Raw genomic sequence first — 57,172 nt, forward strand, 5'->3', positions numbered from 1 at the left:
GCGAAAGACCAGGTTCGAACTGGCGACATTCAGCTTGGAAGGCTGACGCTCTACCAACTGAGCTACTTTCGCATTGGTAAATAAAGATTATTAAAGTCTATCTTCTAAAGACTAAGAGCGAAAGACCAGGTTCGAACTGGCGACATTCAGCTTGGAAGGCTGACGCTCTACCAACTGAGCTACTTTCGCATTGGTAAAGAATTTTGCAATTTCTTGCAGTTGCTTTCTAATAAAATTAATTATGTTGTAAAGCGGTTGCAAATATAAGATGTTTTCTAGTATTTACAATAGTATTTTGAATAAAATTAATAAAATTTTTGATCTTCTCGCATAACTTTCACAAAATGAAATCCATAGATATCAAATCCTTCATTACAATAAAATTTGTGCGACTTCCGATTACCTGTATAAGTATTTAATTCAGCAACTTCACAACCTTTTGCTTTTGTATATTCATAAATCCATGAAAAAAACTGTTTCCCTAAGTTTTTACCACGATATGTATCATCTATGATAACATGATCAGGTTCTACACTTTTTCCAATATAATGACGAGTCGAATACCAAAGTCCACAAATACCTATTAATTTATCGTTGTCAAAAATACCAACACACTCGTAAGTATTATAAGTAGCCATTTCTATAATACGTTCTTTTAAAATATCGTCAGGCGTAGTAGTGTTTAACTTTCTTAAAAGAGGAAGAATTATTAGTATGTTCTTCTTATTAATAGGTTTAAAATTAATATTCATTTTTGATTAAAGATATAGTTTAAAAGAAATAAAAAGCTAAATTACTACACATAAATTAAATTATTGAGAATGAATTTCGTTTTTTAGTAAAATTATGTATTCTTTAGAAGAAAACTAATTTTGAAGATTTATAGGATAAAATATGATAATTAAAGAAATTTCAGCTGAAAAAACATATTTGATAAGAAAAAATATTTTACGTAACGGAATAGATTTACCATTTAAATTTATTGGAGACTTTGATGCAGACACTTTTCATTTAGGTGCTTATCATTCGGGAGAGTTAGTGGGGATTGCTACTTTTATTAAAAATAAAATGAGCGGTTTAGAGCAAGCACAATATCAATTAAGAGGAATGGCAACTTCAGAAAAAGGAAGAGGAAAAGGATTTGGTAAACAAATAATAAAAGAAGCTAAAGTAATTTTAAAACAAAAAAAAGTATTTATTTTATGGTGTAATGCCCGAGAAGAAGCAGTAATGTTTTATGAAAAACTAAATTTTACTATTGTTGGAGAGGAGTTTGAAGTTGCTAAAGTGGGGCCACATTATAAAATGTATACTGAAATTTAGAAATAAAAAAAACTCAAACCGTTAAGTTTGAGTTTTGTAGCGAAGAGCAGATTTTATAATACCTGTTTTTTAAAATAATTACTATCGATTATCATGTAGTTACAGTAGTTTTTTTGTTAAACGGTTATTGTAATGGCGAGTTTTTGACACGTGAAATACTTTAAAAAAACCTTTATTTATAAAAGGTTAAGCATCTTATTATAAATAAAGGTATTGTGTTTATAAACTGTTTTTGCCTGTTATAATCCAATTAATATTGGCGTTAGGATAGTGTTTTAAAATAATTGCTAAAGATTTTGCAGAAACATCTGTATTTTTATTTATACCAGTGTAGTTGCTGTATTTTAAACCTGTTTTATTAAAGAAATCTCTTTTAAAACGTTCTTGTGTTTTTGCAAATTCTAAAATTCGTTCTTTGATGTTTTTATCATCAATCATTTTCTTTTTTTCTTTTTACCAAATATTTTCATAGCTCTCCTTTTTGTGATGAATTCAGACCGCCCAGATATTCCATTGTCATCACTAGTTATAATAGTTAAGTTGGTTACCCCAAACGTTTTCATATACTTTAAAGTAACTATTTTATTAGGTAATTTTAATTCTATATCTTCTTCTGGTAGGTTTTTAAAACCTTCCATTAAAATATCATAAAAATTATCAAACGCATTGTCTATATCATCAAACTGAAAACTTTTATATTCATCTATATGGGTATAATTTATATCCTGAAATGTAAATATATATGTGTTGTTTAATTTTTCGCAAACAACTGTACCTGCAGCACCTATTTTTATAGGTTTTGCTGTTTTAACTCTTTTTATCTGAGAAAAAGATATAGTTGCTGTTAATAATAGGAGTGATAGTAATATTTTTTTCATAATTTCTTTTTAATTTTTACTTATAAACAATTCCAGTATCTTTTTTTAAATTGTTATTAGATTCTAGTAAACTAATAACTTTTTTACTCAAGACTCTATTTTCTTCAAGCACTTCAAAGTACTTATCTCTATAGCTATTTCCATAATTACTTGGTTTTTCCATTGCAATGTTTTGGGGAATTTCTTTAGTTTCTTTTTTCTCGCCAGTGATTAACCAATGTAAATTTACATCAGGATATAGTGTGACTATTTTCTCAATTAAGTCTGCATTAACTCCTGTATTTAGTTTTTTACCTCTAAAATTTGATGAAGTAGCACCTATTTTCTCAAAAAATAACTCTTTATTTTCTCCAGTGTTTTCGGCGAATTCCTTTATTCTTTCTTTAATGTTTGTGATTTTATTCACTATAAGTTTGGTTAACTGTGATTTTATTCTCTATATTTGCGTAACAACTACGTAACTAAAGTAACACAAAATAATTAATAAAAAAATAGGGTATTTGTATGATTACTGACGATGAAAAAACAGAAATAAAAAACATTTTAGGCCACAGATATACTTCTTTGGTGCAAAAAGAGCTTGTTAAAAAAGGTCTTTTAAACAAAATGAACAAACCTTATTCTAATGGTCAAATAAGAAATGTAATGAATGGTGTTCATCATCAAGTTATAGAAAAAGTTATTTGGCAAATGGTTAAAAAAGCAAAAAGAACTGCTTTAGCTCGTAAAAATATTTTAACCGAATAATTATGACTGATTTAATAAAAAGCCACAACGAACTATTAACTATCGTACAAGCATACGCAGCAGTTAACGAAGGTGTATTAGATAGATCACCTTATTTAAAGCATAAAATTAAAAACGCAATTACTACAGGTATACAAACAAAAAAATCCGCAGCTACAACTACGGATTCTTAATTAATTAATCACTAAATCTTAAACCAATGATTAACAATAGCAAAATTACAACTTTTAGTAGAAATCCACAAATAGCAGGTGTAATGCCAAACGATAATAATATCGAATTTGTGGGAGTAAGGGAAACAAAACAAGTATTATGGATTCGTAACGGATCTACAAGGTATTTTTCGGATTTACCTATTCAATTTTTTAATCTTTTAAAAACAGCTTATTTAGCTGACTTAAAAGCCGTTGATTTTTTAAGCAATGTAACCGATAAATTAAATCATCAGGTAGAATTATATACTTACTATATGTATGGTGAGTTAGATAGCACGCCTGATATATGTAATGGTAAATTATCTACTTCAGAAAATTTTAGAGACCATCAAAACTGCCCTTCTTTATTATGGAACTCTAAAAACATAAATATTAATAATCATGTTTTAACGCCCCGCCAATTAATAATTATCGATTTAATAGGTAGCAATGAGCCGGATAAAGCTATTGCTTCATTTTTAGGCATTTCACATAAAACATTCGATTTTCATAAGTCAAACCTTTTTAAAGCAGTTGGGGTGACTAACAAAATGCAGTTGCTAAAACTTTCTTTAAATCATAAAATAGTATCCTAATGAATTTACAGCAAACACTTAGTTATTTAGCAAGGTTTTACAAACAAAAAACCGCTTTAATAGCGAAAAAAAATACAGATGAATACAATGAAGAGCAGTATAACAGTTTAATGAAATTTTACAATGGAAAAATTGAAGAACTTAGAGCTAGGGTTGAATCTGAAAACGCAAACGCATTGCTTCAGTTTGATACAGATAGAGCAAATGAAATTAAGCTTACAGATGGAGTTGTGCTTGTCTCAAAAAGGACAGTTGTATAATATTATTCCTTTAGATATAAAAAGAAAAGCAGATAGGTATTTACATGAAATTTTAAATACTAAGCAATCAAAAACTACAATTAACAAAATTAAAACGGTACAAGATTATTATGAACAACACCTTAAAAAAACCGAAAACAATTAAACATTTAAAGGTTACTCAGCAGTGTTCTGTTTGTAGAAAAACAGTTTTTAAAACTTTTAAAATTGTAGAAGTACCCTTAAATTTCTCTATTAATAATTTAACCGATAGAATTATAAAAAGGTTAAAAAAAGTAGGATGTAAAAAACATCCCTTAGCAAAGTTATCAGCTTCATATTCATTTTATCACGAAGAAAAATTATGTTAAAAATTGATAAAACAGTAAAAATAGTTAGTGTTCATTTTAATGTATCGGTAGAAGATAAATTAGTAAAGATACCTGATAATTTTAATACTGAAAACTACCCGAAAAGAACCCAAGAGGCTTTAAAAAAGCTAAAAAATATAGGCTATCATTTACAAACAACAATAACACTATGAAAGAGTTTCCGTTCGCAGATGCAATACTACATCAAACAGAAGGTGGTTTAGCTATTATAAAAGATTACTACCCGGATGCTGCTTCAATATCAGAAACTTCATCAAAAAAATTTAAAATAAGAGGTAATGAAAAAACAGCATCTGCTTCATTAAAACAAACAGATAAAGGTATTTGGCTTGTAATGGATTTTGGGCAATGGGATAAGCCTAAAAATGCTATTGGCGTTTGTATGGTTGAGGATAATTTAACCTTTGGAGAAGCTTGTAAGAAGTTGGCTAATTTATACAATATTGAGTACAAGAATACTACTCATTCGGCTAAACCAATAATTTCTAAAAGACCAAAAACCACTAATGAAACACCCGGAACTTATAGTTTTGAGTATAATACAGAAATTTCGGATAGTGATTTAAAAATTATAGGACCAGAAGTTACTAATGGCCACGCTAAAAGATTTAAGCTTAAATCTGTTAAAAAAATGAGCTATGTAACCAAGTCTAACGAGGTGGTTGTAACTGAAAGCACAGACGATTATCCGATTTTTGTATATGATTTTGGTGATTGGCAGAAAATATATCAACCAAAAAGCACAGATAAAGGGTTTAGGTTTAGATATAACGGAGGAAGACCCACTGATTATGTTTTTGGATTAGAAGATGTTATTGATGGGCATCAGAAACACTTCGATAGCGTAATGAAACACGCGGAAGAAGGAAAACCACCAAAAAAAGAAGAGTTAAAATTAGATAAAATAATTATAGCTTCGGGTGATAGAGATGGGTTAAATGTAGCTTCCTTTGGCTATTATGTAGTTTGGTTAAATAGTGAAACGGCAAATCTTTCAATAGAGTTGTTTAAACAGCTACAATCAATGGCAAATGAAGTTTTAAATTTACCCGACATTGATAAGACTGGGGTTAAACAAGGCGTGCAACTAGGGTTACAATATTTAGAATTAAAGACTATATGGCTGCCAAATTATTTAACCCATTCTAAAGATTGGCGAGGAAACCCTAAGAAAGATTTTTTAGATTTTGTAAATCTCAAATACAACTCACAAAGACCTGGTATTATAAAAACTGCCTTTAAAAAACTAATAGCAAACGCATTACCAATGAAGTTTTGGGATGAAGTTGCTACCGATAAAGGAATGAAATATGTATACAATATTGTGCATGCCGAACATTTTTTAAAACATCAAGGTTTTTACAGAATGGAAACTCCTTTTGAAAAAGATGAGTACTGTTACATTTTTGTAGATGGAAATATTGTTAAAAGAACTTCGCCAAATAAAATAGAAAATTTTGTAAATAATTTTTTAGAAGAAAGACAAATGCCTATTCCTTTAAGAAATATGGTTAAGAAAACACCTTATTTAAAAGAAGCGATGCTTTCTAAACTGCCAGTTTTAGAGATAGACTTTCAAGATGCTGACGCAAATACTCAATACTGGTTTTTTAAAAAAAATGTTGTCGAAATTAAAGCTGCATCAATAAAAGTTCATAAAAAAGGAGTAGTTGATAAAATGGTTATTGATGAAAAAGTAATAGATTTTCCTAATAAAACCACTGAAAGACAATTTGAAGAAGCCTTTAAAACACCTCAATTTAAAATCGGTAAAGATATAGATGGTGATTTAGATATAGAAATAATAAAAAAAGACAATAAATATTTTAATTACCTAATAAACGCAAGCAGAATTCACTGGCAAAAAGAATTAGAAGCATCATTTAAACCAAATGAAGAACTAGAAGCAGCTAAATATTTTTCCGAAAACCAATTTAACATAGCTGGTCCACGACTATCTGCAGATGAAATTCTAGAACAAAAACAGCATTTAATAAATAAAATTTATGCAATAGGTTACTTGTTGCATAAATACAAAGTAAAAAGTAAGGCGTGGTTTGTGTTTGGTATCGATAATAAATTGTCAGATATAGGAGAAAGCCATGGTGGTTCTGGAAAATCATTAATGTATGATTATTTAGAGAAAATAATGAAAGAGCAGTTTTTTATACCAGGAAGAAGTAAAAAAGCTGTTGATTCAGATTTTTTAATGGATGGTGTAACTAAAGAAACAGATTATGTTTTTATTGATGATATGAATCAATATTTCCCTTTTCAACAATTCTTTTCAGAAATCACAGGTAAAATGAAAGTAAATCCTAAAGGTTCAAAGGGATTCACTATCAATTTTGAAGATTCACCTAAATTATGTGGGACCTCTAATTTTCCACCAATGAATTTAGATCCATCTTCATCCAGAAGAATATTGTTTACGGTAAACTCTGATTATTACCACCATAATAAAGACAATGAATACAAACAAACCAGAAGAGTTTCTGATGATTTTAACGGTAAAGACTTGTTTAACGATTTTACAGAAGATGAATATTTGGATTTTTATGTTTTTTGCGCTCAGGCAGTTTCATTTTATTTAAGCTCTGATGAAAAGATAGACCCCCCAATGGATAACGTTAATAAAAGGAACTTAATGGCAGAAATGGGTGATGCTTTTAGAGGCTGGGCTAATGTTTACTTCTCTAAAGATAACCAAAATTTAGATAAATTAATAAGCCGAGGAGACGCTTTTGAAGACTATAAAAAAACATCTGGAGGTAAAAAGTCTGCTAACAATTTTAAAAAATCGGTTAAAGCTTTTTGTAAACTTAATAATTATGTTTTTAACCCAGTAGAAGCAGGTGTAAAAGATGGTAGAATTATAAAAAACATGAATGAAAAAACGCAAGAGTGTTTTTTCATTAAAACAGAAAAATCACAACCATTAACACCTTTACCTGATTTAGATATAATTAATAATATCGAGAAAAATAAAGAAGACTTACCTTTTTAATACATATATCATGGGAAATACAACAGTAACAATATCACTAAGAGAAGCAACGCCAGAAGAATTTACAATAAAAAAAAACCAAATCGTTTTAGGAAAATTATTTTTTTTAAAAAGTATTAAAACAGGTTTCTTTGATTCAGGTATATATTATACATATGACGGTATGAGTTTAGATGATCTTAGAACATGGTTTGTTAATAAAATGGTATATGTACCAGTTAGCCCTTTAGAGGCAATGACGATAAATAACAATTAATATGAAAGCCCTAAAAATAGACTTAGCATCTTGTAGCTTAATTTTTTTATTATTAGAAATACTGTTTTTATTAATATGGTTGTGTAAGTAGTAGGATGTATTAATTAAAATGATTATAAGCCGATGAAAAATACCCACACAAGAATAATATTCTGCATTAAAGAAGAACCAATTTTAGAAATGATTCAAAAAGAATTTTCTGAATTTAATTTTGATATAAAATTTCGTAGTGATAAAAGCAGGTATAAAATTGTTCAGTTAAATGTAAATACTCTGGTTGAATTTGATGATGAAGATCAAGTAATAATAGATGGTTATAAGGTTCAGTTTGAGGATTTAAATTATTATAAAGATCCGGAAGAGTAATTCAGCTCTTTAATTATACAAGGAGTTGATGTTAGTAAGTATTAATAATAAAAGATTTTTTTAAATATGGGAAAAGTAACAGGTTATAATTTAGATGCAGTTAGTGAAGAGGAATCAAATAATATTGTAGCAAGGCTGTTAAAAATGATAAAAGAAAAAGACGCTTTATTTACTTGCATAAGTGACCATATAATAAGTGAAATGATTTTACAAGATTTTATAGAAATTGATTTAAATAATGAAACTATTGAAGGAACTACTTTAACTAAAAAGGGTTGGAAAACATTATATGATAGTGGTGTTTTATAGCAACGGTTCAGCACAAGGAATGAAGCGGTTTTGTGTGCGAGGAAATTCGTAAGAATTTCAGAAGTAACAAAATAAGCGAAATGTATAAGTAAGCAATTAATTAGCTTTTTTCTTTGTACGTTGTTACCAAATGGAAAAAAGGCGTGGTTTTGATAAAAACCAAATACATACAGATAATAATTAAAATTAAAAAAGATGAATAAGTATTTAACTAAAAAAATTGAAAGTAGTAAAGGATTATTATTTAACAACTTTTGCTTAATAGCTTTTGAAGTATTAAATGATGGAAAAAATGAAGTTTTAGAGGACTTTGAATGTTTGGAATATTCTAAAATATGTAAAACTTTAGGATGGATAGATAATGAAGAAGTACATAAATCTATTGCTCAAGAAATTTCAGACGGAGGTATTTCTGGAATGATGTATAGAAATGGTTGTGATGGTTTTTTAGCACAAATTAATATACCTGTTTGCTCAGATATAAAAACTTCTGGTAATAGTTTGGAGCCAAGTTCTTGGAGTAGTTCACAAGGTCATTGTTATGTTGCTTATGTTTATGCAGATACTTTAGGAGAATTAACGGATAAGGCAATTGAACAAAGTGATTTATTCTTCCAAAAAGATTGGGCAAAGCAAATGAAGTTACAGCCGATTGAGTGATCGCCTTTTTACTTTTTGGTAACGTTTCATTTATAAGATTTGAAGCGGATTTAAAAGTGAAAATTAATCAGTAAGTACAAATTAAAGTAAATATTAACAACTAAAAAAAAAAGACCTAAAACACCGCTTTTAATTTTATAAGGTGTTAGGGCAAGTACGGTAGTTGAACTAAAAATATGCAAACAAAAAAACAATCATTTATAGAGAGTGTGAGCAACGTAGCAATTGGCTACTTAATTTCTTTACTCTCTTTATTTATCATATTTCCAATTTTAGGGATTGAAAGTAGTACAGGAAAAAATTTAATAATCACTTTATATTTTACTTTAATTAGCATTGCAAGAAGCTACATTTTAAGAAGATATTTTAATAAAAAGACAAATGGAAAAGAGAGAGCATAAATTTAGATTTTGGGATAGTTATTTAAAAAAGATGTGTTTTAGAAAACCTGCACATTATGACTTTTCACACGCAAGAATTACACCTTTAGAGTGGACTGGTTTTAAAGACAAAAACGGAATTGAAATATTTGAAGGCGATATTTTAAGTGATTGGACTGAAACAGATGAAGGTCTTTTACAATCTAAAATGCAAGTTTTTTGGAATCAACCAACGGGAAGTTGGCATTTAGATAATAGTAGTAAACAAGATATGACTTGTTCAGTTGATTTATGGCTCGAATTAAACGACTTTGAATATGAGGTTAAGGGAAATGTTTATGAAAATGCACTATCGTAGTATTTGCCCTAACGGAATTGTGTATGAAATGTAAAAATTAAAAGAAGATTTAGAAATTAACTTAATAAATAAAGACAAATGAATTTAAAAGAATTAGCAAGTAATGACAAGCCTTATTATGGATCTGGAACGTATGAAGAAGAATACGAAACCTTTAAAGATTTTTATGAAGATATGAAAGGTTATGATGTAGACTTAAATTTAGTTTATAGGTTTGATGTAATACAAAATGATGATAAAACTTATAGACTTGATTTATTTACGATACTTCAAAGAAAAGGAAGGTGTAATGCTCACTATGTGAAAATCTTTAAAGAAGCGGATATACCACTTTTAAAGAAATACCTTGAACCACATCAAAAAGTTTGCAAACAATTAATAAACTTTTGATTTTTATTTTTTATACACGGTGTTCTTAACAGTTGCACTCTAACACGTTTGAGTGCGTAAAGATAGTGCAATTGTTTAGAACGGATTGTTTATGAAATGTTGCGAGTTTGACAACGAGGAAAATCAGAATTATTTTCAGATGTTGGCAAAGAAGCAACCACCAACGAATTAAGCAAGAACCAAAAGCAATTTTTTATAAACGTTGTTACCTGCTGATAAAAAAGCTGTTGCTGACGTAGGAAGCAAAACCCGAACAGATTATGGAAGATAAATTAAAAGATAAATTATTAAAGCTTTACGAATTAGCAAAAAGAGGTGTTGCTGGTGAAAAAGTTAACGCTGAACTTATGTTAAACCGAATGCTTAATAAACACGGATTGACAATCGAAGATATTAACCAGGAAATACCAAAAGATAGATTTTACAAGTACACTACAAAATTAAGTGATAAGTTAATTACTCAAATTTTATTTAAAGTTGTTGGGAGTAAAGAAATCTATGGAGTTAAAGGATATAGAGAAGTTTGTGCAAAAGTTACTGATTACCAACATATACAAATATTAGAAATGATTGATTTTCATTTAAGCAACTTTGATAAAGAGCGAAAACAATTTTTAAACGACTTTACAAGTGCATATATTCAAAAACATAGATTATTTAGAGATACAACTTACGACAATGATATAAAAGAACAAAAACCACTCACAACCGAAGAAAAACAAGCTTTATGGAGAATGAGTAATATAAAAGAATGTTTAAGTAATAAAAGTTACGTTAAAAAATTAGAGTAAGCCGTAATATTGGTCGGCTTTTTTATTTGCTGGTAACGTGCCACAAATAAGGATTGAAGCGACATGAAAAAACAAATGATACAAATAGTAACAGAACTTAAACTAGGAGATATAACCACTAAGGAAGCAAAAGAAGAGCTTTTATCTTTATTTAGTGTTAGCGGTAGTCTTTCTTGTTCTAGGTGTGATGCTGACAAGCCTTTACAAACTAGGTTTTGCGTAAAATGTAAAAGCGATGATATATTGCCTGACCATTATGGAGGCGATAAATGTCTTGATTGTGGTGGTCGTGAATTTGATTACCGCTAACTAAATTGTATAAGAATAGAAGGGTTTGGGTGCGAGGAAATTCCGAAGGAATTTACAAGCTAACCAAACACGAAATAACCACCGAATAAGGACTTTGCCCTTTTATTTTTATACGGTGTTACCAAATGTAAAAAAGGGCGTGGTTTTGATAAAAACCAAATACATAAGAATATTAATTTTTAAATAAAAATAGAATGGAAGTAAAAACAGATTTTAGTAAAAAAGTAAAAGAGCTTGTAGAAAAATGCTTTACAAGTGAATTTTTAAAAAACGAGATAAATTTACAAGACAAATTTAATGAGTTAAAAGTAAATGTTGATAGAGTTGATATTTATGATTCTGGCGAAATTATGTCTATTGCTGTTGATTTAACTGCTGAAAATAAAGATATTTTAAAAAGTATTGTTAAAGATTTTGATTTATATAATGAATTAGTTGATTTAGAATTTCATTCTGGAAAAAAGGAAGATCAAACAGATTTATGTTCTATAATTGATTATTCTTCTAATAAATTAAATACTACCATACTTTACAATTGGGATGATAAGATATTTCATTTTGAAGGCGAGTAATAGATTTGGGCGCACAGCCGCAACAGTGAGCGCCCTTTTTTATTGTTGCTAACTATGATATAGAAGCCACATAAGTTAAACCATTGCAAACAAAGAGAAAAGTTATGAAAGTTGTAGAAATTTATATTAAAAAGTTAACTAATAAGAACTACTCTAATAAAACAATAGAAACATATGTGTGTTATTTAGAGAAGTTTTTACATCAATTAGATAAAAATCCTTATCATATAACAACTAGAGATATAGAAAATTACTTATTATCAAATAAATACACCTCCATATCTCAACAAAACCAAATAATAGGTAGTCTTAAATTATATGCAAAATACATTATTAACAAAAAAACCTCCATTTAAATAAAATTGAAAGACCCAGGAAAGAAAAGAAGCTCCCGAAAGTTATTGATGCTGAATTATTAGCTGTAAAAATTAATAATATCAAAAATTTAAAACACAAAGCTATTTTAACATTAGGGTTAAGTTGTGGTTTAAGAATATCTGAAGTAATAAACTTAAAATGGCGCCACCTAGATAAAGACAGAAATATTTTAAATGTAATTTGCGGCAAGGGTAAAAAGGATAGATCTACGGTTTTAAACGATAACCTGATAATATTACTAACAGAATACTGGCATCAGTATAAATCTAAAGAATATGTGTTTAATGGTCAGTTTTCAATAAAATATTCAGCATCGAGTATTCAGCGAATTGTAAAAAAGTATATTTCGCCATCAGCTTCATTTCATTTACTAAGACACTCATACGCTACCTACGCATTAGATAATGGCACCGAAATAAAACCACTTTCTTTATCTTTAGGTCACAACTCAGTTAAAACCACCGAAATATATCACCATGTTTCTGCAAATTCGCTAAAAACAATAAAACAAGCTATTTAGACACTGTTATTATCATTATTAAAAAGACTGTACGGATTTATCTCCTTACAGTCTTTTTTGTTTTAAGAGTATTTTTTTTGATGATTCCATTGCTTAAATAAAAAATCGGCAAAAACGACAATTGCCCCGAACCCCGAAAAACTAAAAGCTGAAAAAAAGTGTAATTTTGTAATTTTTAACAAACTACTACTTCAAGCTGTTGATTTTAAAGGCTTTTATTAATTACAGTTTATATTTTAATTTTGTAATTGATTATTAAGATTACAAAAAAACTGTAACTAAAAATTAAGATTACAAAAATTACAAAATCAATTTTCAACCATTACAAAACTATAAATCTTGTTTTGTAATAGTTAACGTGTTGTTTTTTAATTGTTTACAGTGTTTTTTTAATTAAGATTACAGAATTACAGTTTTTTGTCGCCTTTGGTAGCTTTTATTTTTTAAATATTATTTCTTGAAATTTAATTATAGCTGATATTTTAGCTATAATTATTAAAATTCTTTATTTTTACAGAAAACACTTATGAATTCTTCTGATTACTCAATTACTGAAACTATTCCGGTTGCCGATCATGTTTTTAGATATTTAGTACATAAATACGGATCTGATACAATTATTGCCGAACGCTCTGATATTGTAGGAAGCATTATTCTTTCATCATTAAACAGAAACAACGATTTAGGAATTTCTAAGAAAAAATATAGTAAATCTATAAAAGTGGTTATTAAGGATTATCAATATTTAAAAAATGGCGTTTTTGTTAGTGTAAAAAAAGGTCAGGTATTTAATAAAATTATTGATAAAATGTTTAGAGGAGAGTTGTATTCTCACTGCTTTATAAACAAGAAGTTACATGATGATGCTTACATTAAAATTATAAGACAATTTTTAGATATTTACAATATATCTGAGGATGAATTAAAAGTAGCTTCTATTTACCGAGATTTTAAACGTAAAAAACAAGAAAAAGAAGCAATTTCAAATACTAAAGTAGCTTAAAATACCATAGGGACAAACTCAGAACATTCCGAATTTGTCCCCTGTAAAACCTATAAAAATGATACAAGAAATTAAGAATCATATTGACGATCATCACATAGATACTTTTTATAAAATTGCAGTTTTTGAAAAAAGTTATTTACCTAATTTTACACACTTAACTCCAGATGCTGTTATTGAAGATTATATAACAAATATTACTGATTCTTCGCAGGTAATGCTTTTAAATTTATTGCAAAACAATATTAAAGTAAATCATTCATCAAGTGCAAAATCACCTGGTAAGCTATATAAAACCAAAATTTCGTTTACAGTTACGCCACAAGATAAAAATGTACAACAATTATTAGAAACCTATAATAATAAAGAAGTAGTTGTTTTGGTATCAAAAAGAGAAACAAATCATTTGTACGGTACAACAGCACAACCTTTACTTTTTAGTTTTAGCGAGTTAAATAATGCAAAACCTAATGTAATAAAAGGCTATAGTATTCAGTTAACAGGAACTGGCTATGGCGGTACTAAATTATTTGAAGAAGTTACTTTTAATGTTTTTACTAGAGGTTTAGCACTTCAATTAGCAGCCTCACTGTAATGTCCTTTTTTTAGATTACTGCTAATCATATACTTGTACTTCAAAGTTATAATACTTAAAAAAGTACAATTTGAAAAACAAGCAATACAAAGGATTTTACAATATTGTAAAGAATGAAGCTGAAAAAAAAGCCACCATATTTATTTATGGGGTTATTGGTGGTTTTGATTGGGATTCTTATGAATATATAAATACAGATAAAAAATTCGTTCAAGACTTTAATGAATTAGAAAAAACGTACCCAACAATAAATGTTCGTTTAAATACACCAGGAGGAGATATCCATCAAGGTACTCCAATTGTAAATGCAATTAGATCATCAAAAAGTCATATTAATATTTATGTTGATGGTATTGCTTATTCAATGGGTGCAGAAATTGCTATTTCTGGCGATACTTTACACATGTATGATAATAGTAGATTAATGTTTCATAACTCATCTACTGGCGCATGGGGTAACGCACAACAATTAAGAGAGCAGGCTGATGTGCTAGATAGTTACGATAAATCTTTAGCGCCATTAATAGCTAATAAGCTTAATATTACCGAAGAAGAAGCTATTGAAAAATACTTAAATTTTAAGGACAACTATTTTACTGCAAAAGAAGCAAAAGAAGAAGGTTTTGCTGATATTCTTATTTCTAATGAATCAGAATCACTTCCTGAAAATATAGACAATCTTAGTCCGGATGCTTTAATGAAGCACTACGCAAAAATGAATTTTGTTTTGGATACTACCACACCAACACCAAAAAAAACCGTACCAATGAATAAATCATACAAAGCTATTGAAGCTGTTTTAGGAACTGCTTTTGAAGTAGATGAAAACCGAACAGGTTTATTGCTTACCGAAGAAGAAGCTGGTAAAGTAGAAGGGAAACTAGCCTCTTTACAAACCGAAAACAATACAGTTACCCAAGCAAATGCAACAATTGTAGATAACGTAAATACATCTTTACAGTTAAAAGGCGATGCTAAAGTAACAGATGTAGCAGGCGCATTTGCAGCCTTAAACACCAAATTAGCAAACACGGCAATTGTAGACGAGGTAAACACATCGTTAGAATTAGAAGGAGATGCAAAAGTAACCGATGTTGCTACTGCATTTACTGCTATGAAAAACAAAATTGCAGAATTAGGTGGAGAAGCTGGAGACATGCATACCAATTTAGGAGAAGGAAAACAAGAAGGTAAAAAAATGCCTAGTTATGTAGACCTTGAATGTTCAATTTATAAAATTAAATAATCATGCAAATAGAAGACGTAGCTAAAGAGCTAAATCAACACTTAGCAGCAAATCCACACTTGGTACCTGCGATGATTCATAGTAGTGAAAATGTTTTAGATAAACATTGTAGAACTATTACCAAAGTAAAAGGGCATTTTCCTGCTCCTCATACAATCTTAGGGCATTTGGTTCAAGGGTTTAAAGCGGAATGGCAAGAAATGGGTGAATTAGAAATTAAGAGTAAAATCTTAAAAAACTTTCACCAGAAAGTAAACTTCCCTATTATTCCATCTCAGATTTTAGGAACGTATTACGCTGATCATTATGATGAAGAAAAAGACATGTTTACAATGCCAATTTCTGAATACATTATGAAAGAGGAATTTAACCCCCAAATTCAAGATGATTTAGCTGATTTATCGATTAACGGAGTTTATTCTGCTGCAAATGCAGATGGTAATTACGGACAATCGTTAGATGGAATTAAGCAAGTTTGTGATAATATTTTAGCAGATGCAGCACACCCAGCTTTTAAGATTCCAGTTACTGCTTTAACAGATACTAATATTGTTGATCAGGTTACTGTTTTTGAAAGAAAATTACCTTCTAAACAAAAGAAAAAAATTAAAAAAATCTTTATGAGTGAAAATAACGCAGAGCGTTATGTTTTACAGTATGAAGAACAATTTGGACAAAATAAGTTTCAAAATGACACATTAAAAACTCGTCTAGGTAAACGTGAAATTATTGCTTTACCAGAATTGAACGATGATTTAATTTTTGCTACCCCAGAAAGAAATCTTATCAAGATGATTGATAAAATTGATAATCCACCAAAAGTAACTTCTGTACAAATACAAGACTATAAGGTTAAAGTATTTATGGAGTTCTGGTTAGGATATGATTTTTGGATTAATGAAATGGTTTATATAGCTAATTACATTGATGCTGAATATGGTTTAGGTTCAACAGTATTAAACCAAAAATATTATGATTTTGACGGTGTAACTGTTGCATAATATTTAAAATTCTAGAAATTATGGCAAAAAAAAATAATAATGTAGATACTTCGGCAGCTGATAAGGCTGCTGAAGTAAAAGCATCAGAAGAGGCTAAAGTATTGGCAGACAAAGAAGCTGCTGAGTTAAATGCATCAGAAGAGGATAAAGCATTGGCAGGTGCTCCTGTTTTAAATGCAACTCAATTAAGGCAACAAGAAGCCAATAAATTAAGAGCTGCTAATAAATCAGCTTCAGATAAAAAGGCGAAAGCTATTGAAGATAAAAAAGCCGATGAAGCTGCTATTGCAGAAACATCTGCTAAAAATCCTGAGAAGGATACAAGAAAAGTATTTAAAGACGATAGAGGGCAAAGATTTAGATTTAAAAAATCGGCACCAAGCACTTTAAATATCGATGGTGTTAGTACTTCTATCAATGAAATTATTGAAGATGAAGAAATAATGCTTGAGCTAGTAAACGGAAATAGTAACTATTTAGAACAAATTCATTAATATGAGCACAGATACAATTGTAACCGATAATTTAGATTTTTGCGCCAATGCCGAAAATGTACCAGGAGTTTCTCCTATTGATGTTTTTGCTTGCCCTGTTAGTGATTTTGAAACTATAGTGGCCTTACCGGGTAAAGATACCGTTACTACTTTAGAAGCAGCAGCGACTATTGAAGGACCACATACTTTTCCTGTTGGTAAAGGATTTTTTAAAATAGGTATTTTGCCTGAAACAGGAATGGTAGAAACTGCTGCCGAAGGAGAAAAAGGTAGTAAATCTATTACCAATACATTCTCGGCAACGTTACCAAATATTTCGGCAAAGAGTAAAGGGTTTATTCGTAAATACCAAAATGTACCAATGATCTTTATTATTCCTCAATTAAACGGAGATAATGTGCAGTTAGGTAGCGCCAAGTCACCCGCTTTTATGACCGAAGCAACACCAAGTACAGGTGCAAAAGCAGGCGATTTAGTAGGTATACCACTTAAATTTGCAGATGTGCAAGGTTGCCCAGCGCCAGTTTACACAGGTGTAATTACTGAGTTTACTCCTGCCTAATGTTTACCATAAGACCAGGAATATATCATATACCAAATTTTGGACGATTAGATACTAGAGAGGAGGTGTCTAACTCTAAATACTTGGCTTTGTACGAAAATAAAGCGTTTCCTTTTATAACCATTACCGAAGAGGCAATTGGTTTTTTAAAGAAGGAAAAACTATCAGAAAAAAGAATAGCAAAGTTAATTTTGCAAGCCGTTTCTGAGCAAGAGGTTAATTGGTTGTTAGAAGTAAAAGCTAACAAAAACCTAAAGCAACTTGCCGAAACCAAAATAAATACTTTTTAATACGTTGTTAGTTGATTTTTATTAATTAAGAAAACCCACTCATTATTGAGTGGGTTTTTTTATGCGTTAACTTTACTTACTTTTGATATTCAATTAAAAAATAATTATTATGAAAAAAGGTATCTTATTATTGTTTCTTTTAGTTTCTAATTTAATTTTTTCTCAATCGATATATAAAGGCTTAGAATTTGAAATGACCCCAAAAGAAGCCAAAAAAGAGTTTAAAAAAAACAAAAACAATTATATATCGGTAGATTTAGGGAATAATTTTTATTATAGAATTTATAGGCAGAATTTTATTTTTTTAGATAAAAAATTAAGTTGCGTTGTTTTAACTCCAAAAGGTTTTTCTTTAGGTATGGACTATGATTCTGCTAGGAATTATTTAATTCATACAAGATCTTTCTTTACAGATTTAGGGTATGAAATATTTTTAGACAATGAATATTGGAACGCTCCTTTAAATTATGCGAGCTCAGGTAGTAAGTGGGGTTTAATTTTATTTAATAAAGATAAAACAAAAATTATACAAATTTTTCCGCAGAAATATAATACATTGAGTACTACTTCATTTTTAGTGAATTTAAGAATATGGAATTATAATGCTTGGATGGATTTATATAATAAAGAAAATGATCTTCAAAATAATAAAAAGGCGAACAGTGGTTTTTAAAATTAAGTATTAAAAAACATTGTATCAGTTACAAAGATTAAAAACCACTCAAACCGAGTGGTTTTTTTATGTCCTTTTTTAACTCTTGCCATTTTGGGTTCTTTACCTTATGGAAGCTATTGTTAACTGGTTTAAAAACTCTAAAGATTACCACCAAGGTGTTGCTATTTACGCAACATTGCCTGTAAAAAAAACACGCATATTAAAGTTACTTAACAAAGGTAAAACCAACCGAAATATGGCTACACTGGTAGCCGAACTGCGTAAATACAAAAATGGTACTACAAAGGTAAAACCAACTGTAAAGGAATCTTTGACAGTTGCTACTACTCCCAAAAAACCAACCACACAAGCAACTATTAATGTAGAAGTGAACAGAAATGCTTTAAAGAAAGAAAGTTTACAACAGGAGTTTGCCATGGTTCGTATTGGCGATTTGCCTGCCGAGTTGCGTATTAGATACGCTAGAGCAAGAAACATTTTCTTTAAAATGATAGAACTAAAGTTTTTGCTTAATGATTTACCTGCCAATGCCGAAGAAAAAGCGTTAAAAATAATGCTAACTATTGATGATTTAGAAGAGGAACGTGATTTAATTTGGAAAGAGCTACACCATTGGAATACGTTTAAAACAATACTGCCTTCAAAAAATAAAGACTACTCAAAAATGAGCGAATTGCAGTTAGATAAAATCCGCAGAAATTTAGAAAGTAGCAAATCTAAACAACAAAAGCGTGTTGATGTTTGGTACTCTGATTTAGAAACCGAACCTGATAAGCATAAGCAACACTTAATAGAAAATAAGATTAATAAAGGAGAAAAAGAAATTCATCAAAAAAATATAAATATTAAAACAATAAAAAATCTTTTATGAGCGATTTGACACTTACTCTACAATGGACCACAGAAAAAAGGAAGGTTAAGGATTTAGTTCCTTACAATTACAATCCGAGAATTCTAACTCCAGAAAAAAAACAACTATTAATTAATAGTATTGAAAAATTTAACCTTGCCGAAATCCCTGCAGTAAACACAGACAATGTAATTATTGCAGGTCACCAAAGAATTAAGGTTTTAATGGAACTTGGCAAAGGTGAAGATTTAATTGACGTTAGAATTCCGTCCAGAACATTAACAGAAAAAGAGTTTAAAGAATATAATATTACATCTAATGTACCCACAGGTTATTGGGATTTAGACGTTTTAAGCGATGTTTTTGACGATATTGATTTAGATGCTTTAGGTTTAAATGTAGACGAAATTGTTTTGCCGGAAGATATTATTCCAGAAGAATTTAGAACGGAAGAAGAAGAACCGTTTGAACCAGAACTGCCTACCGAACCAATTACAAAATTTGGAGATGTTTATGAATTAACTTCACTTGATAAAAATATTACTCATAAAATAATCTGCGGAGATTCTACTAAAGAAGAAACTTATATTAAACTTTTAGGTAAAGATAAGATTGATTGTGTTGTAACAGATCCGCCTTATAATGTAGATTATGTTGGTGGTGTAAATACGCCAAGAGAAGGTATTAAAAATGATAAAATGAAAGATGATAATTTTTACAATTTTCTATTTGATTTTTATAAACAAGTGTTTTCATTCTTAAAAGAAGGTGGTAGTATTTATGTTTTTCATGCAGATACTGAAGGCATCAACTTTAGAAGTGCTTTTGTAAACTCAGGTTTAAAATTAAGCCAATGTTTAATATGGTCCAAAAACACCTTTGCAATGAGTAGAAGTGATTATCATTGGCAACACGAACCATGTTTGTATGGTTGGAAACCAGGAGCCGCACATAAATGGTTTTCCGACAGAAAACAATCTACAATTTTAGAGTATGATAAACCTTTAAGAAGTGATGAGCACCCAACAATGAAACCACTGCCTTTAATTGGCTATTTACTTTGTAATTCTACTCAAAAAAATAGTATTGTCTTTGATGGTTTTTTAGGTTCTGGTACCACATTAATTTCTTGTGAAAAGAATTGGCGTATATGTAGAGGAGTAGAACTTGATGAGAAATATGTTGATGTTGATGTAAAAAGATGGGTTAAATATATGCGAGATAATAATCGAAATTTTGAAGTAAAAAGAAATGGACAAATTTTGGCCAAAGAAACTATTAATCAATTTTTTATAAATGAGTAGCGTAGTAACATTAGATACCAAAGACACGCATTTCGAAAATGTGTTAGCTTCTTATTTAGATGAAAGTAAGATAAAACTATCTGCAACAGAAGAAGAAATGAAAAAAAGGTGGGAAACTGCATTTTCATTGCTTTTAAATTGGCACGGTAGAGAGCAAGCTGTAAAAATATTAAAACAGCAGTTTGGTGTTTCATCAGCAACTGCTTATAGAGATATAAACCGAGCACTTTCTTTATTTGGAGATATTACCCAAAGCAGAAAGGAAGGTTGGCGTTATATAATTTTTGAATATAACCAGAAGCTTTTTCAAATGGCCACTAAAGACAAAAACCTAGAAACCATGGGTAAGTGTTTAGATAGAATGATAAAATTAGCAGATTTAGATAAAGAAGAATCTAATTTTAACCCAGAGAAACTACAGGCGCAAATTTATGATATTTCAATTCCTAAATCTGTAGAAAAAGCATTAATGACAGTATTAAATAAAGGTGTTGTAGATTTTAATAATTATGCTGTTGATGTACCGCATGAAGAAGTAAAGGATGAAAAGTAAAAAAGTATTATTAAATCCTGCACAGTTAGCAATGGCTCTTTCTCCACAAAAGCAAAAATATTTAGAAGGTGGACGTGGAATGGGTAAAACCACCTACTTAGGTTACGATACTGGTCAATTGCTTAAACAAATGCCAAGAGCTTCCTTTGCGATGGTTGGTTCTACTTATAGTCAAATATTGAGTAGATTTTTACCGGCAATAAAGGAAGGTTTAGAGTTATTTGGTATTTATGAAAACATAGATTATGTAGTAGGCTCGATGGCTGGTAAAAAGATGGGTTTTAAAATGCCTTTTCAAGCTCCAGATGCTTTTAATAATATTATCCATTTTAGTAATGGTTGTATTTTTCAAATGGTAAGTTTAGATCATAAAGATAGCGGACGTGGTTTAAATTCTTTTGCTATTCGTGGCGATGAAGCTGCTTTGTTTGATGACGAAAAATTAGCTATTAATGTAAAAAACACCAACAGAGCCAAGAAAGAAATATTTAAAAACGCACCATTATTGCACAGTGAAGTGTTTACTTCTTCTACGCCATTAACTAAGAAAGGTAAATGGTTTACTGATATGGAGGAGTATGCAAGAAGTAACCCAAAAGAGGCTGTGTTTATAAAAGCAACGGCACATTGTAACCTACATAATTTAAGACCTGATTATTTTGAGTACATGAAGCAGGCATACACAAATCCTACTATTTACGATGCTGAAATGCTAAACATTCGCCCTAAAGAAATAACCGATGGTTATTATGCTCAATTAAACCCTGATATTCACTATTACACTAAACATAACAATGCTTACTTAGAAACTTTAGATTTAAAAAAGTTAGATGGTACCAGTTTTAATTGTAAACAAGATGCTGATTTAGATACCTCACAGCCTTTGTTAATTTCGGTAGATTGGGGTGCTAATATTAATACCTTAACAGTATCGCAGCTGCAAGGCAATGAGTATAAAGTTTTAAAGGAGTTTTATGTAAAGTCTCCAAAGATATTAGATCACCTATTCTTAGAAGAGTTTATACCGTATTACGCAAGTTATCCAGTTAAAACTATCCGTTTTTATGGTGATAGGCAAGGTAATAGCAGAGTAGCCAATAGTAAGCTAACCTTTGCCGAGCAGGCAGCACAACTATTACGTAACGCAGGCTGGAAAGTGCACCTGATGACGGTGGGTAATAATCCACATTATATGGATAAATTTAGGCTTATTAATGTAATGCTAAGAGAAGATGGGCGTGGTCGATTGCCTAAGATTAGAATCAACTCATCTAATTGTCCTAACTTAATTATATCGTTAGAGCGTGCCGAGATTATAGATACATCATCAGGTTTAAAGAAGGACAAACGTCCAGAGCAACGCAAGAGCGAGGAGCAACAACACACTACCCACTTCTCTGATACTTTTGACTATCCAATCTACTCAATGTTTAGTGAACTGTTTGGTAATCAATTAAAAACAACAGAAGATTTGCCAAACTCAACACTGTAAATTTAAAATAGGCTTTCATATTACCTTAACTTTTTAAATGGCAAGAGTCATTTATTCGTAGGCTACGGCGTTGTATTTGAGCGCAAAATGAGAAAATAAATAACAAAAAATAAACTTAACAACTTAATAGTCAGTAAGTTGGTTTTTTATTTGTGAGAATAATAAAAATTGTATATTTGAATCGTCAAATCACTTATGTAGTAAGCTTTTAATAATTTTCTATGATATATAGATAATTGGCAGGTGTTCGGTACTCGTAAGAGCCGATGGTTAACCTGCCAAAAAGCATAAGTGAACCAGACAACACCTGCTATATTTATCTAATAATGAAAACCGAATACTCACAAGAAATAAAAGAATTACTATCTTCTTGTTTTACACCTGTAACTGCAGAAGATGAAAACGCACAGCCTAAAACATTAGAAGAAATTCATGCAATGGTAATAACTGTACTGCCTGCTAAATGGGTATATGATACAGATGTTTACACCGCATTACAAAGCTTAAATTTCAAAACATCACTTGGTAAAAAAGAAGAAGCTGAAGGTTTATACTATTTTGTAATACCTAAAGTTTAATTACTGTCCTTTTTTAAAACACTTTCATTTACCAACTTGCTGTTAAATTTAAAAACTAAACAAAATGAATACAGTAATAATCGTTTTCTTATTTCTTTATGTAAATTTTACAGATGCCCGTTTCTCTTCAAAAAGATATATAGATTTATTCAATGTTAAGAAACATAGATGGGCTTCATTATTTCATATTTTTTATAACATCTTTTTTATTATTTGGCTATTTATGACACTTTTAAAATGAAAGAAATACAACTAACATTACCAACATCATGGAACGAGTTATCAAAAAAGCAATTAGAAAATATTGCTTTTCAGATAGAGTGTTACCATTTTGAAATTAGAGATAACAAGGAAGCCGAATTAGAAACCCGAACACGCTTATACATTTCCGTTGCAAAAGAATTTCTAAGAGGTAATAAATACCAACATATAAGAATAGCTTTAAAAGAAATACAACCAAAAGAATACGCAGAACTTACAAAGTTCATCTTCGAAAAAAATAGTAGAACAGTATTTGAAGAAAACCTAAAAATAAAAAACACTATCTATTATGGTCCTGCAGCACGTTTACGAAATATTACTATTGGCGAGTTTTCTTTATCGGATTCTTTATTTTACAAATGGAAACAATCTTTTAACGTAGGCTATTTAAATGCGTTATGTGCCACTTTATACCGAGTAACAGATAACACCGCCACAGAAGTAGACACTCGCCAAAATTTCAATAAATTATTAGTAGATAACAACGCTAAGAACTTTGTGAATGTAAATTACAAAACAAAACTAGCAATAGCTTATACCTACGAAGGTTGCCGAAATAATTTTATAGACACCTATAAAAACATATTTCCTAAAAGAGAAATAACCCAACCAACCCTAAGCAGTAAATACACACCGTTTGGCGAAATTATACTCGACAAAATAAAAGGTGATCCATCAAAATTAAAAACCACTCAAAATTTATTGGCAACCGATTTTTTAGCCATCTACGATAAAGATATAAGAGACTTGAAATAAAACCTATGGCAACAATATCACACAGTATAATTATAGCATACTTTAAAAACTTACAGGAAAAATTAATAGGTGTAGAAGATTTTTTCCGCATGGACTTAGCCGAAATACAAGGTTCTTTCAGAAGTTCGGCAAAGCTACCATGTTTAACAGCCGAAAGTCACGAGAGCGATTTTAGTAACAGTCGCACGAATCAATCAGTACACAACCGAAACTTTGCATTTACCGTTTGGTACAAGCCAGAACTAGGAAATTTTAACGAGCAAAACCAAATGTTAGACGAAAGCGAAGCCATGGGTTTAAAAATAATAGCACGTATGCGCCAAGATGCTACCGACAAAAACCACTTTCTTTTTAATAAGTTTAAAGTAGAAAATGTAAAAAATCAAAAAGTAGGGCCTACTTTTAACGAGCAACTATATGGGTACCGATTTACAGGCGAAATATCAGGTACACAACCACTAATAGTTTCTGCCGATGATTGGACAGATATAGATAGTGTTTGTAGTTAAATTAGATGTCCTTTTTATATGAATGTCAGTGTAATACTTTAGAAGTATGAAAAAAATATTTTTTATTCTTTTTAGCTTAATGTTAGTCGCTAACATTAACGCCATGGTTGTTTACGGAACAAACCATGAAGACCAAACGAAAACCGAACATAGTGCTACTTCAATTTCAGAAACTGCTATTACAAATGCAAATTTTGTATATTTGAGTATGGAGAAAGAAATTCATATTAAAATGTCAAATGGAACTAATCTTAAACTGATTGCTTCCAATTCGCTTGATGCAGGTAGAGGTAATTCATCTTTTAGCAAGATAAATGAAGACTTTAAGAAAGAGCTTTTAAATCATATTAATTCATCTATTTTAAAGCAAAAAGATGAATTAATTATACAAAGAATTAAACATTTCTTGCCCGATTTTAATTTAGAAGAAGAGCTAAAAAGAAAACAACCTCGGTTTTATCAAGCTACAAAAGGAAATGAAACCCATTTTATGCTAAAACATCAAAGTTCTGAAATTAGAATTATAACCTTTATCAGAACTCCTTTAGATTTTAAAATTGATTCAGATAATTGTTCCGCATCTTATTCCGAGAGCTATTATTAAAACCCAAAAACCACTCAAACCGAGTGGTTTTTTTATGTCCTTTTTTTAGATGCAATGTTTCTCCATCTTGCCTATATGTTAGCCGAAACTATATATTTAAAAGATGTGTTACAGCAAATGAAAACGCCCGATAAAGATGGGCAGGCTGTACCGTTTGCAATAAAAGTTCGAACGCTAAATAGGTATTCTAAAAAAGGTGGTAAGTTAAATTCATATACCGAAGCTCGTTTGGTAATGAAAGAAAAACAAGAGCGTATAACCTCGGTTGAAGCATTAAGAACAATGCAGCCAAAAGTTTTAAAAGAACGCAAAAATCCGCATCATTTTCAGAACAAAACAAGAAACATACGCTTGTCAAATGGCGAGCGAAAAAAAATACACATTCGGTTTATAATCGAGTTTAACAATAAAAAAGTAATCTATTAATGGGTAAATTTATAAGTCACGGCGATGTAGCTTTCGGAATTGGCTCTAAGGCTATGTTTTCTTTTGGTAGTGATACCAAAGCAAAGCACACCGTTGTAAATCCAAATACCAAAAACACCAAGGCATTTGTTCCTTGGGGTGCCGACAATAAATACCCAGATAATTTTTTACAAGCACTACGATTAAACGGATCAGGTAGTGCAGGTTTACGCTTCTTAAAATCTACCCATTATGGGCAAGGCTTTCATTTATATAAAAATGAAGGAGATGCTAACGGTAAATTAAAAAAGAAAATAATCACCTTAAAAGAAGCTGGTAAAGACATACAAACCTTTTTTAAGCGCAACCGATTAGAGCGATTTTGGAACGAGCATATTGCCGATTTAGAAACCTTTTATGTATCGCAGCCCGAATTTATTTTATCTAAAGATTACAGTAAAATATACAGCACTCGTAGGTTACAAGCTTCTAAATGCAGGTACCAACCAATCAATCCAAAAACAGGATTAATAGAAAACATTTTCTATTGCCATAATTGGGAAGCGAATACTGATGTTACAAGTGATTTTGTAGAAAAAATACCAGTAATAGACTCTTATTGGTCTGCCGATCAAGTAAAAGAATACTGTAAAAAGAAGAAGATTCACAAATTTGTGATGCCTACTTTTTATCCGTTAATGAACGAAACCTATTATCCCGAAGCCGATTGGCATGCGGTGTATCATAATGGTTGGATGGACGTTGCAAACTCAATACCGGAGTTTAAAAAAGCATTATTTACCAACCAAATTAACGTAAAATATATCGTTCACATATCCGAAGAATATTTTAAAAGAACCTATGGTGCAGATTGGTTAGAATACACACCAGAAAAACGCAAGGAAATTAGAGATCAGTTAACAAATGCTATCGATAGCCATTTGTCTGGTAATAAAAACGCTGGTAAATCTATCCAATCTGTAACCTATTTAGATCAAAACCAAAATTGGGTAAAAGGTATCGAAGTAGAAGCTGTAGACAATAAATTAAAAGACGGCGCTTACTTACCAGAAGCGTCTGCCGCCAATTCCGAAATTATGTTTGCTTTAGGTGTAGATCCATCTTTATTAGGCGCAGGAATACCTGGTGGAAAAATGAACACAGGTTCAGGCTCCGATAAAAGAGAAGCATTTTCAATACTTACCTCATTATTTAAAAGTAAAAGAGAAATCAGTTTATATCCTTGGCAATTTATAAGAGATTATAATGGTTGGGATGAAGAATTAGAAGGTGGTTTTGGTAATATCGAATTAACAACGTTGGATGTAAATCCAACAGGAACTCAAAATATTTTATAAATGGCAACACTATTAAAAACAATCGATGATGTTAAAAAATACGTTTCCGTTAATAAAAATATTAGTTGGGAATCTTTAGAGCCTTACGTAAAACAAGCTGACAGGAAGTACATTAAAAACTTGGTAGGCGATATAATTTACAACGATTACGTAACTACAGTGCCAACAGATATAATTGAAGTTAAAGTATTTGAATTATTAAGAGAAGCATCTGCAAACTTAGCGTGGTTTATATACCTGCCACTCGCAAACGTACAAGTTTCAGATAGTGGTATTGCAGTAGTTAATAGTAACAACTCTAAACCTGCCGAATGGTGGCAAATAAGAGATTTAAGAAGGTCGCTTTTAGATGCAGGCTTGCAAGCAATTGATGAAGCCTTAAAAATAATGGAAGCCAACACCAATACTTTTATCACTTGGACGGCAACAGAAAGCTACACCATATTTAACGAGTTGTTTGTAAACCAAACAGAAACATTTCACAGGTGGTTTGGTATTGCCAATAGCCGCCAAACATTTTTAGCCCTACGCCATTATATGTTAGAAACCCACCACCAATACTTTACCAATGTTTTAAATGCAGCTACAATAGCTACAATTAAAACAGAAGCAAACACTACAACAAAACAAGTGTTAGAATTTTTACAAGCCAGTCAAGTGCATTATACCGTTGCAAAAGCGGTAGAAAGCGGAGCGTTTTTATTAACCGCATCTGGTATGTACAAACAGTTTGATGAATTACCGGGTTACAAAACAAATCCTTTAACAGAAGTGCAGTTATCTAATTTAAAACAAGAGCGCATTGTTGCTGCTGAAGAATATTTTAAAAAAGCAATTAATTTAATAAATGCCAACCCTGTTTTATTTACTAATTATCAACCAAAGTCAGCAGGCGCGGTAGTAAGTTTTAAAAACACAAAAAGCACATTTAGTTTATAAAATAATAGGTATGGTAGCAGATAGATTAAATGATTTAACAAAAAATAAAACCAATATTCGACCTGTAGTTGATAGAAACACAGAGGTAACAGCCGAAGATTTTGAAGATATTGGTAGAGTTACCGAAAATCATGCAAATATTTTAGATAGTTTAACAGGCGCTGCATCACCAAATAAAAACTATGGCGTATACACCTCTTTATCTTTATTAGAAGCAGCACACCCTGTTGGCGAGCCTAACTCGTATGCAATTATAGATGTAGGCTCTGGCACAACACCACAAATAGCCATTTGGAACGACACTACCAATCAGTGGGTAATAGTTACACCAAACGAATATGTTATTTATGTAGCAAGTTTTTCAAACTTACCAGCTCCTGGAGTATCAAATAAGATATACATCACCTTAAATGATTTTAAATCATATATATGGCAAAACAGCAGATATAATATTTTAAACAATCCACCAGCACCATCCATACCAATAAAAACACGCCAATACCAATTACACAAGCACCTAAACAACACAGATCCAACAAAATTATCAACACGCCAAAACAACGATATTGTATATAACGTGCAATGGAGCGCAACAGAAGTTTGGCAAATGGCAATGTGTATAGATGCTACCAAAAGTGCAGATGATAGGGCGGCATGGAACGTGATAAACCCAATAGAAGGTATACCATTAATTTAAAACAAATATATGTCAACATTAACAGAGAGAGTTGCGGCGTTAGAGAAGCAAATTCAACCGCACAAAATTACGCTTACACATGCAGATAATCCAAATTTAACTGCTTGTGTCGAGCTTAAAGAAACAGGAGATGTTGTTGTAAAGTACAACACAACAACATCAACCGAAACACCATTTTTAACATTTGAAAAAGAATAAATTATGAAACAAAAAATAACATTTTTAGCATTACTATTTACAGTTTTAACATTTGCTCAAACCACGGTGCATAACACCAAGGTTAAACTTAAAAACGTTATCACAGGTGTAGTATCAGACAGTTTACTGGTTATAGCACCAAATGATGAAGTTCGTAAAATTCCAAGGTCTGTTTTTTTACAAGGGGTAGAAGTAGATTTAAGTGATTATTTCACCCGAAACGAAATGAGTAGTTTACTAGCAAACTACGCAATTGGCGACCACACGGTTGATACTAACACGCAGTTGTCAGAAGCGCAAGTAGATGCTTTTACAGCTAATAATGGGTATTTAACAACTTTGCCAAGCAATATCAATGCTAGTAAAATTGCTGATGGTTCGGTGTCGAACGAAGAGTTTCAGCTTTTAAATGGTTTAACAGAAGACATTAGTATAAGTTTGGCTCAAAAAGAAGAAACTATAAACAAGTCGCCAAATTTTATAAGTCCTAATAATATAAGTTATCCAACTACTAAGGCTGTTGATGATAATTTTGTTAAAAAATGGAAAGTATCAGATAACACTTCTTCTTCAAATGGTGATAAATGGTGTAAGGTGGTTACGCTTAATATAGGTACTTCAAGAAGATGTATTATTCAATTTACAGGAGGAGCTGGATATTCTGAATCAAGTATGTCAAATGGGGCTACTATGTATGTAACAGTTAATGCTTCAGCTTCTACTAATAGATTAAATATACAAACTATCATTGAAAGTGATAGTGGTAAACCATTTAGTCAAGTTAGAGTAGTTAATAATAATGATGGCACTGCATCTATATATGTGTACATAGATTTGTACACTTCTTTAGAAGCTTCTTATTTTGGTTTTAGTTCATTGTTGAATGAATTACATACTAATGTATATGAAAATTCTATATTTGGAGATGATAAACCTATTTACATTAATTATCACAGCGGTAATCTAAACCCTGATAGTTTTGTTAAAAAGTCTGGCGATACCATGACTGGGAGTTTAAAAGCTACTAACTTTCAAAATGAAAATATAATACTTGAAAATCAAGGACTTCGTGTAACAGGGTTAAACGCTTCTTTAGGTTTTTTAGGTAACGGAACAGGGAATTTCAGTTTTGGATATGGCGCTGGAAACGGAAGTGGTTTACTTAGGTATTATGCGGGTACTACACAAGCTAAATGGGGTGTTGATAGCGGAGGAAACTCAACACAAACTGGTTCAGCAACAGCAAATGATTTTATCGGTGCTTGGAATGGTAAAACACCTGCCGATTTTGAGCCAGCCATGACAATGAGCAGTACTTTTGGTACTTTAAGTGATGCTAAAGGGAGTTATCTTCATGGAAGTTTTGGTTCAGCGGCAACCTTAACTATTCCTGCAGGTGTGACAAATAGAAAGTGGTTAATTAGTACGACAAGTCAGGCTGTTAATTTTGTGGCGGGTAGTGGTGTTGTTATAGATGTAATTGCAAACGGTAGATCTACTTCGTTGGCAATTGGTGATGAGGATAGTATCGGTCAAAGCGCGACGTTAATTCGTGTATATGGTGATACTTATATTTTGATAAAATAATTGTAAAACACCTAAAAAATGGAATTATTAAAACAAATATTAGGAAGTCAGTCAGTAGAAGTTTGGTTAGCAGGTATGTTTTGGAGCTTGCAAGGAATTATAGCAATAAAACTGTATTATTTACCAAGTAAGGAAAAATTCAACCTTAAATTTTGGTTAAATGACAACCTTATTGATGTCGTTAAAGGACTGTTTTGGTCGTTGGTGGCGTTAAGGTTAGGAGATTATTTAATTCAGGTTTTGCGCCAAAAAATGAATTTTGATTTACCTGAAACTACCGATTTTGTGGTTTATATGATTATTATAAGTGCTGTAATTCAGTACAAATTGCATCAAAATAGAACTCCTGTTCTAAAAAACAAACAATTAAAATAATATTTAAGCCATTCCTTTTAAATGATTGAGAATATTTTACAGCTATCAGGGGTTTTAGCGCCTGTTTTGTTTGGTTTTTACAAGTACGCGACCGATCGAAAAGATAAGAAGCAGAAAGACGAAATAACAGCGTTAAAGCAAGATAAAACAGCGTCAGGCTTTAATATCGGCTTATTGTCTAACTTAATGAAAATGAAGCTTTACAGCTCTTTAGAAGTTGTAACAAAAGTTTTATTTAAAAACACTAAAGCGACTAGAGTGATAGTATTTGTAGCTATTAACGGAAAAGTAGAGCCTAAAAAAGTATATGCGTTATTTGGAGAAAAAGACGATGGCACGCAAATAGATCAGGAATTTAAAGGAGTTGAAATAGATGAGCCTTATTTGCATACGCTTCATGAGTTAGAAAAGGAAGGTAGTTTATTGGTTGAAACAATGAAGCTAAGGAGTGGCTTGCTGAAAAACATATATTTTAAAGAGCAAATAACATTTTCTTATTTAAAATTTGTAAAGAGATATCATTTAACAGAAGAAGATGATGCTGTTGTGTATATGAGTATAGCTACAGATAATGATGTTAGCTTTAATTCTATTGAGTTGACAGAAATAGATATTAAAGTAAGCACCACTTACAGGAGTATAATTAATAAAATAGCAAATTAACTATGCATCTACCATTAAAAAAAATAATTGACAGAGGAAACGACCCAACAGGTTTTGGGCATTTTGGAGCGAAAAGAGGAACACGCAAACACAAAGGACATGATATAATTTCTGTTCCTGGCGAAAGTGTAGTTTCTATGATTGATGGTGTAGTAACAAAAATAGGGTATGCTTACAAAAATGCGTTGCAATTTAGATATGTGGAAGTCACAAATGATACTTATCGAGTTTGGTTAATGTACTTAGAACATGCTAATTTAAAAGTTGGGCAAACAGTTTGCGCTGGTCAAAGAGTTGGCTACGCTATGGATATTGCCAAATATCATAATGCTAAAAGAGCTAAAAAAAACAAACTACTTAAAAAATCGGAGCGTAAAAAATTAGTAAAAATGATTAATCATTTACACGTGCAAATTTGGAAAAACGGCAAATTAGTAGACCCTAAACCTTATTTAGAATGAAAAACACAATAGAAATAGCACTTATAATTATATTATCGGTATTGCTGTTTAATCAGTGCGAAGAAACTGCACAGTTTAAAACCACGCTAAAAAACAACGAATTAGCGAAAGCAGATACAATTGAATATTATATTAATGCAATTGGTTTAGAAGTAGCCGAAAAACTCACCTACAAAGGTACGGCTGAGCAACTAGAAGTTTACTTATCAGAAAAAAGTAAAGAATCAAATCAGTTTAAAGAAGCTGCAAAAGGTTGGCGCAAAAAGTATAATGCTTTACATATTAAATTAGAGTTTGTATTAGATAGTGTTGATGTGTTGTTTAATAAACCTGTACCTTATAATTTCGAACGTACATTCGAAAAACTTACAAAAGACTATGCTTTAAAAGGAATTGCCAACCAAAACGGTTTAAATATAGATTTTAGAGCCAAGGCAACAATAACTCCGTTTACAGGAGTTAAACCTACAGGTTTATTTACCAGCGAGCATCGAACCGAAATAACAAGCTCTAACGATAATATACAAATCACGGATTTTGAAAACTTCAATTTTGTAGAAAAACCAAAACGTTGGGGTGTTGGCTTGTCGTTTGGTTTTGGTTTTTATTGCAATGGTTTTTTTATAGGGCCTTCTGTAAATTATAATGCGATAAGTTTTTAGAAACAAAATATTATTTCAATTAAATTAATGTAAAAACCCACTCAACTCAAGTGGGTTTTTTATGTCCTTTTTTCAACAACATTATTGTGCCAAATTGCTATAAATTAAGGCAAAATGAGTAGCGAAAACACAGTTTTAGATTATGAAGAATTAGAAAAAAAGGCAGGGCAAAAAGCCGCCAGAACTTTACAGCGAAATTGGAAAACTATTTTAGGTACCGCAACATTAAAACAATCTGGCACACTTCTTAAAAATTCTCATGTAAAAGCACAAATGAAATTTGGCGAGCTAGATTCATTAACAATATACACTACTTCTGTAGGTATGAAACTTAATTATGGTTTTGAAGGAATTAAATCAAATGGAATAGCAATGTCTTTAAAACCACTAAATAATATACAAACCTTATTTGATAAATCACAAGCAACTATTGAAAAACTCGCACAAGAACTTGCCGAAATTAAAGGGCATGAAGTAGCCACAAAAATAATTAGTTAATGAGCAAGCCAGTTACACAACGTATAAAACTTTACATAAACGGTAAAGAGATAGACAATACTTTAACCAGTATTCGTAAAAATTTAATAAAATACCGTAACGCAGCCAACAAAGCAACCGAAGGCACCGAAGATTGGAAAAAATACAACAAAGCCGTTGCTGAGTTAGAAACCGAGTACGACAATGCTCGTAACGCCCAAAAAGCATTCCGTCAAGACACCAAACTTACCACCGCAGGTATTTCTGATGGACAAAAAGAGCTTACAAAATTCACAAGCAGTTTTTCCACCTTAATAAATGGCTATAAAACAGGCGATTTATTGCAAGTACAAGAAGGTTTTAACGGTGTAAAAACAGGTATAAAAGGCGCAGTTAAAGCTGCTTGGGCATTTATTGCAACACCAATTGGTGCAATAGTAGCAGGGTTAGTTGGTATTGGTGTAGCGGCTAAACAATGGTTAAATTATAATAGCGCGGTAATAAAAGCCGTAGAAGTTACTACTGCTATTACAGGCTTAACAGATGCAGCTGCTAACCAAGCAAGAATACAAGCAGAAAGTTTAGCAGAAACCTATGGTGGCGATTTTGAAAAGAATTTAGAAACAGCTAAAAAGCTAGTTACTCAATTTAAAATTTCTTATGATGAAGCGTTTACTGTTATAGAAGAAGGTTTATCTCGTGGTCAAATAAAAAATGACGAGTATTTTGATAGTTTAAACGAATACGGAACCTTTTTTGATAAAGCAGGTTTTTCGGCAACCGAATTTAAAAATGTAATATCTACTGGGTTTGATTTAGGTATTTATAAAGATAAATTGCCAGATGCTATAAAAGAAGCAGATTTAGCAATAAAAGAACAATCAAAAACAACTAAAGATGCCTTAGTAAGTGCTTTCGGAGCCGCATTTACAGATGATTTATTAAAACGTGTTAATACTGGTAAAACCACCACTAAACAAGCCTTGTCTGAAATAGCTAAACAATCAGATAAAGCAAATCTTTCAGTACAGCAAAATGCACAATTAACTGCCGGTTTAATGAAGGGGGCAGGAGAAGATGCTGGTGGAGCCGTTAAAGTTTTCGAAGCATTAAATACAGCACTAAATAAGCAACAAAGAGAACTTACCCAAAGCGAGCAATTATTAGCAGACCAAGCATCAGCAACTAAAAGATTAAAAGATTTAAACGCCACATTATTTTTAGCAAGCGATAAAGGTTGGGGTTTATTAGTTGATAAAGCAAAACTATTTGGAACAAAAATTTTAATAAAAATACTAGAAACTGGCGTTGATGTTTACAATTGGGCAGTTGATTTAAACAACGAAAGTGCTGTTTTTTCAGCAATATTATTAGGTTTAGGTAAAGCAGCAACAGGTTCATTTAAAATAATAGGTGTTTTATTAAGTAACGTTTGGGATGGCTTTAAATCATTAGGCGATATTATAGAAGGTGTTTTTACTTTTAATCCCGATAAAATAAAAGAAGGTTTTACAAAAGGCTTTTCTGTTGTACCTAATTTAGTAAAAGACCTTAAAAATGAGGTAGTAAAAGATGCTAATGATATATACGATGCATTTTCAGGCAAAAACAAAATGAAACGTTTAAGTTTAAATGATTTCACTTCTGATAATACAACTTCTACAACGCTTGATGATACAGGAGCTGCTCCAACAACCGATACCTCAGAAGGTGATGGCGAAATGACTGCCGAAGACAAAAAAATAATTGCTTCTAAACAAAAATTAAAAGAATGGCTAGATCAGTGGGATGCTGACAATAAAATACAAAAAGAACTAGAAGATTTATCTGAAGATGAAGCAGCGCAATTAGAAGAAGAACTAAATTTAGAAGCTAAATATGCCAAATTAGAAGAAGATGCATTTAATGAAACAGAATTATTAAAAAGCCTTGCTGATAAAAAAAATGCAGAACTAGATGCTATTGATAAAAAATGGAACGATAAATTCTTAAAAGACAATAAAAAATATAAAGAAAAACAAGCAGCTGATAATGCTAAAGCACGCGAAAAGGAATTAGCTGGGCGGAAAAAATTAAAAACTGACATTTTAAACGGTGTAATTAGTTTAGCTGGTAGCGAAACAAAAGTTGGGCAGGCATTAATAGCTGCAAAAGGAGTGTTAGCTGCAAAAGATATGTTAATTCAATTAGGCGTTTTAAAAGCAAAGTCTGCTGTAGCTATCGCCGAAGGTCAAGCAAATACAGCCAAGGTTGGTTTTCCTCAAAACATACCCTTATTAATAGGGTTTGCTGCGCAAGCAATAGGAATTATATCAGCAGTAAAAAGTGCAACATCTAGTGCATCCAAAGTAAAATCTTTAGACAAAGGAGGTTATACATTTGGCGGTTCTTATACTGGCGGTATGGATGGTATTGGTGGGCAATTAGCAATGATTCATCCAGATGAATACATGATACCCAAACCAGTAATGCAAATGCCCGAAACACCTCGCATAGTAGAGTATTTAGAAGCAAAAAGAACTGGTAAACCAATTCCTTCATTGGCAGAAGGTGGCGCAACAACCGAATTACCTTTACCAGAAGAAACCACCACGCAACCAACAAGTATGTTTTTAATAAATGTTTTAGAAAGACTTTTAGAAGAAATACAAAGCGGTTTTGTTTTAAACTACACCCTAGATGACGAACGAAAACGAAGAGCTTTAGCCAAAAAATTAGACGATACTATTAACGCCTCAAAAAATTAAAAAATGTCAACATTTACACCAACAGATTTAACTATTAATTTCAGAAAATTTGTTACTCCTATAGAAACTCATCATATTGTATATAATCATAAATTTTTTGATAATTCGTTATTTTACATCGTAGAGGTTGATATCGTATCTGCAATTCCACCATGGTTAGAAGTAGTAAATTTTAAGTATTCTCGTTCTGAAAAGAAAACAACTTTCAGTGTTAAAATTAAAGAAAACTATGTGTTGTCAATGGCAGAAGGGAATTACGATACTAGTCTTAAAATAAGAGTTCGTTATATTAGTGAGGTTAGCCCTCCAACCGCTACCCGTACATATGTATATTCGAGACCCACTTTTAAAATTTCATTAGCAATTATACCTGGGGTTTTATTAAACGTAACCCCTACCAACTTATTATTTAATTACACTATTGGAAACTCTTTACCTAGCAATAAAATAGCACAAATAGTAGCACAGTCTAATTGGTCAGTTAATGCTGCACAATCATGGGTTACATTGTCACCAACAACAGGAGTAGGTAATAGTAGTTTGGTAATAGGAGTAGATCCTAGCAGTTTAACTGTTGGCACCTATGAATCAGAAGTGTTTATAGGAGATGGTATAGGCCAAGAAACTATTATAGTAACACTTGTTGTTGATGAAGGAGATACACCTACTAATTTTTTATATGTAAATCCACGAAATTTAGAGTTTGTTTCAGAGTTTAATGAGGTTAACGATAAAGAATTTAATTTAAATTTAGAAACTTCAAACAATTGGTCTACAGTTATATCTCAACCATGGCTTTCTTTATCAGCTACAAGTGGTATAAGTGGTGTTCATAATTTAAAAATAAGCGTAAACTCAGTTGCTTTAGCTGTAGGTGTTTACACAGGTTTTGTAGAATTTAGGACAAACGATATTATAAAAAAAGTATATGTTTCTTTAAAAGTTATTGCTTTTTTAGAAGATGGCATTACCAGTGAAACTTTATATTTTGCTGAAGATTTAAATGAGTTGCAAGTTACTAATGTAGCTGATAACACATTTTTAGTGTTAGATTTTGTTACAGCAACGGCTACTAATAATTTACCGTATCAAAAAGAAGCGCCTTTTTACAAGGGAGTTGCAACTGTTTTAATTGGTGATGAAACTACCGATTTATTACAATCCACCAATCCTACCGATGTTTTTACAAGTCGAATTATAAACAATATTGCTCCTTTAAATATTTCTTTTGCATCAGCGATAGAAAACAAAATATCTGGCGCAATTACACCATTAGGGCAATATAGCAATGTTCGTTTTTTAAATGGCCACACACCCACCACACAAAATAAGTTGTGCTATACGCCAAATACTATTTATGTAACAAACAAAGCAGTTTTATCGCTTTCTATACTATCACTTTCGTTGCCAGATGCAATAGAAATAACTGGTGATGCTACTGCAACAATTAGCGCAGCCATTGCAAGTAATTTATATACTTACAATGCTATTATAAACCTCGAAGATTTAAATCTTGTAATGGGTAACACTATCGCTATTAATTTCGGGAACATTATAACCAATGTAATTATAAAAGAACCTGCAGTAGAGCATACTTTGTTGGCTTTTGAAAATGAATGGAATAATTTCGAAATATTTGAATGTACAGGTTTTTTTACAGAAACTATTGATGTAACTAAACAAACAACCGCTGTACAGGTAGCAAATAAAGAACATACAAAAATAACAAAATTAGCTGTTGGTTATAAATACACCGTCAACACTGGTAACATGTATTCTCAGCAAGAAAAAGAGTGGTTATCAGAGCTATTAAAATCTAAAAAAGCCTTTATTTTTTTAAAAGGTGCTTGGGTAGCAATAATAATGACTACCAAAACATTAGAAATTTATAAGACCAGAGAACACGATAAATCTTATGATTTAAAATTTACAAAAGCCATCGTATGATAAAATTTCAAACACTTAATTTTGAGTTAGATTTAACCAATAAAGGCATTTCGTTACAAGAAAATAGCAATTATTTTTCAGATAGTATTTCTAAATCATTCTCAATGCCTTTTAGCATTTCATTAACAGGCGAAGTAGCTGAGAAATTAGGCTTGGTAAATATTAATAATGTTAGTTCTTATGCTAATAAAATATACGGTAATGTAATTGTAGATAATAGCTTTTACGAAGGCTATATTTCAATCAATGAAATAGAAGATACTATTGCCGAGCTAACATTGTTTTACGGTAAAGAAGTTTTAGCCGTTTTTGATAAGAAATTAATTCAGTTACCATTTCCTGTTGTTTTGGCACAAGGTGGCTTGCCTACTTTTGCTAAAAATCAATTAACCAAACAATGGCCAGAAGCTACTCATAATTTTGTTAAAATATTTAGGCCTAAATTAAAAGAAGAAACTAATTATGAGGCTTTTGATAATTATTTGAACAACTATAAGTTTAACGCTACTACTTCACAATGGGAATTTCCAACCAATAGTATAGAAAATGTAGAAGGAGTAAATACTGCTTTAAATAAAAATGTAATGTGCCCAATGCCTTATTTACTAGAAGTTTTACGAGTGGGTTTTGCTTCTGAAGGGTTGGAAATGCGTGGCGATTTTGTAAATAAAAAATTAAATAAGAAGCTTGTTTTAGTGCCAAAGTTGTTTTTTCAGCAGTTTTCAGAATCGCAATTTTCTGATTATAGTTTTTCAGATTTTACATTTCAAGAAACAATTAATGGAAATACCGTAAATGTTTATAAAAGAATACACACGCCAACTGATATTGGCTCTTTTACTTTAAAAATGCGTTTAAATATGTCTAACGCAATTGCAAGGTATTTTCATTTAACGGTAAAACAGAATGGCGTTGTTTTGTATGATGCTTTTTCAGAAAACAAGCAGGTGATTATAAATGAAACACTAAGCATTAATATTGTTAACACTACTATTTATTACGATATTGAGGTGGAATTGCGTTTATCTTATCAAGATGGATCAATAGCTAATTATAATAATTTTAAATATGAGTATAAAGAAGGGCAATTAAATATATTTCCTACCACCTATTCATTAGCCGATTATTTACCTAATATTACTTTTAGAGATTTAGTAAATAGAGTTAAAAATTGGCAAAATTTAAGGTTCGATTATACTGATAATGCCGTTTATATTAATTATTTAGAAAACATTACAGATGATTTAATTTATGCAGATAAATCTCATTTAGAAGATCCTGATAAAAAAAGAACATTAAGCAAACAAAATTTATTTGTTTTAAAATACTCAGGTAAAGATGATACTGAGATTATGGTTGATAAAACTGGGCAAATTTATGATAAAACCGATTTTGTTGATGCCGAAACCGAAGAGTTAACTTTAAATGTAACTCCATTAGAGGTAAAAGAAAATTACGGAACCGTTACAGGTGTTTACCCAGAAGAAGAAACCGACATAATGCTAACTTTATATGATGGTTTAATAGCTGATGAGCCTTTATCTGTAGATAATATTGATAATGTTAAGCTAAATGTTCAGGATATATTTTTAAATTTTTGGCAAAAATGGTTAAAATTCAGAGCCAACTCAGAAACGTATAAAGATAGTTTTACACTACCAGTATCTGAAGTATTAAATATTAAACAAGGCATTTTTAAGTACAATAAAAAGCACTTAATAAAATCGATTCGTAAAAAAAGAATCTCAAAAAAATTGTGGGAAGTAAATACAGAATCAGAAACTTTTTAAGAGGTTTCTGATGCTGCTTTTTTTATTAAAAATTTAATTTTGCTGATTGAATATTACCAATTGCTTTAAAAATATTTTTAGGCAAGTATTCTTCTGTTTGCTGAATAGAGGAATGTCTGGCTTGATTTTTTACATCAATTGTTGGTATACCTAACTGCAAATAGTTTGTTATACCAGTATCTTTTAAAGAATACCATTGATATGTATCGGCTAATTTTAACGTTTTTCTTAGTTTGTCCCAAGTGTATGATATTTTACGAGGTGTTAATTGTTCTTTACCGGGTTTATAATTGTTGCAAGAAAACAAATAATCATCATTATTAGCGGTGCTAAGATGTGTGGCTAAAGAATTTATTATATCTAAAGGAATAGTAACTATTTGCGATTTTCTATTTTTACTTGCTTCTGCAGGTACGTTAATAATTCCGTTAGCCAGTATAACATCTTTTACTTTTAGTTTCGTAAACTCAGTTCTACGTATTAAACAATAAAAAGCCGTTTGGCAAAGCACGCCATAATGAAAATTTTTTTTCTCTAGATAATTAAAAATACCAACTCTATCTTGCTGTGGTATTATGGTTCTCTTTTTATCTCCTTGTTTTATTTTTGATAAAAGGCTCGTAAAATCTACATTAATATATCGCCGTTTTATCAGCCATCTTGTAAAAACACCAATAAATCCTAAATAATTATTGTGAGTTCTTGCCGAGTTTTCACGTTCGTAAAAAATTACATCTAAAAACTTTCTGCTATATTCTTCATTAAAATCGGTTACAAAACAATCTTCTTTCCCTTCAGCTTCATAAAAACCCTTTATATTTTTAATATAACTACTGTAAGCACGTAAAGTGTCTTTACGTAGCGCGCCTTTTGATATTTTTTGTTCTAATTGTTTTATGAAAATATCAAAAGCATCAAAAAGTTTGGTATATACTTTTACATTTTGCTCATGCAAAAAGGGAGTCCAGCCTTTTGCTAGTTTTTCGTTTAAGTTGGCTATTATTCTTTTAGCAAACTTTCTCCTTTCGGTAATATTTGATATTGGTTTTACTCTGTTCCTTTTACGTTTTAAACGTTTAAAACTATCCGTTTCTAACGGATCAATAGCATAATAGACAATTTCCCAAGTTTTATTTTCTTTCAATTCTGCAGGAATGTAATCTACAAAGGCAATAAGTTTTTTTGAATTCTGAGATTTAGACATTTTTTTTTTACATCAAATTGTTAATTCGACTGTAAAATAAATGATAATCAATGGTAAGTTTTTGACACGGTGTTTTTAAAAAAAATACTCTGAGAACCCTATTTGAATAGGGTTTCAGAATATCAGTAGCGAAGAGCAGATTTGAACTGCCGACCTCAGGGTTATGAATCCTGCGCTCTAACCAACTGAGCTACCTCGCCGAATGCGGGTGCAAATATAGAACTTATTTGCTATTAAGCAATAAAAAACGAAGTTTTTTTTTAAAAAAATAAAGATATATCTTGCCAACTTAAGAAAAAACAAATGAGTAAAGTAAAATTCGAATTAGAGTTTCCTATACATGCATCACCAAGTATGTTGTATAACTGTTTAGCAACTCCTTCAGGATTAGAAGAATGGTTTGCAGATAGAGTAAATTCTCGCGGGAAATTAATCACATTTATGTGGGATGATTCTGAAGAAGAAGCAAAAATTTTAGCAAAAAAGACCAATGAGCGTATAAAATTTAAATGGGAAGAAAGTGAAGATGACGAAAGTTATTTTGAGTTTAGAATACAAGTAGACCCTTTAACAAAAGATGTGGTGGTAATTGTAACCGATTTTGCAGATGATGAAGATGCTGTTGATGAAGCAAAAATGTTATGGGAAAGCCAAATAGAAAGTTTAAAACATAGTATTGGAGCATAATCTTTTAGAACTGATAATAAAAACTCGACATTTTGTCGAGTTTTTTTATGGCTACTAATAAGCTAAGCTGTAAATTTGCAATCAAATTTTTTTGAGGAATGGTAAATTTTAATGGAAATATAATAACAGAAAAAGCATTACAGTTATCTACTAATAATAGAGCGTTTAAATATGGTGATGCTATTTTTGAAACCATAAAAGTAGTAAATACTAAAGTTGTTTTTATTGAAGATCATTATTTTAGATTGATGGCATCAATGCGAATGCTACGTATGAAAATTCCGATGAAATTTACCTTAGAGTTTTTACAAGAAGAAATTTTAAGAATAACAAAAGAGCTTTCAGGTGTTGGTACATATAGGGTTCGATTAACAGTTTATAGAAAAGATGGCGGTTTTTATAACCCAAAATCAAACGAAATAGATTATTTAATTGAAGCTTCAGAGTTTAATTATGTTGAAAAATCAAATTATAAAGTCGATTTATATAAAGATTTTTATAACTACTCTGGCTTGTTATCAACAATAAAAACATCTAATAGAATGTTAAATACATTGTCAGCTATTTTTGCAGATGAAAATGATTTAGATAACTGTATTTTATTAAATGAGCGGAAAGGAGTTGTTGAAGCAACCAATGGAAATGTTTTTATTATAAAAGATGATGTTATAAAAACGCCTGCTTTAAATGAAGGCTGTATTAAAGGAATTGTTAGAAAAAAAGTAATTGAAATTTTAGAAAAACATCCTGATTATACTATCGAAGAAACTGTGATTTCTCCGTTTGAATTACAAAAAGCTGATGAAGTTTTTGTAACCAATGCGATTATAGGTATTCAACCTGTTACTAATTATCGAAAAAAAGTATTTACATCAATAATAACTGATAAAATAAAAAGTAGCCTTAAATTATTAACAATAACAGGTTAATTCATTTGAATATCGCTAGGAGCATTAGCCCAAATTTTATATTTACCACCTTTTTGTAGTAGTTTTTCTTTCCAAAGACCTTCATTATTAGTGGTTAGTATATTTTTGTAGTCGTTTTCTGAAATAAACCAAGAATCTGTATTTAATTCATTTTCAAGCTGATTTGTTTCCCAGCCAGAATATCCTAAAAAGAACCGAATATCTGTTGGTTTTAACTTGTTTTCGATTAAAAGCTGTTTTAATAATTCAAAATTACCACCCCAATAAATACCATTAGCAACCTCTATACTGTTAGGAATTAGTTGTGGTACTTTATGTATAAAATACAAATTATCTTGTTCAACTGGGCCACCTTGATAAATTGTAAAATCACAATCTATTTCAGGTACTAAATCGTTTAAAACATAATTTAAAGGTCTGTTTAAAATAAAACCAACAGCACTTTTTAAAGTATGTTCGGTTAATAAAATAATGGTTCGTTTAAATGAACTATCATTTAAAATAGTTGGATCAGCAATTAATAATCTGCCTTTTTCGGGTTTAAGAGCAACCATATACGTATTATTTTATCTGACTAAAATAAGTAAAAAATTAATAAAATTTTAACATTTTTATTATAATTTGTTTTAAAAAAGTAAAAAACGGTTATATTTTTTCTAATTTTAAAATAACTTCTTGTCGTTTTCGAACAGAAACAGGAATTGTTTTTTTATTTTTTAAAACTAAATAACCGCCATCAGATTTTATAAACTCTTTGATATACTGTGTGTTAACTAAGTGACTTTGGTGTACTCTTATAAAATCAAACTCTTTTAACATGTCGGCAAAATATTTAAGTGTTTTGCCTACCAAAATTTTTTGATTTTCAATTAAAAAGAACTCAGTATAGTTATTATCGGACTTACAACGTATAATATCATCTAGATTTACAACAATAATCTTATCAGAAGTGCTTAGAGAAATTTTTTGAGGGCGTTGATTGGGTTGTTTTATTGATTGTTGTAAAACGGTTAATTGTTCTTTGTCGGGTTTTAGTTGATTTTTAGCTTTGTTAATAGCGTTTGATAAATCTTCAGATGTATAAGGTTTTAAAATATAATCAATGGCAGCAAATTTAAAAGCCTTGACCGCAAACTCATCACTTGCAGTTACAAAAATAACTTTTGACGATAAATCTGGGTGAATTTCAAGAATATCAAAACCAGTACCATCACCAAGCATAATGTCTAAAAATAAAATGTCAGGTTGTTTTTTTCTTAATAAAATAGATGCTTCAACAACACTTTTAGCGGTGCCAATTATTGTTATTTCAGAATGAAATGTTAGAATGTCATTTTTTAGCATAGCTAACGCGTTAGGTTGATCTTCTACTAAAATTGCGGTTAATTTTTTCATACATCAGTTAATTTAAACGACGTTATTTCTGGTCTTACATTAAATCTAACCTGCCATAAGTGCCCTAAAGCCCTGTTTATATATAATGTTCTGCCATCATTTAAAACAATTTTACCTGCGGTGTATTTTTTGTTTTGTACGGGTAGCATTGGAGCCGGTAAGAAAGGAGGTTTTACTTGTCCTCCATGAGTATGTCCTGCTAAAACCCAACCTTTATAATTATTCCAAACATCTAAATCACATACATCAGGATTGTGACATAGTACAAGGTTCGCTTTTTTTGCATCATGTTGTAACATAACAGGTTTTGGGTTAAAATTTAGTCCCCAATAATCATCAAAACCGATGATGTTTAAACCGTTAAATTCTTTTTGTTGATTTCTTAAAACAGTAACACCAACTTCTTCTAATAATAAAGAAATCGTGTTTGCAACATTGGCTTGACGCCAGTTTTTACCATAATCATGATTTCCTAAAATGGCTACTGTTGCTATTTTACCTTTAACAGCATGTTTTAAAACTTCTTTTAATTGCTCAAATTGTTGCTCGTTTTCATAGGTTACAAAATCACCAGTATATACTACAAAATCAGGATTTTGTTTTTGTGCTTTTTTAAATGAGTCAATAATATAGCTATAATCAAAACGATTACCAACATGTATGTCGCTAAGTTGCATTAAAGTTTTACCGATAAGGTTTGTGGGTAGATTCTTTATAGGCATTTTTTGTTGAACAAATTCTAACCAAAATGGTTCTATTTGCCAGCTATATAATCCGCAAACAAATCCAGTTCCAAGTAATCCGAGGATTGATTTTTTTACAAATTTTCTTCTTTTCATAGTTAAAAATCAGTTTTTAAAGGAATTTTAAATTCAATTTTGGTTCCAATTATGCTATCTTTTTCTTTAATTTCATGAGCATTAAAAGTACTTTTTTTAGCTATACTTTTAATACGTTCTTTAGTAATTGATATAGCTAAAGAGTTATGTTGTTTTGAGTTTTGTTGCTTTTTTGATTGATGAATACCTATACCGTTATCAATAATACAGCAGTGTAAAAAACTTTTTTTACTATAAAAGTTAACGATTATTTTTCCATTTTTAATAGTGTTAATTCCGTGTTTAATACTGTTTTCTATAAAAGGCTGTATAAGCATTGGTGGCACCAAAACTTCTTCAGCGTTTAAATTTAAAGTTGTATTAATTTCGTATTCAAAAGAGTGTAAACTCATTTGTTGTTCTAATTCTATATAGTTTTTTAATATGGTTATTTCTTCAGATAAGTTAATTTCTTCTTGTCTAGAGTTGTGTAAAATTCCTCTTAATAAGGTTGCAAATTTTCCTACTGTAGTATTTAATTCTTTTATTTTTCCGTTATTTCCTAAGGCCTTAATTCCGTTTAAAACATTAAAAATAAAATGTGGATTCATTTGTAATTGCAAGGCTTTTTGTTCGAGCGATAACAAATGATTTTCTAGTTTTAACTTATCAATTTTAGCTTTATTTTTAGCTCTTATTCTTTTTATGTAAGTGTAAAGTAAAGTGCTAATAAATAGTGCTACAAAAGCGATTAAAGAAAGTTTAAACCATTTTTTTTGATGTATTGGAGTATCGATAAAAAAATGAAATTGTATAGGTTTACTTATAGTTTTACTTATTTTAGATTGTACGGTAAAAGTATAATTACCAGGATTTAAATATGGGAAGTCAACAGTATTTTTGTTTGTCCAGTTGCTATATTTATTGTTTAGCTTGTAGCGATATAAAATGTTTTTTGGAGCATTTATGTTTACTGTTTTATAGGTAAAAGATATGTGATTTTCGGTAGGTTTTAATGGTAGTGTTTTATTGTATTTATTAATATTTATGCTATCTAAAGATTTGTAAACAATTTCAATATTTTGAAAAGTAATTACTGGTTTTGATTTGAGAGTTGTTTTACTTTTTAGTTTATAAACACCTTGATTTTTTGTAGCAATCCAAATATTTTTTTGTTGATCTTGAAAAACCGTATGTATACGGTTGGTTTTTAAAGTATTGTATTTGTTAATGTTTTTTACAAAAAGCAGGTTTTTATCAAATATTTCAATTCCTTCATTTTTTGAAATAACCCAAAATTGATTGTTAATATTTTTAATGTTTGTAGTGCTTCTTATAGAGCCAATAGTAGTTTTAATTGTATCATTTACAATTAACTTAACACCATTGTTATAAGTTGTTGCAATAGTTTTATTTTCATCAAAAAGAATAGCGGTATAATGATCTAAATCAATTCTTTTTAATAGGGTAGGGTTAATTAAGTTGTCTAATTTCCATAAAGCTTTATTGGTAGCTACCCAATAAAATTCGCCATTAAACTTTAGGTCATTTATGGTATTTAAATCAATTTGAAAGTTAGTTCTAATATTTGAAAGAAAATCTTCACGAACTCTTAATATTCCTTTTTCGGTTCCTAAAAAAGTATGTTTTGGTGTTGTTAGTATACAGTTGATTTTTTTATCTTCAAAATTGTAAAAATCATTGTTGTTTTTAATACTTAAACCATTGTTTGTTCCAATATACAAAGAGTTTTTTGTAGCTGCTATTGTAGTTGTATTATTAGCTGCTAATTTGTTTTTGTAGTTGATAAAATCTATTCCATCAAAACGAGTAATACCTTTGTTGCTAGCAAACCATAGATATCCGTCATTATCTTGCGTTATGTCGATTATATTTAAACTAGGTAAACCGTCCTTTAAATTATAGTTTTTAAAAATGTTTAATTGAGCAATTGTTTGAGTTGCAATTGTGGTAAAAAAAAGAAAAAATAAATAATTTAAAAACTTCATATTAACAAACTTAATTAAATTAAACGTCATTGCAATTGAGTAATCTTTTTTATTGATTACTTTTTTAATTACAATGACGTTCTCCCCAATTATTTAATTTATTTCATAGCGTATAAACGCTTGTTATTGGTATCTGGTTTTATGTGTTTTAGGTCTCCGTAAGGTTTTGTTAAAGGTTTTAACACACATAAAACTGATGTTTTTCCTTTAATAAGTAGTTTACTTCCTTTTATTTTGTAAGTCCATCTGTATTTTTCTACAGGAATATTTAACTTATTTATTTTTACCATTAAGTCATCATCATTAGCTATAAAATCCATAATTTCTTCTTGCATAACAAAGGTTGGTATTTCATTATCTGAATGTAAATAATCAAGCTCTAAATTAATAGGGATATTAAACTGTTGTGTGTATGGCTCGCCGATGTAACGTTCTCTTTCATTTGTTAAGGCCGAAAACCAATCTATTTCTTTTTCATTTGGATATTTTTTTGCAATTTCTTTCGATAAATCTACTGTGCCTGGCGAATTAGCTGTTGGATAAAATACATAATATGGTTGCGCTAAATAATGGTTAGAAAACTCACCTCCAAAAATGTTAAAGTAAGGAGAGGCAACTATTTGCGGAACTTTATCAGTAGAAAATACTCTTTTTAAATTAGTTAATAATTCATCTTTTTTTCCCAATCCATTTGAATGAAATACAATCTTAGTATTTGAATTAATTCCTTTGTTTAATTTTGGAAGCGATTTTTTATTAATACTTTTTTGTAAAGATTCCGTTGTGATTTTGGCACCATTTATCACCGTTTCAAGATTCATGCCTTTAAAAGGATTACTGTAATTAACGATATGAATATCACCATACGGATTTTCAGTAGCATTTTTATTCATCCAGGTTATAATTTCTTCCAACGAATATTCTTCGTTGATAACACGGTAGTTTTTTTCTTTAAAATAAGCCCTTGCGCTATCGTAAAATTTACCATCACTTTTATCGTATCCGGCAATAAATACAATTGGTTTTCTAGAGGTTACATTAATTTCTTTTGCGGTTTCTTCTTTTTTAGCAATATTTCCCAGCTCTTGTGTATTTTTTTTTGTTTCATCACAACTTGTAAATGTTCCGATTAGTAGTAGTAATCCCATTACTATGCCTACTTTTAAAATGTGTTGTTTCATAGGTTTTATTTTTGAGGTTATTATTTATTATTGTTGTAAAATGATGGTTACATTTTTCTCTAAATTAAAATTTGTAGATAATTTATTTAAAATGTTAGGCAAGTTCCTGTCACTAAACCATTGACCATTTTTTTGTTTTTCAACAGAAGCTATTAATCCGTTGTTATTTATCTGTAATTTTAAGCTGTTGTATTTACTTAAATACATTTTTAATACTGATGAATAATTGTTGTCTGACCACATAATACTTGTTTTATACAGTCAAAATTAGGGAGGAAGTAAGGTGTAATTTGAAGTTAATTAGAATTCGTAGTAGATAAATTAGAATTCGTTGAAAAGGTGGCTATATAACTTAATTTATGCTTTTTAATTTACTCAAAGTAGGCATTAAAGTAGTTGTTGCTTAAGATACTTTTAAGGTTATAAATTACTAAATGTTTAAAAAGTTCATCTTTATTATACAGGTCAAATAAGTTATTTTCTTTAAAGACAAGGTTGTCAATTCTAAAAAAATAAATTTTAACTATTAATTTTAAGTTTACTTCTGGTTTGATATTACCAGAGATTTGTGCTTTTTTTAGTAGATTGTATACTGTTTTATTAGATAATTCTTCAATAAATACGTCAAACAAAGCACTTGCTTTTGGGTAGTATTTATTTAAACCAAAAAGAAAAGAGGGGTTAAAGTATTTTAAATACTCAAACCCTCTTTTATAAATTAATACAACACATAAAATAGGGTCGTTATTGTTTTCTTCAACAACATTATTTATATCTTGCCTATATTCATTTAATAAACTATCTAAACTAGAAGTAACTAGTTCTTCTTTATTATTAAAATAAGTATAAATTGTTTTTTTAGAAATACCAAGCGTATTTGCAATTTCATCTAACGTTACTTGTTTGCTTCCGCATTGGGTAAATTTAGTGATAGAAAATTTTAACAAATCTGCTTTAGTAATCATAATAATTTATTTATTTCCAACCTCCACCAAGAGCTTCGTATAAATCTACAATTGAAATCAATTGTTGTAGTTTACTGTCTATAATATTAAGTTCAGCACTTAATACGCTTTGCCTTGCTGTTAATAGATCTAAATAATTTGCATATCCATTTTTAAGTAAAATTTCAGAATTATTTTCTGCTTTACGTAGTGCTTCAACTTCATTTTTTCTAAATTCAAATTTTCTAACTTCAGACTCATAAGAGAATAAAGCATTTGAAACTTCACTACCAGCAATTAATAAAGTTTTTTTAAATTGAAGTAAAGATTGCTCTTGTTGTGAAAGTGCTACTTCTTTTTGTGTCTTTAACTTTCTCTTATTAAAAATAGGTTGTGTTAAACCTCCAATGATGTTTGTAAATAGAGAATTTGAGCTAAAAAGATCATCTATATCTAAACTTTGAAAACCACCATCTGCTGTAAGTGTTAATGATGGGTATAAGTTACTTTTAGCTACATTACTTAACTCAAATGACTGAATTAATCCAAATTCTGCAGCCATTACATCTGGTCTATTACTTAGCAATTTAGAAGGCACACCAAGAACAATTTCTTGTTCTATTTTCTGAAGATCTAAAGTACTTCTCTTAAAATTTTGAGGTGTTTTTCCTAATAGAATACTTAATGTGTTTTCAGTTTTAAAAATAGCACTTTCTATATCTACTTGTAAAGTTTTTGCACTATTGTATTGTGCAATATTTTGGTCTACAGCAACTTGAGTTACTTGACCAGCATCTTTTAATGCTTTTATAGTTGTAACACCACTTTCTCTTGTTGCTATGGTTTGCTTTGTTATTTTTAATTGTTCATCTAAAGCTAAAAGATTGTAATAAGTGTTTGCAATACTAGAGATTAATTGTGTTTTTACTAATTGATGACCAGCAACACTTTGCAAATAAGCTGCTTGCGAAGCTCTTTTATTGCTTCTTATTTTTCCCCAAATATCTGCTTCCCAAGATAGATTTGCAGTTAAATCAAACTGATCTGTAGATCTATCTGTTAAAAAAGCTCCAAATTGAGTGTTTTTAGATTGCATTTGATGTGTCCAGTTTGTTCCTACGTTTACAGAAGGTAAATAGCCTGCTTTACCTTGTTTAGCATAAGCTTCTGCAGATATTATTTGTTGTAAAGCAATACGAACGTCCATATTGTTTTGTAAACCTTCTGCAATGTATTGTTGAAGGTATTGGTCTGAAAACAATTTTTTCCAAGATACATCTGCAATAGACACGCTATCTTTAGGTAAATTTTCTGTTCTGTACAGTGCTTCAGTTTCAGTATTTAATTCTGGTCTTACGTAATCTTTTGCTACAAAACAGCTTTGTAGTATGAAGGCCATTGTAATTAAAACAAGTCCTTTTTGAAGATTATTTTTCTTTATAATTGATTTCATCTTTTTTATTCTTCTATTGTTTGTACTGCTGGTTTTCCAGAAATCTTTTCTTGTAACCATTGAAATAATATAAATAAGATAGGAATTACAAAAACTCCTAAAATAGTACCAATAAGCATTCCTCCAGCTGCTCCAGAACCAATTGAGTTGTTTCCTTCAGAACCAACACCTTTTGCTAACGCTAATGGCATTAAACCTAAAATAAAGGCAAAAGAGGTCATTAAAATTGGACGTAAACGTGATTTTGCTCCAAGGATTGCAGCATCAACAATACTTTCACCATTTTTTCGCCTAGCTAGCGCAAATTCTACAATAAGAATGGCATTTTTGGCGAGTAGTCCAATAAGCATAATCAATGCAATTTGGAAATAAATGTTATTTTCTAGCCCTAAAAATTTAGTGCTTATATATGCTCCAAATACACCAAATGGTAATGATAATACAACTGCAAATGGTAGTAAATAACTCTCATATTGTGCACTTAATAAGAAATACACAAATAGAATACTTAAAGCGAAAATAAATGCTGTTTGGTTACCTGCATTAACTTCCTCACGTGTTAAACCAGAATAAGCAACGGTATAATTACTTGGTAATTTTGCAACTTCTTCTTCAATAACTCTAATAGCATCACCTGTACTATAACCGTCATTAGTTGCACCAGAAATCATTGTAGAATTGAATAAGTTAAAACGAGTTACCGATTGTGGACCATACACTCTTTTTAAAGTTACAAACTGTGTAATTGGTGTCATTTCTCCAGATTCAGTTCTTACATACATGCTATTTAACGCATTTTCATCTGCTCTATCTTCTGGTAACGCTTGAATATACACTCTAAATTGTTTTCCAAATCTAGAGAAATCTGAAGTATAAATTCCACCTATATATCCTTGTAGTGTTGAAAATATACTAGTTACAGAAACTCCTTTTTCTTTTGCTAAAGGCACATTAACTTCCATTTCGTATTGAGGATAGTTTGTGTTGAATGCAGATGTTGCATATTTAATTTCTGGGTGACTCATTAATGCCATAGAAAACTCTTTATTAGCCTTATCTAAATCTGCAAATTCTCCTCCGAACTTATCTAATAAGTTAATTTCGAAACCAGAAGAGTTTCCAAAACCACGAATACTTGGTGGAGAAAAGAAAATGATGTTTGCGTCTGGAATTCTTGATGCTACACCAAATAATTTACCTGTAATAGCTTGTGCTGAAAGTGATGGGTCTGTTCTATTTGCCCAATCTTCTAGTTTTATAATTCCAAAACCAAAGTTACTACCAGCTCCACTAATTAAACTTCTACCTTTAATAAAGTTTACCGCTACAATACCATCGATACTTTCAATTTTATCATATAATTTTCTAGACACAGCATCTGTTCTGTCTAAAGATGCTCCTGGTGGTAATTCTATATTAGCAAAAATAATTCCTCTATCTTCATTAGGTACAAACCCGGTTGGAGTTGTAGACGAAGCCCAAAAGATTCCACCAATTGCTATTAACAATAGTAAAGCAGAAACAAATTTTCTTTTATATAAAAATTGTAATGATTTACCATAACGTTCTATAGTTGCGTTAAACCCGCGGTTAAATAAAGTATAAAAACGTTTTAGTGGACTTTTTCCTTTTAACGACGCGTCTTCTTTATGTTCTTTTAATAGTAAAGCACATAATGCGGGACTTAATGTTAATGCGTTTACAGCTGAAATTAGAATGGCAATAATTAACGTTACACCAAACTGCTCATAAAAAACACCTGTTGGTCCTGTTACAAAAGTTACTGGAATAAATACAGCTGCCATTACCAAAGTAATTGAGATAATTGCTCCAGAAATTTCGTTCATTGCAGTAAGTGTCGCTTTTTTTGGGTTCTTTTCTCCTTCGTCCATTTTAGCATGTACAGCTTCTACAACTACAATGGCATCATCTACCACAATACCAATTGCTAATACTAAAGCGAAAAGCGTTAATAAGTTAATTGAATATCCAAAAACACTCAAGAAAAAGAAGGTACCAATAATTGAAACAGGCACTGCAATTGCAGGAATTAATGTAGATCTAAAGTCTTGTAAAAAGATAAAAACTACTAAGAAAACTAATAAAAAAGCTTCTAATAAGGTGGTAATTACTTTATCAATTGAAGCGTTTAAGAATAAACTTGTATCATAAGGAACAAAAACATCTAATCCTTCAGGTAAATCTGCTTTTACTTGTTTTAAAGTTACTTTTATGTTTTCAATAATTTCTTGTGCATTAGATCCTTTAGTTTGAAAAATCCCCATAAAAACAGCAGGGTTTCCTTTACTCATGGCGTTAGATGCGTAAGATTGTGCATCTAATTCAATAGTTGCCACATCTTTTAAACGTAAAAACTCTCCGTTTCCTAAGGCTTTAATTACAATATCGCTGTATTGTGCTTCATCTTTAAAACGACCACTATAGGTCAATGTATATGAAAAAGACTCTCCATTATTCTGACCTAAAGATCCTGCTGCTGCTTCTAAATTTTGTTCAGTAATTGCTTTAGAAATATCAGAAGGAATTAAGTTGTATGATGCTAATTTTTCTGGATTTAACCAAATACGCATTGCATAATCTTGCTGAGAAAATACACTTACATCACCAACACCACTAATACGTTGCATTGCTGGTATAACGTTAATTTTTAAGTAATTCTGAATAAAAGTAGCGTCGTAATTATCGCTTTCTGAATACATAGAAATAAACATTAAGGCACTCGTTTCTTGCTTTTGAGTTGTAATACCTGTTTGTATTACCTCTTGTGGTAATAAAGGAGTTGCTCTAGATACACGGTTTTGCACGTTTACTGCAGCAATATCTGCATCAATTTCTTGATCAAAATATACTGTAATTTCTGCGGTACCGTTGTTAGAGGCTGTAGAGGTAATGTATGTCATACCTTCTACACCATTAATTTGCTCTTCAATAGGTACAATTACACTCTCTAATACAGTTTCTGCATTTGCTCCTGTATAATTTGCAATCACTTTTATTGTTGGTGGTGCAATATCTGGGTATTCTTCTATAGGTAAGCTAGTTATACTAATGACTCCTAGTAAAACGATGATAATAGATATCACTGTCGAAAGAACGGGTCTTTCAATAAATGTTTTTAACATGACTAATATGTTTGGTTGTTATTTAATTTCTGAATAAAGTTGCAACTGGTTTTATAGCTTTTTCAAAAGAAGTTTCTAATGGAGAAATTTCCATTCCATTTCTTAGTTTTCCAACTCCAGAAATTATAATTTTATCATTTGTAGTAATTCCAGATTCTACCACATATAAATTATCTACGGTTCCTTTTACTTTTAAAATGGAAGTTGCTACTTTATTACCTTCTCCAAGTTTAAATATCATAATATTTCCTTGTTGTTCAAAAGTTGCTGACTGAGGAACAACAATTGCATCTTTATATTCTATAGGAAATCTTATTTTACCACTGTTACCGTTGGTTAAAATTTCATTAGGATTATTAAAAATTGCTCTTATCTTAATAGTACCTGTGTTTTGGTTTATTTGACCCGTGCTAGTTTGAATACGTCCTTTTTCAGAATATTCTTTTCCATTAGCTAAAATCAAACTTAAATCTGGTGAGTTTTTAATACGTTCGGCTTTATTTTGACCTTCAGATCGTTGTAAATGATCGATGTATTGTGCTTCATTAAAACTAAAAAAAGCATAAACTTTATCTATTTCACTAACTGTTGTTAATGCTTTAGCATCATTTGGGCTAATTAAAGCTCCTTCTCTAAAATTAATAGCACCTACATAACCATCAATAGGGCTTTTAATAGTTGCGTAACCAATATTGGCAGAGACACTACTTAAGTTTGCTTTTGCTTGCGCTAAGTTTGCTTTTGCAGTTTCTAATTGAACCGCACTTATAATGTTTTTTTCTACAAGCGGAATTAATTTATTTACTTCTACTTGGGCAACATTAACCCTAGCTTTTGCTGCTCCAGCATCTTGACTTAAAGATTGCGTTTCTAACTTAAATAACATTTGTCCTTTACGTACTTTTTGACCCTCATCTACATATACTTTTTCTATATATCCAGATGTTTTTGCTCTTACATCACTATTTACTATTCCTTCTATTGTTGCAGGATAATCTGTAAAACCAGTTACGGTTTTTCTTTCAATCTGTGAAACAGGAAATGAAGCAAGAGGTGCTTTTACTGCTACCTTTTTTTGTTCTGTTTTTCCACAGCTTACTATAATTAAGGTTAAACTTAACATTAATATGTTATATATTCTATTTGTAATCATTACGTTGTTTTTAAAAATCGAATTTTTTTTCTATTATTTTTATTCTTAATTCTTCTATTGAAGCTGTTGCTCCGTCGATAAATTTGATATAGTCATTATGAAAATTCAAATCAAATTTTTCTTCTTTTTTTTCTATTGTATGTTCGTTTATACTTTTTTTATATTCCTTTATTTCTAAATGTAGTTCTCTTACTTCTTGCCATTCACTTATAAGGTTATCTATGTGTTGTACTACCGAATCTTTATTGATGACAAAATATTTTTTACGATCACCAGTTTTTGTAAAGTATTCTATCTTGTTTAAATCTTGTAAATGATTAAGGTGTGTAGAAATTGTGCTTTTACTAGCGCAAAGAATGGTTACCATTTCTTCAAAAGTTGCGCCTTTTTTTCCTGTTAAAATAACATAAGCTAAAATACGAGCAGCAACAGGAGCTAAGTTTTCTCTATTTTCTAAATGAACTCCAAGTTTTTCAACTAGTCGCATTTTTTCTTCGCAAATTTCTTTCATTTCTATTTGTTTTACTACTGTATTATGAATAGAAATTATTCACCTACAGTAAAATTCTATGCAAATATAATATATTAGTTCGGAACAATCCGAACTTATCGAAGTTTTAGTTTATTGCATTATAAATATTATTTATAATTGAGTAATTAAGACCTGAATTATTAAAAGCATCATGTCTTTTCTTAAGAAAAGACATGATGCTTTGATTAGGTGTGAGAATAAATTATAGGGATTTATTTAAAATAGATTTTCTGTTTAATAACAATCAGTTTTTATCTGCTTGTTATTTTTGAATTTACTTAATGGAGTATTTAGTTGTTTTAAACTAATAGCTTCTAAAACAGCCACAACACCATTCATCATAGCAATAGAACCGCAAATCATAATGGTTCCATTATTTTTTAATGTGGATGCAATTAAGGTTTGTTGCTTTAAAATAAGATCTTGAACGTATTCTTTATTTTGCTCTTGTGAGTAAGCAATGTGAATATTTTCTTTATTTAAATTTGTTAAAAACGGTGCATACATTTTTAAAGATTCTTTAGTTCTTCCTCCCCAAAATAAATGGGTTTTTGAAGTGTTTTGTAACATTCCTAAAAAAGGCGCAATACCTGTTCCGTTTGCTATTAAAATTGTGCTTTTTGATTTTTTGGGAAGATGAAAAGTCTTGTTTTTTTCAATGTTAGCAAGCAATGTATTTGCTATTTTAAGATTGAAAAGTAAATTAGAACATACTCCAAATTCGTGTTTTTTAATACTTAATAAAATGTCATCATTAATTTTTCCGACAGAATATAAGCGTTTCAGGTTATCTTTTTTAGGAGTAATGGCTAATAAATCTCCAGAAGAAAAATGTAATTTTTTAGAAGGTTGTAAACGAATTAAAAATGAGTTGTCGATATTTAAATTTGTGATAGATTTTACTGTAAAAGCTTGCTGCTTTTTTGGTTTAATAAGTTTTTGCTTTAACGCTAATTTAATTTCAGTTATTTCGTTCCATTGGTTTGCCCAGTTTTTAAAATCGCTGAAATTTTGATTATTTATTTTAAAAATAGGTAGAATAGGAGAGAAGTTATTTTTCTTTTTTAGTTGCTCATCAATAGTAATTGCAAATTCACAATAATTAGGGTATGCTAATGAACCAAATCCAATAACAGCATATTTTATAGGGTTTGGTTGTTTAATTTTTGCAGTTAATTTTAAAAAGTTAGTAGCATTTGCAGGCGGATCTCCTTCACCATAAGTGGCAGTTAAAATAATTAATTGTGTCGCTTTTTTATAGGTTGAGTAGTTGTTTAAATGATCAATAAAAACTGATTTTTTATTAACAGTTAAAGCTTTAAATAAAGAAATAGCCATGTTAAAAGTGTTACCACTTTCTGATCCGACAAGAATTATGATTTCTGCATTTTCTTTCTTAAAAATATTTTTTGGTAATTTACTTTTCCGCTTTTTTGCAATAGTCATAGCAAAACCAGAGTAAATAAAAAATAGAATTGCAATACAAGATAAGAGTAAAATTATAGACCAAATAATAGTACCACGACCGGTGTGTAAAAACAAACTCCAGTTTGATAGTATTTTTGTTAAAGGAAGCTTTTTTTCGCTTATAATTTCACCAGAATATTGATGAATAATCAACTCTTTATTTTTTAGTTTTAACAAAAAATAATCTTCGGGATCATCAGAAAATGGAAATTCAATACTTTTAACTTCACTTAAAGATGTGTTGTTGAATATAGGAAATTTGTCAATCGCAATTTTTTTATTTGAAGAAATCTCTGAAAAATCAAAAGTATGTTTGATGTTGGTTTTTGGTAAAAGAGAAAATTTTTCTAAAGATAAATATACGGCTGTTATCGTGATAATTAAAATAGGAATTAAGGTAAAGCGGCCCAAAATTATATGGTAATATTGATTAAAATCATCTTTAATGATTTTAGAAAAAAACCGTGTAATTCCACCTTGTCTTTTAATGATAAGAATACTACCAGTAAGGG

At 30.4% G+C, this 57,172-nt stretch carries 68 protein-coding genes and 3 tRNA genes (1 of these 71 cut by a window edge); 51 read left to right on the plus strand and 20 right to left on the minus strand.

Annotated features, from left to right (window positions below):
* From Q4586_RS12460 to Q4586_RS12470, 3 genes are all read right to left on the minus strand, one after another.
* Window positions 1-72 (minus strand) — tRNA-Gly (locus tag Q4586_RS12460).
* A 44-nt stretch (window positions 73-116) separates the two neighbouring features.
* A tRNA-Gly gene (locus tag Q4586_RS12465) sits at window positions 117-189 on the minus strand.
* Between the two features lie 116 nt (window positions 190-305).
* Window positions 306-752, minus strand: a complete 447-nt coding sequence (locus tag Q4586_RS12470; RefSeq protein ID WP_068703741.1) for a GNAT family N-acetyltransferase — start codon at window positions 750-752, stop codon at window positions 306-308.
* Between the two features lie 142 nt (window positions 753-894).
* Here Q4586_RS12470 and Q4586_RS12475 point away from each other — a divergent pair, with 142 nt between their 5' ends.
* On the plus strand, window positions 895-1,323 hold the full coding sequence (locus tag Q4586_RS12475) for a GNAT family N-acetyltransferase (RefSeq protein ID WP_068703743.1): 429 nt from the start codon (window positions 895-897) through the stop codon (window positions 1,321-1,323).
* A gap of 219 nt (window positions 1,324-1,542) precedes the next feature.
* On the opposite strand, the gene Q4586_RS12480 is transcribed toward Q4586_RS12475, so the two are convergent.
* From Q4586_RS12480 to Q4586_RS12490, 3 genes are read right to left on the minus strand one after another with little or no spacing between them, the layout of a single operon-like run.
* Window positions 1,543-1,761 carry a hypothetical protein gene (locus tag Q4586_RS12480; protein WP_303529412.1) on the minus strand — a complete coding sequence of 73 codons (219 nt, stop codon included), beginning with the start codon at window positions 1,759-1,761 and terminating at the stop codon, window positions 1,543-1,545.
* Entirely contained in the window at window positions 1,758-2,201 is a 444-nt protein-coding gene (locus tag Q4586_RS12485) for a hypothetical protein (RefSeq protein WP_303529415.1), read from the minus strand. The genes Q4586_RS12480 and Q4586_RS12485 overlap by 4 nt, the downstream gene beginning before the upstream one ends.
* A gap of 16 nt (window positions 2,202-2,217) precedes the next feature.
* Window positions 2,218-2,607 (minus strand): hypothetical protein, encoded by a 390-nt coding sequence (locus tag Q4586_RS12490; RefSeq protein WP_303529418.1) that lies wholly within the window; start codon window positions 2,605-2,607, stop codon window positions 2,218-2,220.
* A 98-nt stretch (window positions 2,608-2,705) separates the two neighbouring features.
* Here Q4586_RS12490 and Q4586_RS12495 point away from each other — a divergent pair, with 98 nt between their 5' ends.
* The 48 genes from Q4586_RS12495 (at window position 2,706) to Q4586_RS12730 (ending at window position 39,745) form a co-directional block, all read left to right on the plus strand.
* Window positions 2,706-2,948: a hypothetical protein gene (locus tag Q4586_RS12495; protein WP_303529421.1), complete on the plus strand. Its 243-nt coding sequence runs from the start codon at window positions 2,706-2,708 to the stop codon at window positions 2,946-2,948.
* A gap of 2 nt (window positions 2,949-2,950) precedes the next feature.
* Window positions 2,951-3,121, plus strand: a complete 171-nt coding sequence (locus Q4586_RS12500) for a hypothetical protein (protein WP_303529423.1) — start codon at window positions 2,951-2,953, stop codon at window positions 3,119-3,121.
* Between the two features lie 26 nt (window positions 3,122-3,147).
* A complete protein-coding gene (locus Q4586_RS12505) occupies window positions 3,148-3,738 on the plus strand; it encodes a helix-turn-helix transcriptional regulator (RefSeq protein WP_303529425.1) in 591 nt (196 codons plus the stop codon).
* Entirely contained in the window at window positions 3,738-3,998 is a 261-nt protein-coding gene (locus tag Q4586_RS12510; protein WP_303529428.1) for a hypothetical protein, read from the plus strand. The genes Q4586_RS12505 and Q4586_RS12510 overlap by 1 nt, the downstream gene beginning before the upstream one ends.
* A 343-nt stretch (window positions 3,999-4,341) precedes the next feature.
* Window positions 4,342-4,521 (plus strand): hypothetical protein, encoded by a 180-nt coding sequence (locus Q4586_RS12515; protein ID WP_303529430.1) that lies wholly within the window; start codon window positions 4,342-4,344, stop codon window positions 4,519-4,521.
* Entirely contained in the window at window positions 4,518-7,376 is a 2,859-nt protein-coding gene (locus Q4586_RS12520; RefSeq protein WP_303529433.1) for a hypothetical protein, read from the plus strand. The genes Q4586_RS12515 and Q4586_RS12520 overlap by 4 nt, the downstream gene beginning before the upstream one ends.
* Before the next feature lie 10 nt (window positions 7,377-7,386).
* On the plus strand, window positions 7,387-7,632 hold the full coding sequence (locus Q4586_RS12525; RefSeq protein WP_303529436.1) for a hypothetical protein: 246 nt from the start codon (window positions 7,387-7,389) through the stop codon (window positions 7,630-7,632).
* A 123-nt stretch (window positions 7,633-7,755) separates the two neighbouring features.
* Entirely contained in the window at window positions 7,756-7,998 is a 243-nt protein-coding gene (locus Q4586_RS12530) for a hypothetical protein (RefSeq protein WP_303529440.1), read from the plus strand.
* 66 nt (window positions 7,999-8,064) lie between these two features.
* Window positions 8,065-8,307, plus strand: a complete 243-nt coding sequence (locus Q4586_RS12535) for a hypothetical protein (RefSeq protein WP_303529443.1) — start codon at window positions 8,065-8,067, stop codon at window positions 8,305-8,307.
* Window positions 8,308-8,502: 195 nt separating this feature from the next.
* The gene (locus Q4586_RS12540) at window positions 8,503-8,967 is read left to right on the plus strand and encodes a PCI domain-containing protein (protein ID WP_303529446.1); all 465 of its coding nucleotides are present in this window, start codon (window positions 8,503-8,505) and stop codon (window positions 8,965-8,967) included.
* Window positions 8,968-9,143: 176 nt separating this feature from the next.
* Entirely contained in the window at window positions 9,144-9,368 is a 225-nt protein-coding gene (locus Q4586_RS12545; RefSeq protein ID WP_303529448.1) for a DUF7220 family protein, read from the plus strand.
* Window positions 9,349-9,705 carry a YopX family protein gene (locus Q4586_RS12550; protein ID WP_303529449.1) on the plus strand — a complete coding sequence of 119 codons (357 nt, stop codon included), beginning with the start codon at window positions 9,349-9,351 and terminating at the stop codon, window positions 9,703-9,705. Before Q4586_RS12545 ends, Q4586_RS12550 begins: the two co-directional genes overlap by 20 nt.
* A 78-nt stretch (window positions 9,706-9,783) precedes the next feature.
* Complete coding sequence (locus Q4586_RS12555) at window positions 9,784-10,095, plus strand: hypothetical protein (RefSeq protein WP_303529451.1); 312 nt, start codon at window positions 9,784-9,786, stop codon at window positions 10,093-10,095.
* 260 nt (window positions 10,096-10,355) lie between these two features.
* Entirely contained in the window at window positions 10,356-10,886 is a 531-nt protein-coding gene (locus Q4586_RS12560; RefSeq protein ID WP_303529454.1) for a hypothetical protein, read from the plus strand.
* Window positions 10,887-10,949: 63 nt separating this feature from the next.
* Window positions 10,950-11,195, plus strand: a complete 246-nt coding sequence (locus Q4586_RS12565; protein WP_303529457.1) for a hypothetical protein — start codon at window positions 10,950-10,952, stop codon at window positions 11,193-11,195.
* Between the two features lie 194 nt (window positions 11,196-11,389).
* Window positions 11,390-11,767: a hypothetical protein gene (locus Q4586_RS12570; RefSeq protein ID WP_303529460.1), complete on the plus strand. Its 378-nt coding sequence runs from the start codon at window positions 11,390-11,392 to the stop codon at window positions 11,765-11,767.
* Between the two features lie 104 nt (window positions 11,768-11,871).
* Window positions 11,872-12,123, plus strand: a complete 252-nt coding sequence (locus Q4586_RS12575) for a phage integrase N-terminal SAM-like domain-containing protein (protein WP_303529462.1) — start codon at window positions 11,872-11,874, stop codon at window positions 12,121-12,123.
* 80 nt (window positions 12,124-12,203) lie between these two features.
* Window positions 12,204-12,665, plus strand: coding sequence for a tyrosine-type recombinase/integrase (locus Q4586_RS12580; protein ID WP_303529661.1), 462 nt, complete (start codon window positions 12,204-12,206; stop codon window positions 12,663-12,665).
* A gap of 526 nt (window positions 12,666-13,191) precedes the next feature.
* Window positions 13,192-13,668 (plus strand): hypothetical protein, encoded by a 477-nt coding sequence (locus Q4586_RS12585; protein WP_303529464.1) that lies wholly within the window; start codon window positions 13,192-13,194, stop codon window positions 13,666-13,668.
* Between the two features lie 58 nt (window positions 13,669-13,726).
* Window positions 13,727-14,263, plus strand: coding sequence for a hypothetical protein (locus tag Q4586_RS12590; protein ID WP_303529467.1), 537 nt, complete (start codon window positions 13,727-13,729; stop codon window positions 14,261-14,263).
* Window positions 14,264-14,333: 70 nt separating this feature from the next.
* Window positions 14,334-15,509, plus strand: coding sequence for a head maturation protease, ClpP-related (locus tag Q4586_RS12595; protein WP_303529470.1), 1,176 nt, complete (start codon window positions 14,334-14,336; stop codon window positions 15,507-15,509).
* A gap of 2 nt (window positions 15,510-15,511) precedes the next feature.
* Window positions 15,512-16,510 carry a hypothetical protein gene (locus Q4586_RS12600; protein ID WP_303529472.1) on the plus strand — a complete coding sequence of 333 codons (999 nt, stop codon included), beginning with the start codon at window positions 15,512-15,514 and terminating at the stop codon, window positions 16,508-16,510.
* 20 nt (window positions 16,511-16,530) lie between these two features.
* Window positions 16,531-17,004, plus strand: coding sequence for a prolipoprotein diacylglyceryl transferase (locus Q4586_RS12605; protein WP_303529475.1), 474 nt, complete (start codon window positions 16,531-16,533; stop codon window positions 17,002-17,004).
* 1 nt (window position 17,005) lies between these two features.
* Window positions 17,006-17,566: a hypothetical protein gene (locus tag Q4586_RS12610; RefSeq protein ID WP_303529478.1), complete on the plus strand. Its 561-nt coding sequence runs from the start codon at window positions 17,006-17,008 to the stop codon at window positions 17,564-17,566.
* Complete coding sequence (locus Q4586_RS12615; RefSeq protein WP_303529481.1) at window positions 17,566-17,856, plus strand: hypothetical protein; 291 nt, start codon at window positions 17,566-17,568, stop codon at window positions 17,854-17,856. The genes Q4586_RS12610 and Q4586_RS12615 overlap by 1 nt, the downstream gene beginning before the upstream one ends.
* Before the next feature lie 109 nt (window positions 17,857-17,965).
* Complete coding sequence (locus Q4586_RS12620; RefSeq protein WP_303529484.1) at window positions 17,966-18,529, plus strand: hypothetical protein; 564 nt, start codon at window positions 17,966-17,968, stop codon at window positions 18,527-18,529.
* 109 nt (window positions 18,530-18,638) lie between these two features.
* On the plus strand, window positions 18,639-19,403 hold the full coding sequence (locus Q4586_RS12625) for a hypothetical protein (protein WP_303529487.1): 765 nt from the start codon (window positions 18,639-18,641) through the stop codon (window positions 19,401-19,403).
* A complete protein-coding gene (locus tag Q4586_RS12630) occupies window positions 19,400-20,686 on the plus strand; it encodes a DNA modification methylase (protein WP_303529490.1) in 1,287 nt (428 codons plus the stop codon). Before Q4586_RS12625 ends, Q4586_RS12630 begins: the two co-directional genes overlap by 4 nt.
* Window positions 20,679-21,239 (plus strand): hypothetical protein, encoded by a 561-nt coding sequence (locus tag Q4586_RS12635; RefSeq protein WP_303529493.1) that lies wholly within the window; start codon window positions 20,679-20,681, stop codon window positions 21,237-21,239. Before Q4586_RS12630 ends, Q4586_RS12635 begins: the two co-directional genes overlap by 8 nt.
* A complete protein-coding gene (locus Q4586_RS12640; protein ID WP_303529496.1) occupies window positions 21,229-22,731 on the plus strand; it encodes a terminase large subunit domain-containing protein in 1,503 nt (500 codons plus the stop codon). The genes Q4586_RS12635 and Q4586_RS12640 overlap by 11 nt, the downstream gene beginning before the upstream one ends.
* A 326-nt stretch (window positions 22,732-23,057) precedes the next feature.
* On the plus strand, window positions 23,058-23,309 hold the full coding sequence (locus Q4586_RS12645) for a hypothetical protein (RefSeq protein WP_303529499.1): 252 nt from the start codon (window positions 23,058-23,060) through the stop codon (window positions 23,307-23,309).
* Between the two features lie 237 nt (window positions 23,310-23,546).
* Window positions 23,547-24,326: a hypothetical protein gene (locus Q4586_RS12650; RefSeq protein ID WP_303529501.1), complete on the plus strand. Its 780-nt coding sequence runs from the start codon at window positions 23,547-23,549 to the stop codon at window positions 24,324-24,326.
* 5 nt (window positions 24,327-24,331) lie between these two features.
* Window positions 24,332-24,835, plus strand: a complete 504-nt coding sequence (locus Q4586_RS12655; RefSeq protein ID WP_303529504.1) for a hypothetical protein — start codon at window positions 24,332-24,334, stop codon at window positions 24,833-24,835.
* Window positions 24,836-24,881: 46 nt separating this feature from the next.
* Window positions 24,882-25,439 (plus strand): hypothetical protein, encoded by a 558-nt coding sequence (locus tag Q4586_RS12660; protein ID WP_303529506.1) that lies wholly within the window; start codon window positions 24,882-24,884, stop codon window positions 25,437-25,439.
* A 75-nt stretch (window positions 25,440-25,514) separates the two neighbouring features.
* Complete coding sequence (locus Q4586_RS12665; RefSeq protein WP_303529509.1) at window positions 25,515-25,865, plus strand: hypothetical protein; 351 nt, start codon at window positions 25,515-25,517, stop codon at window positions 25,863-25,865.
* Complete coding sequence (locus Q4586_RS12670) at window positions 25,865-27,202, plus strand: phage portal family protein (protein ID WP_303529511.1); 1,338 nt, start codon at window positions 25,865-25,867, stop codon at window positions 27,200-27,202. Before Q4586_RS12665 ends, Q4586_RS12670 begins: the two co-directional genes overlap by 1 nt.
* Window positions 27,203-28,141, plus strand: a complete 939-nt coding sequence (locus tag Q4586_RS12675) for a DUF6712 family protein (protein ID WP_303529513.1) — start codon at window positions 27,203-27,205, stop codon at window positions 28,139-28,141.
* 10 nt (window positions 28,142-28,151) lie between these two features.
* Complete coding sequence (locus Q4586_RS12680; RefSeq protein ID WP_303529516.1) at window positions 28,152-28,838, plus strand: hypothetical protein; 687 nt, start codon at window positions 28,152-28,154, stop codon at window positions 28,836-28,838.
* Window positions 28,839-28,847: 9 nt separating this feature from the next.
* The gene (locus tag Q4586_RS12685) at window positions 28,848-29,036 is read left to right on the plus strand and encodes a hypothetical protein (RefSeq protein WP_068703703.1); all 189 of its coding nucleotides are present in this window, start codon (window positions 28,848-28,850) and stop codon (window positions 29,034-29,036) included.
* Window positions 29,037-29,039: 3 nt separating this feature from the next.
* Complete coding sequence (locus Q4586_RS12690) at window positions 29,040-30,623, plus strand: hypothetical protein (protein WP_303529521.1); 1,584 nt, start codon at window positions 29,040-29,042, stop codon at window positions 30,621-30,623.
* A gap of 18 nt (window positions 30,624-30,641) precedes the next feature.
* Window positions 30,642-30,998: a hypothetical protein gene (locus Q4586_RS12695; protein WP_303529524.1), complete on the plus strand. Its 357-nt coding sequence runs from the start codon at window positions 30,642-30,644 to the stop codon at window positions 30,996-30,998.
* A 21-nt stretch (window positions 30,999-31,019) separates the two neighbouring features.
* Window positions 31,020-31,661 (plus strand): hypothetical protein, encoded by a 642-nt coding sequence (locus tag Q4586_RS12700; protein ID WP_303529527.1) that lies wholly within the window; start codon window positions 31,020-31,022, stop codon window positions 31,659-31,661.
* Between the two features lie 2 nt (window positions 31,662-31,663).
* Entirely contained in the window at window positions 31,664-32,122 is a 459-nt protein-coding gene (locus Q4586_RS12705; protein WP_303529529.1) for a M23 family metallopeptidase, read from the plus strand.
* Complete coding sequence (locus tag Q4586_RS12710; RefSeq protein ID WP_303529532.1) at window positions 32,119-32,784, plus strand: hypothetical protein; 666 nt, start codon at window positions 32,119-32,121, stop codon at window positions 32,782-32,784. The genes Q4586_RS12705 and Q4586_RS12710 overlap by 4 nt, the downstream gene beginning before the upstream one ends.
* Window positions 32,785-32,898: 114 nt before the next feature.
* A complete protein-coding gene (locus Q4586_RS12715) occupies window positions 32,899-33,282 on the plus strand; it encodes a hypothetical protein (protein ID WP_303529558.1) in 384 nt (127 codons plus the stop codon).
* Entirely contained in the window at window positions 33,282-36,008 is a 2,727-nt protein-coding gene (locus Q4586_RS12720) for a phage tail tape measure protein (RefSeq protein ID WP_303529560.1), read from the plus strand. The genes Q4586_RS12715 and Q4586_RS12720 overlap by 1 nt, the downstream gene beginning before the upstream one ends.
* A gap of 3 nt (window positions 36,009-36,011) precedes the next feature.
* A complete protein-coding gene (locus tag Q4586_RS12725) occupies window positions 36,012-37,955 on the plus strand; it encodes a BACON domain-containing protein (protein ID WP_303529563.1) in 1,944 nt (647 codons plus the stop codon).
* Complete coding sequence (locus Q4586_RS12730) at window positions 37,952-39,745, plus strand: hypothetical protein (protein WP_303529564.1); 1,794 nt, start codon at window positions 37,952-37,954, stop codon at window positions 39,743-39,745. Before Q4586_RS12725 ends, Q4586_RS12730 begins: the two co-directional genes overlap by 4 nt.
* Before the next feature lie 25 nt (window positions 39,746-39,770).
* Here the strand turns inward: Q4586_RS12730 and Q4586_RS12735 are convergent, their stop codons facing one another.
* Together Q4586_RS12735 and Q4586_RS12740 are read right to left on the minus strand one after the other, a co-directional pair.
* Entirely contained in the window at window positions 39,771-40,949 is a 1,179-nt protein-coding gene (locus tag Q4586_RS12735) for a tyrosine-type recombinase/integrase (RefSeq protein ID WP_303529565.1), read from the minus strand.
* Window positions 40,950-41,075: 126 nt separating this feature from the next.
* Window positions 41,076-41,149 (minus strand) — tRNA-Met (locus Q4586_RS12740).
* Window positions 41,150-41,252: 103 nt separating this feature from the next.
* On the opposite strand from Q4586_RS12740, the gene Q4586_RS12745 reads away from it, so the two are divergent.
* On the plus strand, window positions 41,253-41,636 hold the full coding sequence (locus tag Q4586_RS12745) for an START-like domain-containing protein (RefSeq protein ID WP_068703745.1): 384 nt from the start codon (window positions 41,253-41,255) through the stop codon (window positions 41,634-41,636).
* Window positions 41,637-41,734: 98 nt separating this feature from the next.
* Window positions 41,735-42,565, plus strand: coding sequence for an aminotransferase class IV (locus tag Q4586_RS12750; RefSeq protein WP_068703747.1), 831 nt, complete (start codon window positions 41,735-41,737; stop codon window positions 42,563-42,565).
* On the opposite strand, the gene Q4586_RS12755 is transcribed toward Q4586_RS12750, so the two are convergent.
* The 12 genes from Q4586_RS12755 to Q4586_RS12810 form a co-directional block, all read right to left on the minus strand.
* Window positions 42,562-43,119: a YqgE/AlgH family protein gene (locus tag Q4586_RS12755; RefSeq protein ID WP_068703749.1), complete on the minus strand. Its 558-nt coding sequence runs from the start codon at window positions 43,117-43,119 to the stop codon at window positions 42,562-42,564. The two genes, Q4586_RS12750 and Q4586_RS12755, sit on opposite strands and share 4 nt — an antisense overlap.
* A gap of 91 nt (window positions 43,120-43,210) precedes the next feature.
* The gene (locus Q4586_RS12760; RefSeq protein ID WP_068703751.1) at window positions 43,211-43,960 is read right to left on the minus strand and encodes a LytR/AlgR family response regulator transcription factor; all 750 of its coding nucleotides are present in this window, start codon (window positions 43,958-43,960) and stop codon (window positions 43,211-43,213) included.
* Window positions 43,957-44,799: a metallophosphoesterase gene (locus Q4586_RS12765; RefSeq protein WP_068703753.1), complete on the minus strand. Its 843-nt coding sequence runs from the start codon at window positions 44,797-44,799 to the stop codon at window positions 43,957-43,959. Before Q4586_RS12765 ends, Q4586_RS12760 begins: the two co-directional genes overlap by 4 nt.
* 2 nt (window positions 44,800-44,801) lie before the next feature.
* Window positions 44,802-46,787: a sensor histidine kinase gene (locus Q4586_RS12770; protein ID WP_068703755.1), complete on the minus strand. Its 1,986-nt coding sequence runs from the start codon at window positions 46,785-46,787 to the stop codon at window positions 44,802-44,804.
* A gap of 98 nt (window positions 46,788-46,885) precedes the next feature.
* The gene (locus Q4586_RS12775; RefSeq protein ID WP_303529572.1) at window positions 46,886-47,968 is read right to left on the minus strand and encodes a hypothetical protein; all 1,083 of its coding nucleotides are present in this window, start codon (window positions 47,966-47,968) and stop codon (window positions 46,886-46,888) included.
* A gap of 27 nt (window positions 47,969-47,995) precedes the next feature.
* Window positions 47,996-48,211, minus strand: coding sequence for a hypothetical protein (locus Q4586_RS12780; RefSeq protein WP_068703759.1), 216 nt, complete (start codon window positions 48,209-48,211; stop codon window positions 47,996-47,998).
* A 128-nt stretch (window positions 48,212-48,339) separates the two neighbouring features.
* Window positions 48,340-48,933, minus strand: a complete 594-nt coding sequence (locus Q4586_RS12785; protein ID WP_068703761.1) for a TetR/AcrR family transcriptional regulator — start codon at window positions 48,931-48,933, stop codon at window positions 48,340-48,342.
* Between the two features lie 10 nt (window positions 48,934-48,943).
* The gene (locus tag Q4586_RS12790; protein ID WP_303529573.1) at window positions 48,944-50,365 is read right to left on the minus strand and encodes an efflux transporter outer membrane subunit; all 1,422 of its coding nucleotides are present in this window, start codon (window positions 50,363-50,365) and stop codon (window positions 48,944-48,946) included.
* A gap of 5 nt (window positions 50,366-50,370) precedes the next feature.
* Window positions 50,371-53,508, minus strand: a complete 3,138-nt coding sequence (locus Q4586_RS12795; protein WP_303529574.1) for an efflux RND transporter permease subunit — start codon at window positions 53,506-53,508, stop codon at window positions 50,371-50,373.
* Between the two features lie 22 nt (window positions 53,509-53,530).
* Complete coding sequence (locus Q4586_RS12800) at window positions 53,531-54,661, minus strand: efflux RND transporter periplasmic adaptor subunit (RefSeq protein WP_303529576.1); 1,131 nt, start codon at window positions 54,659-54,661, stop codon at window positions 53,531-53,533.
* Between the two features lie 10 nt (window positions 54,662-54,671).
* Complete coding sequence (locus Q4586_RS12805) at window positions 54,672-55,172, minus strand: GbsR/MarR family transcriptional regulator (RefSeq protein ID WP_068703766.1); 501 nt, start codon at window positions 55,170-55,172, stop codon at window positions 54,672-54,674.
* A 255-nt stretch (window positions 55,173-55,427) separates the two neighbouring features.
* Window positions 55,428-57,172 carry the 3' portion of a PepSY domain-containing protein gene (locus Q4586_RS12810; protein WP_303529579.1) on the minus strand. 430 nt of this gene lie beyond the right edge of the window, so the window shows 1,745 of its 2,175 coding nt (coding positions 431-2,175); its start codon lies beyond the right edge, outside the window; it ends in the stop codon at window positions 55,428-55,430.

Source organism: Tenacibaculum soleae (assembly GCF_030549005.1).
Taxonomy (GTDB): Bacteria; Bacteroidota; Bacteroidia; order Flavobacteriales; family Flavobacteriaceae; genus Polaribacter; species Polaribacter soleae.

Bases quoted from the DNA above. Each gene is read 5' to 3' on its own strand.
- Q4586_RS12720 (WP_303529560.1), top strand. From the start codon at position 33,282: ATGAGCAAGCCAGTTACACAACGTATAAAACTTTACATAAACGGTAAA.
- Q4586_RS12670 (WP_303529511.1), top strand. From the start codon at position 25,865: ATGGGTAAATTTATAAGTCACGGCGATGTAGCTTTCGGAATTGGCTCT.
- Q4586_RS12545 (WP_303529448.1), top strand. From the start codon at position 9,144: ATGCAAACAAAAAAACAATCATTTATAGAGAGTGTGAGCAACGTAGCA.
- Q4586_RS12780 (WP_068703759.1), bottom strand. From the start codon at position 48,211: ATGTGGTCAGACAACAATTATTCATCAGTATTAAAAATGTATTTAAGT.
- Q4586_RS12705 (WP_303529529.1), top strand. From the start codon at position 31,664: ATGCATCTACCATTAAAAAAAATAATTGACAGAGGAAACGACCCAACA.
- Q4586_RS12560 (WP_303529454.1), top strand. From the start codon at position 10,356: ATGGAAGATAAATTAAAAGATAAATTATTAAAGCTTTACGAATTAGCA.
- Q4586_RS12555 (WP_303529451.1), top strand. From the start codon at position 9,784: ATGAATTTAAAAGAATTAGCAAGTAATGACAAGCCTTATTATGGATCT.
- Q4586_RS12615 (WP_303529481.1), top strand. From the start codon at position 17,566: ATGTTTACCATAAGACCAGGAATATATCATATACCAAATTTTGGACGA.
- Q4586_RS12660 (WP_303529506.1), top strand. From the start codon at position 24,882: ATGAAAAAAATATTTTTTATTCTTTTTAGCTTAATGTTAGTCGCTAAC.
- Q4586_RS12655 (WP_303529504.1), top strand. From the start codon at position 24,332: ATGGCAACAATATCACACAGTATAATTATAGCATACTTTAAAAACTTA.
- Q4586_RS12505 (WP_303529425.1), top strand. From the start codon at position 3,148: ATGATTAACAATAGCAAAATTACAACTTTTAGTAGAAATCCACAAATA.
- Q4586_RS12565 (WP_303529457.1), top strand. From the start codon at position 10,950: ATGAAAAAACAAATGATACAAATAGTAACAGAACTTAAACTAGGAGAT.
- Q4586_RS12535 (WP_303529443.1), top strand. From the start codon at position 8,065: ATGGGAAAAGTAACAGGTTATAATTTAGATGCAGTTAGTGAAGAGGAA.
- Q4586_RS12795 (WP_303529574.1), bottom strand. From the start codon at position 53,508: ATGTTAAAAACATTTATTGAAAGACCCGTTCTTTCGACAGTGATATCT.
- Q4586_RS12745 (WP_068703745.1), top strand. From the start codon at position 41,253: ATGAGTAAAGTAAAATTCGAATTAGAGTTTCCTATACATGCATCACCA.
- Q4586_RS12715 (WP_303529558.1), top strand. From the start codon at position 32,899: ATGAGTAGCGAAAACACAGTTTTAGATTATGAAGAATTAGAAAAAAAG.
- Q4586_RS12475 (WP_068703743.1), top strand. From the start codon at position 895: ATGATAATTAAAGAAATTTCAGCTGAAAAAACATATTTGATAAGAAAA.
- Q4586_RS12790 (WP_303529573.1), bottom strand. From the start codon at position 50,365: ATGAAATCAATTATAAAGAAAAATAATCTTCAAAAAGGACTTGTTTTA.
- Q4586_RS12640 (WP_303529496.1), top strand. From the start codon at position 21,229: ATGAAAAGTAAAAAAGTATTATTAAATCCTGCACAGTTAGCAATGGCT.
- Q4586_RS12630 (WP_303529490.1), top strand. From the start codon at position 19,400: ATGAGCGATTTGACACTTACTCTACAATGGACCACAGAAAAAAGGAAG.
- Q4586_RS12575 (WP_303529462.1), top strand. From the start codon at position 11,872: ATGAAAGTTGTAGAAATTTATATTAAAAAGTTAACTAATAAGAACTAC.
- Q4586_RS12800 (WP_303529576.1), bottom strand. From the start codon at position 54,661: ATGATTACAAATAGAATATATAACATATTAATGTTAAGTTTAACCTTA.
- Q4586_RS12590 (WP_303529467.1), top strand. From the start codon at position 13,727: ATGATACAAGAAATTAAGAATCATATTGACGATCATCACATAGATACT.
- Q4586_RS12760 (WP_068703751.1), bottom strand. From the start codon at position 43,960: ATGAAAAAATTAACCGCAATTTTAGTAGAAGATCAACCTAACGCGTTA.
- Q4586_RS12510 (WP_303529428.1), top strand. From the start codon at position 3,738: ATGAATTTACAGCAAACACTTAGTTATTTAGCAAGGTTTTACAAACAA.
- Q4586_RS12805 (WP_068703766.1), bottom strand. From the start codon at position 55,172: ATGAAAGAAATTTGCGAAGAAAAAATGCGACTAGTTGAAAAACTTGGA.
- Q4586_RS12750 (WP_068703747.1), top strand. From the start codon at position 41,735: ATGGTAAATTTTAATGGAAATATAATAACAGAAAAAGCATTACAGTTA.
- Q4586_RS12570 (WP_303529460.1), top strand. From the start codon at position 11,390: ATGGAAGTAAAAACAGATTTTAGTAAAAAAGTAAAAGAGCTTGTAGAA.
- Q4586_RS12495 (WP_303529421.1), top strand. From the start codon at position 2,706: ATGATTACTGACGATGAAAAAACAGAAATAAAAAACATTTTAGGCCAC.
- Q4586_RS12515 (WP_303529430.1), top strand. From the start codon at position 4,342: ATGTTAAAAATTGATAAAACAGTAAAAATAGTTAGTGTTCATTTTAAT.
- Q4586_RS12725 (WP_303529563.1), top strand. From the start codon at position 36,012: ATGTCAACATTTACACCAACAGATTTAACTATTAATTTCAGAAAATTT.
- Q4586_RS12500 (WP_303529423.1), top strand. From the start codon at position 2,951: ATGACTGATTTAATAAAAAGCCACAACGAACTATTAACTATCGTACAA.
- Q4586_RS12785 (WP_068703761.1), bottom strand. From the start codon at position 48,933: ATGATTACTAAAGCAGATTTGTTAAAATTTTCTATCACTAAATTTACC.
- Q4586_RS12585 (WP_303529464.1), top strand. From the start codon at position 13,192: ATGAATTCTTCTGATTACTCAATTACTGAAACTATTCCGGTTGCCGAT.
- Q4586_RS12775 (WP_303529572.1), bottom strand. From the start codon at position 47,968: ATGAAACAACACATTTTAAAAGTAGGCATAGTAATGGGATTACTACTA.
- Q4586_RS12685 (WP_068703703.1), top strand. From the start codon at position 28,848: ATGTCAACATTAACAGAGAGAGTTGCGGCGTTAGAGAAGCAAATTCAA.
- Q4586_RS12610 (WP_303529478.1), top strand. From the start codon at position 17,006: ATGAGCACAGATACAATTGTAACCGATAATTTAGATTTTTGCGCCAAT.
- Q4586_RS12665 (WP_303529509.1), top strand. From the start codon at position 25,515: ATGTTAGCCGAAACTATATATTTAAAAGATGTGTTACAGCAAATGAAA.
- Q4586_RS12550 (WP_303529449.1), top strand. From the start codon at position 9,349: ATGGAAAAGAGAGAGCATAAATTTAGATTTTGGGATAGTTATTTAAAA.
- Q4586_RS12540 (WP_303529446.1), top strand. From the start codon at position 8,503: ATGAATAAGTATTTAACTAAAAAAATTGAAAGTAGTAAAGGATTATTA.
- Q4586_RS12605 (WP_303529475.1), top strand. From the start codon at position 16,531: ATGGCAAAAAAAAATAATAATGTAGATACTTCGGCAGCTGATAAGGCT.
- Q4586_RS12765 (WP_068703753.1), bottom strand. From the start codon at position 44,799: ATGAAAAGAAGAAAATTTGTAAAAAAATCAATCCTCGGATTACTTGGA.
- Q4586_RS12735 (WP_303529565.1), bottom strand. From the start codon at position 40,949: ATGTCTAAATCTCAGAATTCAAAAAAACTTATTGCCTTTGTAGATTAC.
- Q4586_RS12730 (WP_303529564.1), top strand. From the start codon at position 37,952: ATGATAAAATTTCAAACACTTAATTTTGAGTTAGATTTAACCAATAAA.
- Q4586_RS12625 (WP_303529487.1), top strand. From the start codon at position 18,639: ATGGAAGCTATTGTTAACTGGTTTAAAAACTCTAAAGATTACCACCAA.
- Q4586_RS12755 (WP_068703749.1), bottom strand. From the start codon at position 43,119: ATGGTTGCTCTTAAACCCGAAAAAGGCAGATTATTAATTGCTGATCCA.
- Q4586_RS12620 (WP_303529484.1), top strand. From the start codon at position 17,966: ATGAAAAAAGGTATCTTATTATTGTTTCTTTTAGTTTCTAATTTAATT.
- Q4586_RS12520 (WP_303529433.1), top strand. From the start codon at position 4,518: ATGAAAGAGTTTCCGTTCGCAGATGCAATACTACATCAAACAGAAGGT.
- Q4586_RS12485 (WP_303529415.1), bottom strand. From the start codon at position 2,201: ATGAAAAAAATATTACTATCACTCCTATTATTAACAGCAACTATATCT.
- Q4586_RS12635 (WP_303529493.1), top strand. From the start codon at position 20,679: ATGAGTAGCGTAGTAACATTAGATACCAAAGACACGCATTTCGAAAAT.
- Q4586_RS12690 (WP_303529521.1), top strand. From the start codon at position 29,040: ATGAAACAAAAAATAACATTTTTAGCATTACTATTTACAGTTTTAACA.
- Q4586_RS12525 (WP_303529436.1), top strand. From the start codon at position 7,387: ATGGGAAATACAACAGTAACAATATCACTAAGAGAAGCAACGCCAGAA.
- Q4586_RS12600 (WP_303529472.1), top strand. From the start codon at position 15,512: ATGCAAATAGAAGACGTAGCTAAAGAGCTAAATCAACACTTAGCAGCA.
- Q4586_RS12680 (WP_303529516.1), top strand. From the start codon at position 28,152: ATGGTAGCAGATAGATTAAATGATTTAACAAAAAATAAAACCAATATT.
- Q4586_RS12695 (WP_303529524.1), top strand. From the start codon at position 30,642: ATGGAATTATTAAAACAAATATTAGGAAGTCAGTCAGTAGAAGTTTGG.
- Q4586_RS12530 (WP_303529440.1), top strand. From the start codon at position 7,756: ATGAAAAATACCCACACAAGAATAATATTCTGCATTAAAGAAGAACCA.
- Q4586_RS12470 (WP_068703741.1), bottom strand. From the start codon at position 752: ATGAATATTAATTTTAAACCTATTAATAAGAAGAACATACTAATAATT.
- Q4586_RS12480 (WP_303529412.1), bottom strand. From the start codon at position 1,761: ATGATTGATGATAAAAACATCAAAGAACGAATTTTAGAATTTGCAAAA.
- Q4586_RS12645 (WP_303529499.1), top strand. From the start codon at position 23,058: ATGAAAACCGAATACTCACAAGAAATAAAAGAATTACTATCTTCTTGT.
- Q4586_RS12675 (WP_303529513.1), top strand. From the start codon at position 27,203: ATGGCAACACTATTAAAAACAATCGATGATGTTAAAAAATACGTTTCC.
- Q4586_RS12770 (WP_068703755.1), bottom strand. From the start codon at position 46,787: ATGAAGTTTTTAAATTATTTATTTTTTCTTTTTTTTACCACAATTGCA.
- Q4586_RS12650 (WP_303529501.1), top strand. From the start codon at position 23,547: ATGAAAGAAATACAACTAACATTACCAACATCATGGAACGAGTTATCA.
- Q4586_RS12700 (WP_303529527.1), top strand. From the start codon at position 31,020: ATGATTGAGAATATTTTACAGCTATCAGGGGTTTTAGCGCCTGTTTTG.
- Q4586_RS12710 (WP_303529532.1), top strand. From the start codon at position 32,119: ATGAAAAACACAATAGAAATAGCACTTATAATTATATTATCGGTATTG.